This window comes from Promicromonospora sp. NPDC057138 (assembly GCF_042670845.1).
Lineage (GTDB): Bacteria > Actinomycetota > Actinomycetes > Actinomycetales > Cellulomonadaceae > Promicromonospora.
Genome location: NZ_JBHUUX010000028.1, coordinates 1 through 55433 on the forward strand (window position 1 = coordinate 1; position 55433 = coordinate 55433).

Annotated in this window: 58 protein-coding genes and 1 pseudogene (1 of these 59 running past the window's edge); 26 read left to right on the top strand and 33 right to left on the bottom strand. The window is 71.6% G+C overall.

The annotated features are described in order from the left end of the window. Positions 1–97: 97 nt before the first annotated feature. A complete protein-coding gene (locus tag ACFT2C_RS16065; RefSeq protein WP_377208065.1) occupies positions 98–2053 on the bottom strand; it encodes a DEAD/DEAH box helicase in 1956 nt (651 codons plus the stop codon). A 421-nt stretch (positions 2054–2474) separates the two neighbouring features. On the opposite strand from ACFT2C_RS16065, the gene ACFT2C_RS16070 reads away from it, so the two are divergent. The 9 genes from ACFT2C_RS16070 to ACFT2C_RS16110 all read left to right on the top strand — a co-directional run bounded on the left by ACFT2C_RS16070 (position 2475) and on the right by ACFT2C_RS16110 (position 8783). Next, positions 2475–3029, top strand: coding sequence for a CDP-alcohol phosphatidyltransferase family protein (locus tag ACFT2C_RS16070; RefSeq protein WP_377208136.1), 555 nt, complete (start codon positions 2475–2477; stop codon positions 3027–3029). Positions 3030–3061: 32 nt separating this feature from the next. Next, positions 3062–4033 carry a DUF881 domain-containing protein gene (locus ACFT2C_RS16075; protein WP_377208066.1) on the top strand — a complete coding sequence of 324 codons (972 nt, stop codon included), beginning with the start codon at positions 3062–3064 and terminating at the stop codon, positions 4031–4033. Then, positions 4030–4362, top strand: a complete 333-nt coding sequence (locus tag ACFT2C_RS16080) for a small basic family protein (protein ID WP_377208067.1) — start codon at positions 4030–4032, stop codon at positions 4360–4362. The genes ACFT2C_RS16075 and ACFT2C_RS16080 overlap by 4 nt, the downstream gene beginning before the upstream one ends. A gap of 2 nt (positions 4363–4364) precedes the next feature. Next, the gene (locus ACFT2C_RS16085) at positions 4365–5180 is read left to right on the top strand and encodes a DUF881 domain-containing protein (protein WP_377208068.1); all 816 of its coding nucleotides are present in this window, start codon (positions 4365–4367) and stop codon (positions 5178–5180) included. Between the two features lie 257 nt (positions 5181–5437). Then, a complete protein-coding gene (locus tag ACFT2C_RS16090) occupies positions 5438–5911 on the top strand; it encodes an FHA domain-containing protein (RefSeq protein WP_377208069.1) in 474 nt (157 codons plus the stop codon). Further along, the gene (locus ACFT2C_RS16095) at positions 5884–6639 is read left to right on the top strand and encodes a MerR family transcriptional regulator (RefSeq protein WP_377208070.1); all 756 of its coding nucleotides are present in this window, start codon (positions 5884–5886) and stop codon (positions 6637–6639) included. The genes ACFT2C_RS16090 and ACFT2C_RS16095 overlap by 28 nt, the downstream gene beginning before the upstream one ends. 166 nt (positions 6640–6805) lie before the next feature. After that, on the top strand, positions 6806–7312 hold the full coding sequence (locus tag ACFT2C_RS16100) for a bifunctional nuclease family protein (protein WP_377208137.1): 507 nt from the start codon (positions 6806–6808) through the stop codon (positions 7310–7312). Between the two features lie 100 nt (positions 7313–7412). Beyond that, on the top strand, positions 7413–8003 hold the full coding sequence (locus tag ACFT2C_RS16105) for a MerR family transcriptional regulator (protein WP_377208071.1): 591 nt from the start codon (positions 7413–7415) through the stop codon (positions 8001–8003). 102 nt (positions 8004–8105) lie between these two features. Then, positions 8106–8783 carry an MBL fold metallo-hydrolase gene (locus ACFT2C_RS16110; RefSeq protein WP_377208072.1) on the top strand — a complete coding sequence of 226 codons (678 nt, stop codon included), beginning with the start codon at positions 8106–8108 and terminating at the stop codon, positions 8781–8783. Between the two features lie 22 nt (positions 8784–8805). Here ACFT2C_RS16110 and ACFT2C_RS16115 read toward each other — a convergent pair whose 3' ends face one another. From ACFT2C_RS16115 to ACFT2C_RS16140, 6 genes are all read right to left on the bottom strand, one after another. Continuing rightward, entirely contained in the window at positions 8806–10035 is a 1230-nt protein-coding gene (locus tag ACFT2C_RS16115; protein ID WP_377208138.1) for a phosphatidylserine/phosphatidylglycerophosphate/cardiolipin synthase family protein, read from the bottom strand. Between the two features lie 139 nt (positions 10036–10174). Further along, on the bottom strand, positions 10175–10717 hold the full coding sequence (locus tag ACFT2C_RS16120) for a hypothetical protein (protein WP_377208073.1): 543 nt from the start codon (positions 10715–10717) through the stop codon (positions 10175–10177). After that, positions 10707–11213 carry a pyruvoyl-dependent arginine decarboxylase gene (locus ACFT2C_RS16125; protein WP_377208074.1) on the bottom strand — a complete coding sequence of 169 codons (507 nt, stop codon included), beginning with the start codon at positions 11211–11213 and terminating at the stop codon, positions 10707–10709. The genes ACFT2C_RS16120 and ACFT2C_RS16125 overlap by 11 nt, the downstream gene beginning before the upstream one ends. After that, positions 11213–14110 carry a response regulator gene (locus tag ACFT2C_RS16130; protein WP_377208075.1) on the bottom strand — a complete coding sequence of 966 codons (2898 nt, stop codon included), beginning with the start codon at positions 14108–14110 and terminating at the stop codon, positions 11213–11215. Before ACFT2C_RS16130 ends, ACFT2C_RS16125 begins: the two co-directional genes overlap by 1 nt. Positions 14111–14173: 63 nt before the next feature. Next, positions 14174–14551, bottom strand: a complete 378-nt coding sequence (locus tag ACFT2C_RS16135; RefSeq protein WP_377208076.1) for a response regulator — start codon at positions 14549–14551, stop codon at positions 14174–14176. Between the two features lie 191 nt (positions 14552–14742). After that, positions 14743–15774, bottom strand: a complete 1032-nt coding sequence (locus ACFT2C_RS16140; protein ID WP_377208077.1) for a tyrosine-type recombinase/integrase — start codon at positions 15772–15774, stop codon at positions 14743–14745. Between the two features lie 272 nt (positions 15775–16046). Here ACFT2C_RS16140 and ACFT2C_RS16145 point away from each other — a divergent pair, with 272 nt between their 5' ends. Both ACFT2C_RS16145 and ACFT2C_RS16150 read left to right on the top strand, forming a co-directional pair. Beyond that, complete coding sequence (locus ACFT2C_RS16145; protein WP_377208078.1) at positions 16047–16985, top strand: TIGR03621 family F420-dependent LLM class oxidoreductase; 939 nt, start codon at positions 16047–16049, stop codon at positions 16983–16985. A gap of 52 nt (positions 16986–17037) precedes the next feature. Then, on the top strand, positions 17038–18084 hold the full coding sequence (locus ACFT2C_RS16150) for an alcohol dehydrogenase catalytic domain-containing protein (protein WP_377208079.1): 1047 nt from the start codon (positions 17038–17040) through the stop codon (positions 18082–18084). Positions 18085–18154: 70 nt separating this feature from the next. Here ACFT2C_RS16150 and ACFT2C_RS16155 read toward each other — a convergent pair whose 3' ends face one another. Together ACFT2C_RS16155 and ACFT2C_RS16160 are read right to left on the bottom strand one after the other, a co-directional pair. Continuing rightward, positions 18155–18733 (bottom strand): TOPRIM nucleotidyl transferase/hydrolase domain-containing protein, encoded by a 579-nt coding sequence (locus tag ACFT2C_RS16155; RefSeq protein WP_377208080.1) that lies wholly within the window; start codon positions 18731–18733, stop codon positions 18155–18157. Positions 18734–19331: 598 nt separating this feature from the next. After that, positions 19332–20108 carry a phytanoyl-CoA dioxygenase family protein gene (locus ACFT2C_RS16160; RefSeq protein WP_377208081.1) on the bottom strand — a complete coding sequence of 259 codons (777 nt, stop codon included), beginning with the start codon at positions 20106–20108 and terminating at the stop codon, positions 19332–19334. Between the two features lie 73 nt (positions 20109–20181). Between ACFT2C_RS16160 and ACFT2C_RS16165 the strand changes: the two genes are divergently transcribed. Further along, positions 20182–21012, top strand: coding sequence for an AraC family transcriptional regulator (locus ACFT2C_RS16165; RefSeq protein ID WP_377208082.1), 831 nt, complete (start codon positions 20182–20184; stop codon positions 21010–21012). 95 nt (positions 21013–21107) lie between these two features. On the opposite strand, the gene ACFT2C_RS16170 is transcribed toward ACFT2C_RS16165, so the two are convergent. The 5 genes from ACFT2C_RS16170 to ACFT2C_RS16190 all read right to left on the bottom strand — a co-directional run bounded on the left by ACFT2C_RS16170 (position 21108) and on the right by ACFT2C_RS16190 (position 23642). Further along, the gene (locus ACFT2C_RS16170; protein ID WP_377208083.1) at positions 21108–21284 is read right to left on the bottom strand and encodes a hypothetical protein; all 177 of its coding nucleotides are present in this window, start codon (positions 21282–21284) and stop codon (positions 21108–21110) included. Positions 21285–21490: 206 nt separating this feature from the next. Continuing rightward, positions 21491–21898 carry a hypothetical protein gene (locus tag ACFT2C_RS16175; protein ID WP_377208084.1) on the bottom strand — a complete coding sequence of 136 codons (408 nt, stop codon included), beginning with the start codon at positions 21896–21898 and terminating at the stop codon, positions 21491–21493. 255 nt (positions 21899–22153) lie between these two features. Beyond that, positions 22154–22540 carry a nuclear transport factor 2 family protein gene (locus ACFT2C_RS16180; protein WP_377208085.1) on the bottom strand — a complete coding sequence of 129 codons (387 nt, stop codon included), beginning with the start codon at positions 22538–22540 and terminating at the stop codon, positions 22154–22156. Positions 22541–22553: 13 nt separating this feature from the next. Further along, positions 22554–22937 carry an MmcQ/YjbR family DNA-binding protein gene (locus ACFT2C_RS16185; RefSeq protein WP_377208086.1) on the bottom strand — a complete coding sequence of 128 codons (384 nt, stop codon included), beginning with the start codon at positions 22935–22937 and terminating at the stop codon, positions 22554–22556. 45 nt (positions 22938–22982) lie between these two features. Then, positions 22983–23642, bottom strand: a complete 660-nt coding sequence (locus ACFT2C_RS16190; RefSeq protein WP_377208087.1) for a DNA-binding response regulator — start codon at positions 23640–23642, stop codon at positions 22983–22985. 109 nt (positions 23643–23751) lie between these two features. Here ACFT2C_RS16190 and ACFT2C_RS16195 point away from each other — a divergent pair, with 109 nt between their 5' ends. Next, on the top strand, positions 23752–24708 hold the full coding sequence (locus tag ACFT2C_RS16195) for an oxidoreductase (protein ID WP_377208088.1): 957 nt from the start codon (positions 23752–23754) through the stop codon (positions 24706–24708). 77 nt (positions 24709–24785) lie between these two features. After that, entirely contained in the window at positions 24786–25733 is a 948-nt protein-coding gene (locus ACFT2C_RS16200; protein ID WP_377208089.1) for an NmrA family NAD(P)-binding protein, read from the top strand. Between the two features lie 49 nt (positions 25734–25782). On the opposite strand, the gene ACFT2C_RS16205 is transcribed toward ACFT2C_RS16200, so the two are convergent. Together ACFT2C_RS16205 and ACFT2C_RS16210 are read right to left on the bottom strand one after the other, a co-directional pair. Beyond that, entirely contained in the window at positions 25783–26874 is a 1092-nt protein-coding gene (locus ACFT2C_RS16205; protein ID WP_377208090.1) for an acyl-CoA desaturase, read from the bottom strand. Positions 26875–26936: 62 nt separating this feature from the next. Next, complete coding sequence (locus ACFT2C_RS16210) at positions 26937–28241, bottom strand: sensor histidine kinase (protein ID WP_377208091.1); 1305 nt, start codon at positions 28239–28241, stop codon at positions 26937–26939. Positions 28242–28332: 91 nt separating this feature from the next. On the opposite strand from ACFT2C_RS16210, the gene ACFT2C_RS16215 reads away from it, so the two are divergent. Further along, entirely contained in the window at positions 28333–29052 is a 720-nt protein-coding gene (locus ACFT2C_RS16215) for a response regulator (protein WP_377208092.1), read from the top strand. A 13-nt stretch (positions 29053–29065) separates the two neighbouring features. On the opposite strand, the gene ACFT2C_RS16220 is transcribed toward ACFT2C_RS16215, so the two are convergent. The 4 genes from ACFT2C_RS16220 to ACFT2C_RS16235 form a co-directional block, all read right to left on the bottom strand. Next, entirely contained in the window at positions 29066–31480 is a 2415-nt protein-coding gene (locus ACFT2C_RS16220) for an ATP-binding cassette domain-containing protein (protein ID WP_377208093.1), read from the bottom strand. 118 nt (positions 31481–31598) lie between these two features. After that, positions 31599–32030, bottom strand: a complete 432-nt coding sequence (locus ACFT2C_RS16225; RefSeq protein WP_377208094.1) for a VOC family protein — start codon at positions 32028–32030, stop codon at positions 31599–31601. Positions 32031–32040: 10 nt separating this feature from the next. Continuing rightward, positions 32041–32499, bottom strand: coding sequence for a helix-turn-helix transcriptional regulator (locus ACFT2C_RS16230; protein WP_377208095.1), 459 nt, complete (start codon positions 32497–32499; stop codon positions 32041–32043). 50 nt (positions 32500–32549) lie between these two features. Continuing rightward, entirely contained in the window at positions 32550–32915 is a 366-nt protein-coding gene (locus tag ACFT2C_RS16235) for a hypothetical protein (RefSeq protein WP_377208096.1), read from the bottom strand. Between the two features lie 285 nt (positions 32916–33200). Here ACFT2C_RS16235 and ACFT2C_RS16240 point away from each other — a divergent pair, with 285 nt between their 5' ends. Continuing rightward, positions 33201–33908 (top strand): AAA family ATPase, encoded by a 708-nt coding sequence (locus ACFT2C_RS16240; protein ID WP_377208097.1) that lies wholly within the window; start codon positions 33201–33203, stop codon positions 33906–33908. Positions 33909–33912: 4 nt separating this feature from the next. Here ACFT2C_RS16240 and ACFT2C_RS16245 read toward each other — a convergent pair whose 3' ends face one another. Together ACFT2C_RS16245 and ACFT2C_RS16250 are read right to left on the bottom strand one after the other, a co-directional pair. Further along, positions 33913–34482: a carboxymuconolactone decarboxylase family protein gene (locus ACFT2C_RS16245; protein WP_377208098.1), complete on the bottom strand. Its 570-nt coding sequence runs from the start codon at positions 34480–34482 to the stop codon at positions 33913–33915. A gap of 96 nt (positions 34483–34578) precedes the next feature. After that, positions 34579–35601 (bottom strand): LLM class flavin-dependent oxidoreductase, encoded by a 1023-nt coding sequence (locus ACFT2C_RS16250; protein ID WP_377208099.1) that lies wholly within the window; start codon positions 35599–35601, stop codon positions 34579–34581. Between the two features lie 112 nt (positions 35602–35713). Between ACFT2C_RS16250 and ACFT2C_RS16255 the strand changes: the two genes are divergently transcribed. Next, the gene (locus tag ACFT2C_RS16255; protein ID WP_377208100.1) at positions 35714–35884 is read left to right on the top strand and encodes a hypothetical protein; all 171 of its coding nucleotides are present in this window, start codon (positions 35714–35716) and stop codon (positions 35882–35884) included. Between the two features lie 54 nt (positions 35885–35938). Here ACFT2C_RS16255 and ACFT2C_RS16260 read toward each other — a convergent pair whose 3' ends face one another. Beyond that, the gene (locus tag ACFT2C_RS16260) at positions 35939–37315 is read right to left on the bottom strand and encodes an NAD-dependent malic enzyme (protein ID WP_377208101.1); all 1377 of its coding nucleotides are present in this window, start codon (positions 37313–37315) and stop codon (positions 35939–35941) included. Positions 37316–37445: 130 nt separating this feature from the next. On the opposite strand from ACFT2C_RS16260, the gene ACFT2C_RS16265 reads away from it, so the two are divergent. Beyond that, the gene (locus ACFT2C_RS16265) at positions 37446–38015 is read left to right on the top strand and encodes a GNAT family N-acetyltransferase (RefSeq protein WP_377208102.1); all 570 of its coding nucleotides are present in this window, start codon (positions 37446–37448) and stop codon (positions 38013–38015) included. Here the strand turns inward: ACFT2C_RS16265 and ACFT2C_RS16270 are convergent. From ACFT2C_RS16270 to ACFT2C_RS16280, 3 genes and pseudogenes are all read right to left on the bottom strand, one after another. Next, positions 37897–38736 (bottom strand): tyrosine-protein phosphatase, encoded by an 840-nt coding sequence (locus ACFT2C_RS16270; protein ID WP_377208103.1) that lies wholly within the window; start codon positions 38734–38736, stop codon positions 37897–37899. The genes ACFT2C_RS16265 and ACFT2C_RS16270 overlap by 119 nt on opposite strands. Before the next feature lie 104 nt (positions 38737–38840). Then, entirely contained in the window at positions 38841–39704 is an 864-nt protein-coding gene (locus ACFT2C_RS16275; protein ID WP_377208139.1) for a PP2C family protein-serine/threonine phosphatase, read from the bottom strand. Further along, positions 39684–40082 (bottom strand): annotated as a pseudogene (locus tag ACFT2C_RS16280) (helix-turn-helix domain-containing protein); the annotation flags it as partial. The gene ACFT2C_RS16275 and the pseudogene ACFT2C_RS16280, both read right to left, overlap by 21 nt. Between ACFT2C_RS16280 and ACFT2C_RS16285 the strand changes: the two are divergent. Further along, a complete protein-coding gene (locus ACFT2C_RS16285) occupies positions 40066–40824 on the top strand; it encodes a hypothetical protein (RefSeq protein ID WP_377208104.1) in 759 nt (252 codons plus the stop codon). The pseudogene ACFT2C_RS16280 and the gene ACFT2C_RS16285 overlap by 17 nt on opposite strands. A gap of 99 nt (positions 40825–40923) precedes the next feature. Here ACFT2C_RS16285 and ACFT2C_RS16290 read toward each other — a convergent pair whose 3' ends face one another. Next, positions 40924–41880: a ribonuclease Z gene (locus tag ACFT2C_RS16290; protein WP_377208105.1), complete on the bottom strand. Its 957-nt coding sequence runs from the start codon at positions 41878–41880 to the stop codon at positions 40924–40926. A 78-nt stretch (positions 41881–41958) separates the two neighbouring features. Next, the gene (locus tag ACFT2C_RS16295) at positions 41959–42294 is read right to left on the bottom strand and encodes a hypothetical protein (RefSeq protein ID WP_377208106.1); all 336 of its coding nucleotides are present in this window, start codon (positions 42292–42294) and stop codon (positions 41959–41961) included. 208 nt (positions 42295–42502) lie between these two features. On the opposite strand from ACFT2C_RS16295, the gene ACFT2C_RS16300 reads away from it, so the two are divergent. Then, the gene (locus tag ACFT2C_RS16300) at positions 42503–43888 is read left to right on the top strand and encodes a hypothetical protein (protein ID WP_377208107.1); all 1386 of its coding nucleotides are present in this window, start codon (positions 42503–42505) and stop codon (positions 43886–43888) included. A gap of 93 nt (positions 43889–43981) precedes the next feature. Here ACFT2C_RS16300 and galE read toward each other — a convergent pair whose 3' ends face one another. Continuing rightward, positions 43982–45004: a UDP-glucose 4-epimerase GalE gene (galE, locus tag ACFT2C_RS16305; protein ID WP_377208108.1), complete on the bottom strand. Its 1023-nt coding sequence runs from the start codon at positions 45002–45004 to the stop codon at positions 43982–43984. A gap of 54 nt (positions 45005–45058) precedes the next feature. Between galE and ACFT2C_RS16310 the strand changes: the two genes are divergently transcribed. The 4 genes from ACFT2C_RS16310 to ACFT2C_RS16325 all read left to right on the top strand — a co-directional run bounded on the left by ACFT2C_RS16310 (position 45059) and on the right by ACFT2C_RS16325 (position 49120). Continuing rightward, positions 45059–45757 carry a LysE family translocator gene (locus ACFT2C_RS16310; protein ID WP_377208109.1) on the top strand — a complete coding sequence of 233 codons (699 nt, stop codon included), beginning with the start codon at positions 45059–45061 and terminating at the stop codon, positions 45755–45757. 110 nt (positions 45758–45867) lie between these two features. Further along, a complete protein-coding gene (locus ACFT2C_RS16315; RefSeq protein WP_377208110.1) occupies positions 45868–47316 on the top strand; it encodes a tyrosine-type recombinase/integrase in 1449 nt (482 codons plus the stop codon). A gap of 108 nt (positions 47317–47424) precedes the next feature. Then, on the top strand, positions 47425–47841 hold the full coding sequence (locus ACFT2C_RS16320) for a YciI family protein (RefSeq protein WP_377208111.1): 417 nt from the start codon (positions 47425–47427) through the stop codon (positions 47839–47841). 43 nt (positions 47842–47884) lie between these two features. Next, entirely contained in the window at positions 47885–49120 is a 1236-nt protein-coding gene (locus ACFT2C_RS16325; RefSeq protein ID WP_377208112.1) for an RNA polymerase sigma factor, read from the top strand. On the opposite strand, the gene ACFT2C_RS16330 is transcribed toward ACFT2C_RS16325, so the two are convergent. Continuing rightward, positions 49077–50861 carry a glycosyltransferase family 61 protein gene (locus ACFT2C_RS16330; RefSeq protein WP_377208113.1) on the bottom strand — a complete coding sequence of 595 codons (1785 nt, stop codon included), beginning with the start codon at positions 50859–50861 and terminating at the stop codon, positions 49077–49079. The genes ACFT2C_RS16325 and ACFT2C_RS16330 overlap by 44 nt on opposite strands. 155 nt (positions 50862–51016) lie before the next feature. On the opposite strand from ACFT2C_RS16330, the gene ACFT2C_RS16335 reads away from it, so the two are divergent. Both ACFT2C_RS16335 and ACFT2C_RS16340 read left to right on the top strand, forming a co-directional pair. Further along, positions 51017–52084 (top strand): PIG-L family deacetylase, encoded by a 1068-nt coding sequence (locus tag ACFT2C_RS16335; RefSeq protein WP_377208114.1) that lies wholly within the window; start codon positions 51017–51019, stop codon positions 52082–52084. Next, the gene (locus ACFT2C_RS16340) at positions 52081–52626 is read left to right on the top strand and encodes a histidine kinase dimerization/phospho-acceptor domain-containing protein (RefSeq protein ID WP_377208115.1); all 546 of its coding nucleotides are present in this window, start codon (positions 52081–52083) and stop codon (positions 52624–52626) included. Before ACFT2C_RS16335 ends, ACFT2C_RS16340 begins: the two co-directional genes overlap by 4 nt. Before the next feature lie 24 nt (positions 52627–52650). On the opposite strand, the gene ACFT2C_RS16345 is transcribed toward ACFT2C_RS16340, so the two are convergent. The 3 genes in view from ACFT2C_RS16345 to ACFT2C_RS16355 are tightly spaced (at most 41 nt apart) and all read right to left on the bottom strand, a layout consistent with a single transcriptional unit that may run on beyond the window. Continuing rightward, on the bottom strand, positions 52651–53835 hold the full coding sequence (locus ACFT2C_RS16345) for a hypothetical protein (protein ID WP_377208116.1): 1185 nt from the start codon (positions 53833–53835) through the stop codon (positions 52651–52653). A gap of 41 nt (positions 53836–53876) precedes the next feature. After that, the gene (locus ACFT2C_RS16350) at positions 53877–55181 is read right to left on the bottom strand and encodes a glycosyltransferase (protein ID WP_377208117.1); all 1305 of its coding nucleotides are present in this window, start codon (positions 55179–55181) and stop codon (positions 53877–53879) included. Then, a protein-coding gene (locus ACFT2C_RS16355; protein WP_377208118.1) for an ATP-grasp domain-containing protein crosses the window boundary here: on the bottom strand, positions 55178–55433 show its 3' portion. 788 nt of this gene lie beyond the right edge of the window; 256 of the gene's 1044 nt are visible here — the last part of the coding sequence; its start codon lies off the right edge, out of view; its stop codon occupies positions 55178–55180. The genes ACFT2C_RS16350 and ACFT2C_RS16355 overlap by 4 nt, the downstream gene beginning before the upstream one ends.

The window sequence follows — 55433 nt, forward strand, 5'->3', positions numbered from 1 at the left end:
TTATATGAGACAGGACACACGCTCTACCTCGGCACCTCATTGATGCCGAGGTAGAGCGTGTGTCCGGGACAGGCGCTCTACTTCACGGTTCTGCGGGTCAGCGGGGGGTGCGGGAGTCCCAGTGGGCGCCGCGGGCGCGGGGGCCGCGCTCGCCGTCCGGACGGCGGTGGTCGCCGCCGCTGCGGGGAGCCCGGTCCCGGTCGCCGCCGGTGCGCGCCGGGCCGCGATCGAGCGTGATGCGCAGCGGCTTGCCGGCCACGCGGGCGCGGGCCAGGCGGTCGAGCGCCTCGTTGTCGAGCGGCGCGATGATGTCCACCAGCGAGAAGCTCCCGAAGATGTCGATCTTGCCGACGTCGGCGCCGGTGATGCCGCCCTCGCCGGTCAGCGCCCCGACGATCCCGCCCGGCTGCACGCCGTGCGTGTGCCCGACGGCGATGCGGTACCGCGTGCCCCGGGCCGGACGGCGGATGCCGCGCTCGCCCTCGGAACGGCCGCGCGGGGAACGGTCACCCGACCGGTCGTGGCGGTCGCCGTCGCGCGTGTTGCGGCGGGCCGCCGCGGACTTGGCCTCGGCCTGCTCCCGCTCGTACTCCTCCTGCTCGGCACGGGCCCGGGGACCGTCGTCGCCGACCGCGAGCGCCGCCATGGCGGCGGCGATCTCGATGGGGTCGACGCCGGTCTCCTCGGCGTAGGCGCGGATCATCTCGGTGTACATGTCGAGGCGGCCGGCCTCGCGGCGGGCCGCGACCTTGCCGAGGGTGCGCTTGACCTGGTGGGCGGAGACGTCCTTGGGGGAGGGGATGTCGACCTCTTCGAGCGAGGCGCGGATGGTGCGCTCGATGCTGCGGAGCTTGCCGCGCTCGTGGGGGGTGACGAACGTGAGGGCCTCGCCGGTGCGTCCGGCGCGGCCGGTGCGGCCGATGCGGTGGACGTAGGCCTCGGGCTCGCCGGGGACGTCGAAGTTGACGACCAGGCCGATGCGGTCGACGTCGAGGCCGCGGGCTGCGACGTCGGTGGCGACGAGGACGTCGAGGGCGCCGGAGCGGAGTCGCTCGACGATCTTCTCGCGTTCCTTCTGGGCGACGTCGCCGGAGATGGTGGCGGCGGAGATGCCCTTCTCGATGAGGGCGGAGCCCACGTCCTCGGCGGCGCCGCGGGTGCGGGTGAAGACGATCGCGGCGTCGGCGTCGGATGTCGACAGGACGCGCGCGAGCGAGCCGATCTTGTGGCGGAAGGGTACGACGGCGTAGGTCTGGCGGACCGAGGTGACGGTGGAGGCCTGCCGGGTGACGGCGATCTGCACGGGGTCGGTCATGTGGTGGTCGGCGACCTTGCGGATGGCCGGGGGCATGGTCGCGGAGAAGAGGGCGACCTGGCGCTTGGTGGGTGCCTGGCCGAAGATCTCCTCGACGTCCTCGGCGAAGCCCATGCGGAGCATCTCGTCGGCCTCGTCGAGGACGAGGAAGCGGATGTCGTCGAGCTTGAGGGCGCCGCGGTCGAGGTGGTCCTTGATGCGGCCGGGGGTGCCGACGACGACGTGGACGCCGTCGCGCAGGGCGCGCTGCTGGGGGATGTAGGGGGCGCCGCCGTAGACGGGCAGGACGCGGACGTCATCGAGCTTGGAGGCGAACGACTCGATGGCGTCGGCGACCTGCATGGCGAGCTCGCGGGTGGGTGCGAGGACGAGGGCCTGCACCTTGCGGAGCTTGGGGTCGACGGCGGCGAGCAGCGGGAGGCCGAACGCGGCGGTCTTGCCGGTCCCGGTCTGGGCGACGCCGGTGATGTCGCGGCCGGCGAGCAGCTCGGGGATGGCGCGGGCCTGGATGGCGGAGGGGGTGACGAAGCCGAGCTCGTCGACCGCTGCCATGAGGGGCGCGGGCAGGTTGAGGCTCGCGAAGGTCGGGCCGGTGGGCTCGGGGGCCGGCTCGGGGGTGACGTCAGGAGTAGCGTCGGGAGTGACGGCCTCGGGGGTCGTCTGGTCGCCGGTGTCGGCGATGGCCTGCTCGGTGTCCTGCTGGGCAGGCGCGATCAGGTCATGGGTGTCGATAGACATGCAGTGATGCACCGTTCGTCGTCGCGGGCGGAGTCAGGGCCGAGGTGAGGGCCCTCGCGTCGCTCGCTCCCGAAACACCTTCCCCGCAGCCGGGGCTGCGGGCCTGTCTCGCACGTTGTGTGCACACACGGGAAAACGACGAACTCCAAGGGGATGTGGCACCACCCTATCGGCTGCGGGGCCGTTCGGCACACAGCTGGGGAGCGTGACGTGCAGCACGCGGGTGATGTCTCGGGTGATGTCTCGGGTGGTGGGCGGGGCGATCGGGTGGGGTGATGGGGTGGGGCGATGTCGTCCGTGGTGAGGCGGGTGGTGGGGTCGGACGGCGTGCCAGTGCTTATACGCAACGGCTGCCCCGTAAGATGGCGGCCGAGACGAACCGGCGTGAGCAAGGGCGGTGTGCGTGTCCAACGGGGCGGAGATGAGCTCCCGGGTCCTGACCGTGCCCAACATGATCAGCCTGGTGCGGCTGGCGCTCGTGCCGGTCTTCGCCGTGCTGATCGTCGTGGGCGAGGACGGCTGGGCGCTGCTGGTGCTCGCGGTCTCGGGCGTGTCGGACTGGCTCGACGGTGTGCTGGCCCGTCGCCTGAACCAGGTCACCCGGCTGGGGCAGATGCTGGACCCGTTCGCCGACCGCCTGTTCATCTTCGTGACGCTGATCGGTCTGGCGTGGCGCGAGGTGGTGCCGCTGTGGCTGGTGGTGGCGATCGTGGCGCGTGACGTGCTGCTCGCGCTGACGGTGCCGGTGCTCGCCCGCCTCGGGTACGGGACGCTGAACGTGACGCTGGTCGGCAAGGTCGCCACGTTCGCCCTGCTGTACGCGTTCCCGTTGCTGCTGCTGGCGGAGGTGCCCGGCTGGGTCGGCGCCGGGGCCCACGTGGTGGGCTGGGCCTTCACCTGGTGGGGCGTCGGCCTGTACTGGCTGGCGGGGCTGCAGTACGTGGCGCAGGTGCGCCGGCTGGCGGCCGGGGCATGACGACACCAGGTCCGACAGCACCAGGTCCAGCGGTGCCGGGTTCGACGGCGCAGGACGCGACCGGGCACGCTCGGGGCCGCCGTCCGGACGAGTCGATGACCCTGCTGCGGGAGGTGACCGAGCGTCCCCTGGACCCCGGGTACGCGCAGATGGCGCAGCGTCGCGCCGAGGCGGGCCAGGCGGCGTCGAGGCGCGGCGTTCCGGGCGTGGTCATGCTGCTGCTGCTGGCGGTCCTGCTCGGGGTCGCGACGACGGTGGCCGTCCGTGACCTGCGAGCGCCGCAGCCGGTGGTGGCGAAAGGCCGTACGGTGCTGATGGAGCAGATCCAGGACCGTAGTGCGGAGGTGGAGGAGCTGTCGCGGCGTGCGGTGACGCTGGGCGCCGAGGTGGACGGGCTGCAGAGCGACGGGTTGCTGCCGTCGGCGTTGCTGGAGATCAACGAGGTGGACCGGTGGGTCAATGGTGCGGTGCCGGTGCGGGGTCCGGGCATGGTGGTCAAGCTGACCGATGGTGGGGGTGGCGGGCTGGTGGATCCGGGTGACGCGCCGGCGGAGTCGCGGGTGCGGGACGCGGATGTGCAGTTCGTCGTCAACGAGCTGTGGGCGGCGGGTGCGGAGGCGGTGGCGGTGAACGACGAGCGGCTGACGTCGTTGTCGGCTATCCGGAACGCGGGTGACGCGATCCTGGTGGACCTGCAGCCGTTGAACGGTCCCACGTACACGATCGAGGCCGTGGGGGACCCGGAGGACATGCAGGTGGAGTTCGCGCGGTCGGCGGGGCTGGGGTTCCTGCAGCTGCTGAGCGCGGAGTACGACATCAAGAACGAGGTGACGACGAGCGAGGGGATGTACCTGCCGGGTGCGAGGCCCTCGACGCTGCGGTACGCGCACCTCCCGGCGTCCGGGGACACGACGCAGGACAGCCCAGGGCCGGAAAGCCCAGGGCAAGACAGTTCCGAACAAGGCAGTTCCGAGCAGAACAGTCCCGAGGAGGACAACGGATGATCGCGGTCGTCGGGCTCGTGATCGGGGTGGTCGCCGGTCTGCTGTTGCAGCCGACCGTCCCGCTGATGCTGCAGCCGTATCTGCCGATCGCGGTGGTGGCGGCCCTGGATGCCCTGTTCGGGGGTCTGCGGGCGATGCTCGACGGGCTGTTCGACGACAAGGTGTTCCTCGTGTCGTTCCTGTCCAACGTGCTGGTGGCCGCGTTCATCGTGTTCCTGGGTGACCAGCTCGGTGTGGGCGGGCAGCTGTCGACGGCGGTGGTGGTGGTGCTCGGTATCCGGATCTTCTCCAACGCCGCCTCGATCCGACGGCACATCTTCAAGGCGTGAGCATGAGCGAGGACAAGCCTGACGAGCCCGCGACCCCGGAGCGAGCGACCCCCGAACCCGAGCCGACGTCGAAGCCGGAACCCGAACCTGAACCGGAGTCGGCGTCGGGCTGGAAGCGGGTGGCGCAGCTCCTGCGGCCGCACGGCACGCGGTCGGAGCTGCTGACCGGTCTGCTGTGCCTGGCGCTGGGCTTCGCCCTGGCGGTGCAGGTAGGGCAGTCGACGGGGGACCAGCTGTCCAGCCTCCGGCAGGACGAGCTGGTGCGGCTCCTGGACGAGGTGACGCAGCGCGCCGACCAGCTCGACGCCGAGGTCTCGGACCTGGAGGCGATCCGGGACGACCTGCAGTCGGAGGACGGGCGCGACCAGGCGGCGCGGGACCTGGCGCAGCAGCGTGCCGCGCAGGAGGGCATCCTGTCGGGCCGGCTGCCGGCCAACGGCCCGGGCGTGCAGATCCACGTGGCGGACGGCGAGAAGCCGCTGGAGGCGCAGGTGCTGTTCAACCTGCTGGAGGAGCTGCGCAACGCCGGCGCCGAGGCGATCCAGGTCAACGGGGTGCGGCTGGTCACGACGAGCTACTTCGTCGACTCGGGCGGCGGCATCGTGCTCGACGGCGCCGCGGTCGCCTCCCCGTACGAGTGGACCGCCATCGGCGACCCCGAGACGATCGAGCGCGCGCTGGAGATCCCCGGCGGTGCGCTGCCCCGGATCCGGGAGGAGGGCGGCGAGGCGACCACGACGGCGTCCGACCAGGTCAGCGTGGACGCAGTACGCATCCCGGGCGAACCGGAGCACGCCCAACCGGCCGACGGGGAGTGATGGTGGAGCGGCGGGGAAGTGACGCCTGCCACGTTCACCACCCGTTCGCGGGACCCGAAGGGCCGAGCTGTGGAATCTGGCATGCGGAACCGCCGCGAGGTGGGTAGTTTTATCCGGGTTGGTTCCCAACTTTGGTTCCCGCTTCCATCTCGATCGAGGTAGGTTGAGTGGAACCCGGACAAGGCCCCAGGCGTTGTCCCGGACAGAGCAGCACAGGCAGCAACCCGCCTTCATCACCACGCACCCGAGGAGACCTGATGACGGACCCCAGCGCCCATCCGGTCGGGCCCGATACCACGGCCAACCTGGGTCGCATCGCGTTCCCGACCTCTGACGAGCAGGCGCCCCGCACGGCGCTCAGCCCCGAGGAAGCGGCAGCTGTCGCCGCCCTCCCGCGTCACTCCGCGCTGCTCATCGTGCAGCGCGGCCCGGGCTTCGGCGCACGCTTCCTCCTGGACACCGGGCGCAGCGTCGCCGGCCGCAGCGAGCAGGCGGACATCTTCCTCGACGACGTCACGGTGTCCCGCAAGCACGCCGAGTTCGTGCGCGAGGGCGACTCGTTCGTCGTCCGCGACATCGGCTCCCTGAACGGCACCTACGTCAACCGCGGCCGTATCGACGCCGCGACGCTGGTCACCGGTGACGAGGTGCAGATCGGCAAGTTCCGCCTGACCTTCCACGCCAGCCCGCAGGCGCCGGCCCAGTGGGCCGCGGGGACGCCCGCCCCGTGACGGCCGGCGCCGCACGCGTCCATCGTGGGGAGGACGCCGACGCGCCCTGGCCCCGGGGCATCTCCCGCCAGGCCACGATGCGCATCAGCGACGTCCTGCGCGCCCTGGGCCAGGAGTTCCCCTCCGTCTCGCACTCCAAGCTCCGCTTCCTGGAGGAGCAGGGCCTGATCGAGCCGGTGCGCACGCCGTCGGGCTACCGCCAGTACAGCCAGGCCGACGTCGAACGCCTGCGTTTCGTCCTCACCGAGCAGCGCGACAGCTACATGCCGCTGAAGGTGATCAAGGAACGCCTCGCCGCGATGGACGCCGACCCCGACTCCGCCGAGCACCCCGCACCGCGCCTGGCCGGTGCCGGCGTGCCCGCGCGGCGCCGCTGGACCGCACAGTCCGTCGCGGAGGCCGCCGGCGTCACCGAGGAGTTCGTGCAGAGCCTGGCCCAGGCGGGCCTCCTGCCGTCGTCGGGCAGCGCGCTGGGTTCCGGCGCCGTCGAGGTCGCACGTATCGCGGGCGCGCTGGCCGAGTTCGGCATCGAGCCGCGGCACCTGCGCTCCTTCCGCACCGCCGCCGACCGGCAGGTCACGCTCGTGGACCAGGTGGTGGCGCCCCTGCGCAGCCAGCAGGCCAGCGCCGCCCGCGGCCGCGCCGCCAGCATGGCGAGCGACATGGGCGAGCTCTTCACCCGCCTGCACGCTGCCTGGATCCGCCAGGGCGTCGACGACCTCGGCTGAGCCCGCCACCTGCGTCCCGAGCCAGACCGCCCAGGTGGAACCCAACGTAAAATCACCCTGCCTTTGCCGGCTTCTGACCATTCCGTGACCAGAAATTTGATCCGAGCGCGCGACGAGTGACCGCTGGAAGCCGTACGGTGAAAGCGTGAGGCCGGACGACGTGCCGATGGTCCCCGTGGAGATCCTTGGCGTTCGACAGCAGCAACGCGATCAGGAGATCGTCGTGCTGCTGCTCGACAGTGCCGCTGACCTCGCCATCCCCATCGTCATCGGCGCCCGCGAGGCCAGCGCCATCGCCATGGCCCAGGCCGGGCTCGCCACACCGCGCCCTATGACCCACGACCTGCTGCGGGACGTGCTGGGCGCCGTCGGCGTCGCGCTCGAACGCGTGGAGATCGTCGCCCTGGAAGGCGGCATCTACTTCGCCGAGCTCGTCCTGAGCAACGGCGTCCACCTCGACTCGCGCGCCTCCGACGCGATAGCGCTCGCCGTGCGCACCGGCAGCCCCGTCCTGTGCTCGGCCGAGATCGTCGCCCTGGCCGGCGTCGAGATCGTCGACGTCGACCAGCAGGCTGAGGTCGAACGGTTTCGCGACTTCCTCGACCACGTCACCCCCGAGGACTTCCTCGGACCACCCGGCGGAGGGAGCCAGGGCGGCGGGCGAAGCGGCTGATAGCGGACCAACTCGCGACACGCCGGGGCGTTTCACGGCGCGCATCTTTGAAATCACCCCTGACGCGCCATAGCGTGGCCACGACACCCCAGGAGGCACAGTGAACACCAGCGGTGAGAGAGCGACCCGCGCTACGGTCCCGCACGGCGCGCAGGGTCTCCTCTTCGGTGAGGACCTGACGGAGCAGGACGCCACGACCGGCTATCGCGGCACCACGGCATGCCACATCGCCGGCATCACCTACCGTCAGCTCGACTACTGGGCGCGCACCGGCCTCGTCGAGCCCAGCATCAAGCCCGCCACCGGTTCCGGCACGCACCGGCTGTACAGCTTCCGGGACATCCTGGTGCTCAAGGTCGTCAAGCGCCTCCTCGACACCGGCGTCTCCCTGCAGCAGATCCGCACCGCCGTCACCGCCCTGCGCGAACGCGGCGTGGAGGACCTGGCGCAGATCACCCTCATGTCCGACGGCGCGAGCGTGTACGAGTGCACCTCACCCGACGAGGTGGTCGACCTGGTCGCCGGCGGCCAGGGCGTGTTCGGCATCGCCGTCGGGCGAGTGTGGCGCGAGATCGAAGGCAGACTTTCCCAGATGCCGACCGAGACCCTCGAGCAGGGCGAGCCGGGGGAGGTACCCACGGTCGAGGGCGACGAGCTCGCCCAACGCCGGGCCGCCAGGTCCGCCGTCTGACAACCCGCCACCACACCGTCTGACCCGGCCGTCTGGACCGGGGTGCCACGCACCCCGACCAGGCGGTCTGCTGTACCCGGGGAGCAGGCGTAACCTGCGAGGATGCAGCTCACGTTCCATGGTCACGCATGCGTCTCCCTCGCCCTGCCCGGCGGCGGCGGCACCCTCGTCATCGACCCCGGCACCTTCAGCGACACCGCCACCGCGCTCACGAGCGCCGCGGCAGTGCTGGTCACCCACGACCACTTCGACCACGTCGACGTCCCCGCGGTCGCCGAGCTCCTCACGTCACACCCGGACGTCCGGGTGTGGGCCAGCGGCCCCGCCGCGGCCGCCCTGCGCGAGGGTGGCGCGCAGTCGAACCAGGTGCAGGAGGTGGCGGCCGGCCAGGTGCTGGACATCGCCGGCGCCCGGGTCACGGTAGGGGGTGGCGACCACGCGCTGATCCACCCCGACGTCCCGCGCGCGGTGAACGTGACCTACCTGATCGAGGTCGACGGGCAGAGCCTCTACCACCCCGGCGACTCCTACGAGGCGCCCGCGCGGCTGCCCGAGGACGGCCTGGACGTGCTCCTGGTCCCGGTGTCGGGGCCGTGGATGAGACTGGCCGAGGCCATCGACTTCGCGCGCTCGGTACCGGCGGGCGCCGTCGTGCCGATCCACGACGCGCTGCTGTCCGAGATCGGGCACACGCTGACCGGCCGGTGGCTGGACACCGCACGGCTCGGCGGGGAGTACACGTACTCGCGGCTCACGGTGGGGGAGGCGCTGGCCGTCTGACCGGTCCGGCGCTCACAGTCCGTTACAGCAGCGGCCGCAGGGGGACCAGGAGGGCCTCGGCGATCTTGGCGAGTGCGCCGCGTTCCTCCCACTGCGCGAGCGTGAGCTCCTGCGCGTTGGACAGGTCCATGGTGAAGACGTCTTCCATGCGGCCGGCCAGGCCGGGGTCGACGATCTCGAGGTTGACCTCGTAGTTGCCGGTGAGGCTGAGGCGGTCGATGTTGGCGGTGCCGATGGTGGTCCAGCGGCGGTCGACGGTGGCGGTCTTGGCGTGCACCATCGCGCCCTGGTACAGGAAGATCCGTACTCCGCCGCGCAGCAGGGAGGCGTACTGGCCGCGGGCGAGCCAGTCGGCGACGACGTGGTTGGAGCGGTGCGGGACCAGGACGCGGACGTCGACGCCGCGTGCGGCCGCGGCGAGCAGCGCCGCGTGGATGTCGTGGTCCGGGATGAAGTACGCCTGGGTGATGTAGATGTGGCTGGTTGCCCGGTCGATGGCGTCGAGGTAGATGCCGCGGATGGGGAACACGAGCTCGGACGGTGCGTTGCGGGCGGCCTTGAGGTGGGGCAGCCAGGTGCCGGAGCCGACGTCGGGCAGGATCGGGTCGCGCGGCTTGCGGTGGCGGTTCCAGAAGTCGACGAACGCGTTGCGCAGCTCCCACACGGACGGCCCCTGGAGGCGGACGTGGGTGTCGCGCCACTGCGTGGCGTACAGGGAGCCGATGTTGTAGCCGCCGACGAAGCCGACCTCGTCGTCGACCACGAGGATCTTGCGGTGGTCGCGGCCGGAGGTGCGCACGTTGAGGTAGGCCATCCCGGGGCGCAGCACGGGGAAGCGCAGGACGTGCACGGCGGGCGGGAAGCGGAAGAACGAGTAGGGCACGACGAGGTTCGCGAAGCCGTCGACGATGACGTACACGTCGACGCCACGTGCTGCCGCGTCGATCAGCGCCTGCTTGAACTGCTGGCCGACCTGGTCGCCCTTCCAGATGTACGACTCGAGCATCACGGTCTTCCGTGCGCCCTGGATGGCGTCGAGCATCGCCTCGTACAGGTCCGCGCCGTAGGTGTAGACCGTGGTGGCGGTCTCGTCGATGTGCTCGGTCAGGGGCTTCTCGGTGGGGAACTTCGAGGTGAGCGGGTGCACGCGTCGCCGGATCTTGTCCGTCACCATGAGCGCGACGGCCGCCCCGACCGGTACGGCGGCCGCTACGACGGCGGCCCGGGTCGCGAACGTGCGGGCACGCTGCATGAAGTCGGACGGGATGTCGAGCGTGAGCTTGGGGAGGTTGCCGGGGACCTTGCGAGACGCCACGGACTCACGGTACCCGGTCTCACGTCGGGGCACCCGGAATAGCGGTGACGGCCGCCGGGGCACAGGCGGGCGCACGTCAGCGGAACGTGGTGGCGTAGTACGTCTGCTGGTCCACGGTCTCGACCGTGACGTCCTGGGTGCGTTCGAGGTGGCGGCGCAGGTTGTCGGCGAACCGCAGGGAGTCGTCGTTGAACCGGGAGACGTCGTAGGCGCACACGACGCGGTGCCGTGCGAGGTGGGCGACCAGGGCGTCGATCATGTCCATGAAGGTGCGCGTGGGGCGCCGGCCCGGGTGCGCGAGCGTGAACCCGATGTACCAGACCGCCCCGCGCGCTGCGTGCTCGGGATAGCGGGCGGCGTAGTACTCCGGGCTCACCCAGGGGACGGCGGCGAGGTCCGTCGCGAGCGTGGTCAGCCCGACCGCCTCGCCTTGCTCGTCACGGGCGAGGAGCTTCGTCACGCGAGGGTCGCCCATCTCGTCGTCGAACTCCTCGCGGTGCAGGACGTGCCGGGCCGCGGCGCGGGTGCGCAACGGCTCGAACGCCTCCAGGTACAGGTTCCAGAACCGCTCGGCGACGTGTCCGGTCACCGTCGCCTCGAACGTGATGTCAGCGCCCATGGCCGTGCTCCTCCCAGCCCACGCGCCGGTACGTCGCGACGACCACGGCGCACACGGGCTGCGTGACGCAGGTGATGCCGACGATCTGCCGGCCCTCCGGGTGGAAGCTGCCGCCGCGTGTGGCCGAGAGGTCGTCGAGGCTGTGCGTGAGGTCCGTGGCGACCTGCTCGCGCGAGGGGCCGTCGTGCTCGACGAACAGGCCCGCGCCGCTGCCGTCGTCGCGTCGCGACCAGGCGATCCCCGTCCAGGCCTCGTGGCCCGGGAGTGACACGTGCGCCCGCGCGTACACGCAGTACAGGAGGTCACCGTGGTCGCCCTGGAGCTGTTCCGGACCGTCCACCTCGAGGACCTGGCTGCCGGGAGGGATGATGGAGCTCAGCCGGACGAGGTTGTAGTCGTTCACGCCAGCGGCCGCGAGGGCGGCATCGAAAGCGGCGAGCGTGGTCCGCCCCGTGCCGGTGCCGCCACTCACACGAATCGTCAGGGGATCGGTCATCAGGTCCTCGGGGATGGGAGTTCTCCGGGTTCGTCGACGTCGCCGGTGTGACCGGACGCAGCGTCCAAGAGGTCGAGCACGGACTGCAGGACGATGTCCGGCGCTGCGCTGCCCTTGGTGAGGAACACGGTACGGCCAAGACGAAGGTCCTCGCGCTCGTCCGAAGCGACCTCCGCGCCTGAATAGACGACGAGGGGGACCCGCCGCAGGCGGCCGTCGCGGCGCAGGTCGGACACGAGCTCCTGCCCGCTGCCATCGGGGAGGATGAGGTCGAGGACTACCAGGTCGGGCTCGGCGCCGTGGGCGAGAGCGTCCCGCGCCTCGTCCACCGAGCGCGCCTGGGTGACGGCGAGCCCGCCGTTCTGCAGGACCGTCGCCACAACCATCCGCAGGTTGTCGTCGTCCTCGACCACCAGGACCCGGGTGTGGTGCGGCAGCCGGCGGATGACGTCCCGGACCGTCTCGACGAGGCGCGCGGGGTCCACGGGTTTGACGAGCCAGTCGTCGGCCAGCGCGGCGGACTCCAGCGCATCGGTCGAACGCGTCCCGGACACCACGACGACCGGAACCCCGGCGGTCGCGGCGGACTGCCGCAGCCGGCTCAGCACCTCCGCCCCGCTGGTGCCCGGCATCGCGAGGTCGAGCACGATCGCGGCGGGGTGGTCGTCCTCGATGACCTCGAGCGCCGTCCGTCCGTCCGTGACGCCGACGACGTCGTACCCTCGCTCAGCCAGCACTGTGCGAAGCACCTCGACGACGTACGGGTCGTCGTCCACGACGACCACCCGCGTCGCGACGGACGTGCCCCCCTGCGGCCGCTGTGGTGTGGTGGTCAGGCGTGGGGTGGCGCGGTGGAGGGTGAACCGGAAGCTCGATCCCCGGCCCTCACCCTCGCTGACCGCCCACAACCGCCCGCCGTGCAGCTCGACGATGCTTCGGGCGATGGTCAGCCCGAGCCCTGAGCCGCCTCGCTCGCGCGTGTCGGAGGCGTCGATCTGTTCGAACCGGCGGAAGATCGCCTCGAGCTTGTCCGGCGGGATGCCGCGGCCGTCGTCGTCGACGCGCAGCTCGACGAGGTCGCCAACAGGCGTGGCTGTCACGCGAACGGTGCCGCCGCGCGGCGAGAACCTCACGGCGTTGCCCAGCAGGTTGGTCAGTGTCTGCACTATGCGTTCGCCGTCGGCACGGACGACCTCCGCGGAGCCAGTGGTCCTCAGGACGATTCCGGCCCTGTCCGCCAGGACCGAGACCTGGTCCACCGCCACGGCAACGAGCGCATCGACCCGGTGCTCCTCCAGCTCGAGCCGTGTCGTGCCCGCGTTCAGGCGCTCGGTGTCGAGAATGTCGTTCACGAGACGGCCGAGCCGCTCAGCGCTCGTGAGTGCGATATGGAGCATGCGGGACGTCTGCTCGGGCGAGTTGTTGAGAGCATCGCTGTCGATGAGCCCGAGCGCGCCGCGGATCGACGTCAGCGGGGTCCGCAGCTCGTGGCTGACCACGGACACGAACTCGTCCTTGATCCGCTCCATCTCGCGCCGCTCCGTGACGTCGCGGAAGGCGACGACCGCACCGCGGATCCCCCCGTCGTCGCGCAGCGGGCTCGCCGTGACCTCGACGGGCACGTTCTTCCCGTCGAGGCGCACGTAGACGTCCTGTTCGGCCGTGACCGTGATCCCGTCGTGCAGGGCCTCAGCGATGTAGCAGTGCTCGGCCGGGAGCGGGGTGCCGTCCTCGGCCGGCGCGTGGAACGTGGCGTGCGCGTCGCGCCCCACGAGGTCTGCGGAGGATGCACCGAGCGTGTGCGCCGCAGCCGCGTTGACGAAGGTCACCCGCCCCTCGTGATCCACCCCGTAGATCCCGTCGGCCACGGACTCCAGCGTCCGCTCGCGTTCGCTCGCGAGCGAGCGCAGCTGCGTGGTGCGCTCCCGCACGCGCCGCTCGAGCCCGTGGCGCAGCGACTCGTTGTCCGCGACGACCAGGATCTGGCGGGCGACGACGGCGATGAGCACGGCGACCCACAGCGCGCTCGCCACCCAGGGGAGCCCCTGGCCCGTCTGCACGACGCGCACCAGCGCCGCCGCGAGGAACAGGGCGAACGTCACGACCGTGCCGAGCAACGGCGTCCCTTCCCCGGGCCGGCTGCCGTCCAGGCTGCCGGACGCCGCCGGGTGGCGCGCGGCGAGCGCGATGGCGAGGTAGCCGGCGGCCCAACCCGCGTCGACAGGGCTGCCGAACGTGAAGCCACCTCCCGCGGACAGCAGCGCGAAGGCCACGTCGGACACGGCGTACAGCACGAACCCGCCGCCCACGAGCACGAGCGGCACACGCTCGGCGGCGCTCGAGCGCGTCATGACGAGGACCGCGAGGGTGGCGAGCAGGGCGTCGACCACCGGCAGCGCGTAGGCCGTGAGCGCCGGCTGCGCCGCCAGGTCGGCCTGCAGGGCGACGGCGAAGAGCGCGATGTACAGGACAGAGCCGCCGACCACGACGCTGTCCAGCAGCATGCGCACCAGCTCCTGGCCGCGTGGGCGGACGGCCGGGAAGAGCGAGAGGCCGACCACGCCGAGCACGAGTGCGGCGATGTAGGCGGCGTCTCCGGTCTCCGCGTCGCCGACAAGCCCTGCGTAGACGTTGCCGGCCAGCCCGACTGCCCCGCCCAGAGAGAGGAATGCCCACGCCCGCCGGCGCCGACCCTTCGACTGCACCGCGCGCCACCCGCAGCTCGCCGCCGTGACGACACCCGCGAGGGCGATCGCCGAGATGGATATCTGTTCGCGCGTCGCCTGGTCGAAAGGGCTGGACAGCGCGAAGACGAGCAGAAGGACCGCGATGCCGGCAATCCAGCACCAACGCAGGAAACCAATCCGCGATCCCGCAGCAGCGCCCGGCGACCCCATAGGCCCGAGCGTAGGTCACCATCGCGGGCCCCGCAGTTTCAGCCGGTGTTTTTCAGCCGGTGTTCACCGGCGCCATCCGAGGAGGTCGGCGACCTGCTCAGGCAGACCGAGCGGGTCGAACGGCTTGGGAAGCACGCCGGCGACGGCGAGATCTTCATACCGGCGCCGCTCCGCCGGCTGCACCTTGGCGGTCAGGAGGATCACGGGGACGCTGCGCGTGCGCGGGTCCTCCTGGAGCCTCGCGAACGTGGTCGGCCCGTCCATCGTGGGCATCATGACGTCCAGCAGGACCGCGTCCGGTGGATCCGTGCTGCACATGATGACCGCCTGGGCTCCGTTGGAGGCGACCTGCACCTCCCAGCCGGCGATCACCTCCAGGCCGGTCCGAACGACGTCGCGGATCGCCTCGTCGTCGTCGACCACCAGTATCCGGCGGATCACAGGTCCTGCTCCGTCACTACCGTCTTGAGCTTCAGCATCTGCCGTTCGACCTCCACCGGTACGACCCACGGGACCCCCATGCCCCACCGAGCTCGGCGACACGGGCGCGGGAGCAGCTGGATATTCATCGTGCCCCCTCGACGGTAGGCGGCCCGCCGCGTTCGTGCATGCCGTCGTAGCGCGGGCCGGCCTCATTCGATCGCGGCCGCCAGCGGGTGGGAGCGGATGGCGGCCGCGAGCTCGCCCTCGATGCGGTCGAGGTAGACGCCGGTGGTGGCGATGGAGGCGTGCCCGAGGAGCTCGGCGACGACCTTGACGTCCCAGCCGTCGGCGACCAGCAGGGTCGCGGTGGTGTGCCGCAGCGCGTGCGGGGTGGCCTCGCGCTGGTAGGGCGCGGGCATGCGGGCGACGGCGCGGGCGAGCAGGGCTCGGATCGCCTGGGTGTCGATGCGGCGGCCGCGCCAGGACAGCAGGAGGGCACGCTGGGCGTCGTCGTCCTTGGGGCGTTTGGCGGCCAGGGCGGGGCGCAGGTGGGTGAGGTAGTCGTCCAGGGCGCGGGCCAGGGGCGGGGAGAGCGTCACGGTGCGGGTGTTGCCGCCCTTGCCGCGGATGCGCCAGGTGGCGCGTCCGGGTTCGCGGGCGACGTCGTCGACATCGGTCCGGGCGAGCTCCGAGACGCGCGGGCCCAGGACCAGCAGCAGCGCGACGACCAGCCGGTCGCGCAGGGCCAGCTCCTGATCAGGACGAGAGGGGTTCTCGGACCGCGGCGTCGTCAGCAGGCTGCGCGCCGCCCCGGCCGACAGGGCCGTGCGGGCGGTGCGGAGGGTGCCGCGCACCTTGGCAGGCGGGGCGGCCCACTGCATGGGGTCGGCCTGGACCCAGCACTCGCGGGCGGCGTAGGCGAAGAACCGGGTGACTGACTGCCGGAACCGGTTGACCGTTGCGGTGCTGCGCCCGGGGCCGGGCTTGCGTCCCGGGTCGGTGTACCGGGCGTCGGGCGCCGACTGGTAGCGCACCAGGACGGTGTCGACGTCCGCGCCGGTGACGTCGTCCAGGATCCGGTCGCGGCCCGTGAGCCGGCCGAACTCCGTGACGTCGCGCGTGTAGCTGCGTGCCGTGGCGGGTGACAGGACACCACGGATCGTCTCGACCTCGACCGCCGCGAGGTAACGGCGGGTGGCTTCGGCGACGGTGATGCGCTCGAGGCGCGGGGGAGCGACCATGACCGTCACCCTAGGCGGGACCACTGACACTCCCGATTTGCCGGAATAGGCCGTTGACCTGCGACGAGACACCGTCGTCGGGCTCGTTCACTCCTGTGTCGTCCATGCCCCCCACCGTCGCGCCCGACGGCGGGCAGCGATGTCCGTCCGGGAGCGACACCCGCCTACGCAGGTTTGCGTACACGCGGCTTCGCGCACCGACGAATGTGCTTGTCCCCGGAGCCGGCGCACAGTTGCCTGAGCCGAAGGACCACCGAGGACGGAGAGAACCCGTGACCACCACACCCGACACCGCAACCACCCCCGGCGCCAGGCCGTTCCGCTTCGGCGTCGTCGCCGCACAGGCACCCACCGGGACCGCCTGGCTCGACACGGCAGGCCGCCTCGAGAGCCTCGGCTACGACACCCTGGTCATGCCCGACAGCATCGCCCACGGCCTCGCCGTCGTCCCCATGCTCGCCGCAGCCGCCACCGCCACCAACCGCCTGCACCTCGGCACCTACGTCATGGCCAACGACTTCCGTCACCCCGTCCAGGTCGCCAAGGACGCACTCACCCTCGCCTACCTCTCCGACGGCCGCTTCGAGCTCGGCATCGGCGCCGGCCACCCCGGAACCGGACCCGACAACGCCATGCTCGGACACCCCTTCGACACCCCCGGCACCAGGGTGACCCGCCTCGCCGAGTCCCTCGACATCATCCGCCGCCTCCTGGACGGACAGACCGTCACCACCACAGGCCAGCACTACACCACCACCGACGCATCCATCACCCCCCACAGCATCGAAATACCCCACGTCCCGCTCCTGATCGGCGCCGGTGGCCCCCGCATGCTCACCCTCGCCGCACAGCACGCCGACACCGTCGCCCTCGGCATCCCGCTCGACGCCGACGCCACCGAGGCCGCCCGCCGCATCAACCAGCTGCGCCATGCTCTGCACAACGCACCAGAGCGCGACCACCGTCCACAGCCCGAGCTCAACATCAACCTCATGGCCATCGGCGACGCCGTACCCCGCTACCTCGCCGACAAGATCGACCCGACGGCGCTCGCGGCCGCAGGGGCGGTGTCCGTGGTCACGGGCTCGCCCCAGGAGATGGCGGACCAGCTGCGGGAGCGCCGCGAGCGCCTCGGGATCTCCTACGTGGTGGTCGGCGAGGAGCTGGTCGAGGCGTTCACGCCGGTGCTGCGGATCCTGTCGGGGGAGTGAGGGCGTCGGTGGCCGGGGTCGCATGGTTGAGTCGGCATGGTTGAATCCGCTCGTGCGCGCGATCGTCTTCGACCAGTTCCAGGGCCCCACCGACGTCCGTGAGGTGCCGGCCCCTGCGGCGCCCGACGGCGGAGTGGTCGTGCGGGTGCACGCCACCGGCCTGTGCCTGAGCGACTGGCACGCCTGGTCCGGGCACGACGCCGACATCACCACGCTGCCGCACGTCCCCGGTCACGAGCTCGCGGGCACCATCGACCAGGTCGGCGCCGGTGTGACGAAGTGGCGGGTGGGGGACCGGGTCACCGTGCCGTTCGTGAGCGGCTGCGGCACGTGCGAGTGGTGCCGCAGCGGCCAGGCGCAGGTCTGCCCGGACCAGACCCAGCCGGGCTTCACGCACTGGGGCTCCTATGCGGAGCTCGTTGTACTCCACGCGGCCGACGCCAACGTGGTGGCCATCCCCGACGGCGTCTCGTTCGAGACGGCGGCGAGCCTCGGCTGCCGGTTCGCGACCGCCTACCGGGCCGTGGCCGGGCGCGCGGGGGTCCGGGCAGGGGAGTGGGTGGCGGTGGTCGGCGCGGGCGGCGTCGGGCTCAGCGCCGTCATGATCGCCGTCGCGCGCGGGGCGCACGTCGTCGCGATCGACCGCTCGCCGACGGCGCTGGAGGCCGCCCGCCGCGCCGGCGCCGAGCGGACCGTGCTCGCCGACGGCCTCGACGTCCCCGCCGTCGTGCAGCAGATGACGGACGGCGGGGCGCACGTCGCGGTGGACGCCGTCGGCAGCGAGCAGACGTGCGCCGACGCGATCGGCAGCCTGCGCCGACGCGGGCGCCACGTGCAGGTCGGGCTCTTCGCTCCCGTCGACGGCGGCCCGCGCGTGCCCATGGGCCGGGTGATCGCGTGGGAGCTCGACGTGCTCGGCAGCCACGGCATGGCCGCCGCCGACTACCCCGAGATGCTCGAGCTGGTCGCCTCCGGGGCGCTGCGGCCCCAGGACCTGCTCGACCGGGTGGTCGGCATGGCCGAGGCCGCCGCGCTCGTGCCGACGATGGACTCGGCGCCGCGCGCCGGGATGGTGGTGCTCGACCCGCGGCTGGCCTGACCGCCGTCGGCCCGAATGCAAGGCCGAGCGCGGCCGTCGGGGATTCTGCGGGCAATGATGCGCGCGTGGCTCACGTGGCCCAGCGCAGGACGGCGTCGAGCGGGGCGGGCACCCTGTCCAGCGGCAGCACCTCGGCCAGGCGACGGCCGTAGCGCTCCTTGCGTCCGCCCTTGGAACCGATGAAGCGGTGCAGCTGCTGGGTGGTGGTGCGTTCGCGCTGGGCGGGTTGGCCCTGCAGCCGCGAGAAGCTGCGCAGCTCTCCCTCGGCGGCGATGAGGGCGAGGAATCCGTCGGTCCCGACCGCCCGGATCAGCTCGTCCTCCAGGTCCCGGTCGCAGCGGAAGAAGCCGAGGTCGGTCAGGGGAGTGGCCGCGGTGAACGGGCGCAGGCCTATCCGGTCGAGGCCCTTGACGACGAAGCGTTCCTCCGCGGCGTCGTACAGGCCGCCGACGCGGACGTCCTGGCCGCCCAGCGCGACGAGGTGGTGGCCGATGTTGGTGATCCCGCCCATCGCCACGACCTGCACGCCGAGGTCGGCGAGGGGGAGGCCCAGCCGGGCGGCGAGCGTCTCGACCGCCACCCGGTCGCTCTCGCCCTCCACGAGCACAGCGGTGCTCGTGGAGGCGGCGAGGACTCCGGCGAGATTCATGGTCTGAAGGATCGTATGCCTCGGTCGCGGGGAGAGCCTGCAGGATCTTTCGGGGTCTACCGTGTTGGTCTTTGTTGATGGTGGTAGACCGATGTGTTGCGCTATACACAATGCTTTAGGTATGTTGTCGCGCAGCTTGCGGGGCAGGGGCGGCCATTGCTCGGGTGAAGGGTGGCTCGGGTGGGCGCATGGATGCGTCGCTAGCTCGCGAGTTCGGTCCGATGCGTCGCGTGGCTCGTGACTTCGGTCCGATGCTCTGAGATCGGTCAATCAACCGACCGATCTCAGAGCATCGGACCGAAGTCGTGGAACGCGACCAGCAACCGACCGAAGTCAGGAACTTCCGCAGAGCGCCGCGCGTCACGGCGAAGGAGGACGCCGAGGCGCAATACGCGCAGCGGGCGCAACGCGTGCGACACGTTCACTGGGCGCGACGTTCACCGGGCACGGCGCGAACGGCGGGCGGGACGGGGGGTCAGGCCGTTCCCTCCGCCGTAATGACATAATGTGCATTATCGGTACGCGTCCCGTGCGTGATCTGGCACCTGCGCAGGATCGGCGAGGAAGCACATCGTGGTGCCCGTGGAGCCGTCCTGGCTCAGACGCGTTCCCCGTCCCGGAGGAACTCCTCGAAGCCCTCCCAGGCCTGGGTGCCGTCCTTGGTCCGAATCACCTCAGACGAGTACTGCGCCAGATACACGCGACGCAGATCCTGGGTCAGGTTGGGCCCGCTGCGATGGAAGACGACACTGGAGAAGCAGGCGATGCTCCCCGCCGGAACGACCACGGGCGTGCCCGGGTCATCCCCGAAGTAGCCGACCTTGTCATTGGTGGCCTCGTCGTGGAAGTGCTTGACGTACGACCGGACACCCGCCCGGGAGTACGGAAGCAGGTACACGCTGCCGTTCGCCTCTGTGACGTCGTCGAGCGCGATCCAGCAGGTGAGATACGGCTCGTGATCCTCGTGGACGAAGCCGCTGTCTTGGTGCCAGGAGAACGCGCTGTCCTTGTCGGCGGCCTTGATCACGAACTGCTCGACGAACTGGAACGCATCCGGCCCCAGCGTGGCCCGACAGATGTCGGCCATCAGGTCTCCGAAGAGGAACGAGCGCAACGACGGCTCCTGCTCGGCCATCCCGGAGACGAAGTAGCGACGTCCGCGATGGTTCAGCCCCAGCCTGTCGACGGCGGCGGTGTCCATCTCGGCGTCCGCGCGGTCCATGGCGCTCTGGGCAAGCCCGCGGAGCAGCTCGAGCTGGTCCGCGGGGAGCGCTCGCTCGAGGACGAACCAGCCCTCCTCCCGGTATTGCCGGGCGTGGGCCTCGGTGACGATCGATGATGCCTTGCCTGTCGCCTTGCCTGTGATGGTTTCCATGGACCTGACGCTAGGCCGCGCTCCGGCGCTGTGAGCAGGTCTGTGATGGGAGGCTCTTGTCTAAAATGGTCAGATGAGCAGCAGTGCGGTGCGGATCAGCTCGCAGGACGAGGTCGGGACGCGGCTCGGGCGGGTGCGGACGACAGGATTCGTCGAGAACGGTCCCGCATTCGTCCCTCGTCCGCGCCGGGTCCTCGAGAGCTACGCGCTCGTCCTCATCCATGCCGGTGCCGGCTCGTATGTCGACGACGAGATCGGTTCCCGCCCGATCGAGCCCGGTGACGTCATCACCGTGCCGCCCGGGCACCCGCACTGGTACGGTCCCCCGCCTGGCGGTACCTGGAGCGAGATCTTTCTCGTGTTCGACGGCCCCTTGTTCGATGCCCTTGCCGTCGAAGGCGTGCTCGATGTCCGCGACCCGATCCGTCGGGTCGCCCCGCTGAAGGCGTGGCGGGACCGGGTGGCCGAGCTCGCCGACCGCGTCCGACCCAGTGACACCACGGCACGTCGAAGGGAGCTCCTGGAGCTCGCCGCGCTCCTGGTCGACGTGCGAGGTGAGCGGCACGACGCGGAGCCGGTGACGCGTGGGATCCGACAAGCGCGCAATCGGCTGGCCGGCGATCTCCGGGCTGAGCTCGACCTCCGCGGTGTTGCTGCGTCCGCGGGCCTGCCGTACGAGACGTTCCGCAAGCAGTTCCGGGCGGCGGTCGGCACCTCGCCCGCCGCGTTCCGCCTCGACCGGCGCATCGAGGCGGCGGGGGCGCTGCTGCGCATGACCGACATGACCCACGCGGCGATCGCCGCCAGCCTGGGTTTCGCCGACGAGTACCACTTCGCCAAGCGGTTCCGGGAGCGCGCCGGTGTCTCTCCACGCGACTACCGGCGCGCCCGCTCGACGATCTGAGCGACCTGCCGCTCCCCCGTTCCCGCGCCGTTCTGCGCGACTGACTCTGCACGGTTGAGATTCAGCACGGTTGAGACTCTGCACGGTTGACGAGGTCAGTGACCGTCAGACTGCCCCGGCGCGAACGGCCACTCCTCGAACGCCGCGCAGCGTCCGTCCTCGTCGAACGTGAGGACCCACAGGCCGCGCCAGCGGCTGCCGGACCCGCCGTACTCGACGCTCACCCGCACGACCGCCGTCGGACCGTCCACGGCGACCACCTCCGCTGCCATAGCTGCGAGATTCGCTCACTTGGTGCGGAAGCGCGCGACCATGTCGAGTTCAGGGCGCCCGCCCCCGGGCTACGGACAGTTCACGCCAGCGGCGCATCGCCGCCCACGAAGACCTCGCTGGATGCCAGGCCAACTGTACGTAGCCAGGGGCCGACGTCATCACATGCCGCACTGCGCGCGCCCTGTCTTGACGTGTCGAGCGCCAGTTAGCCCATAAGTAGGCGAGCGAACCCGGCGTGCAGCTGGTGCACGCGAACCGAACCGCTGCCCAGCAGCTCGGCCTTTTGCCGCAGCCGGTCGACAAGCGCGTCGTCCGGATTGCCGTAGACGTCGATCGCCAGCATGTTGATGAACTCACCGATCGGCGGGAACTTGGGCCCGGCCACTTTCATGTGGAACTCGAGCGCTTCCGAGTCGGGATTGATGTGCAGGACGGTCATTCGGGCGCCGTCGTCGCTGAAGTACACGTTGTAGGCGAGCAGCCGTGGCTCGTTGGCTTCCACGAACTCCGCCAGGTCGTCCATCGCGGCCTTGAGCTCCTCCAACCGCCCAGTTCGAACCTCGGACGTGTCAACGTACACGATTGGCTGGGCAATGCCGACGAAGCTCTGCATCTGCTCATGATGCTGCCGGGCTTCAGGTTGCGGCAAGCGCTCTCATGCCGCAAGGCGCTTGCCTCCCCGCTACTCCCGTCCCTGCCAGTTGGGAGAAGAGGGCCCTAACAGCCAGCATGACGCCATTCGTCCCTTCCGTTCGTTGCTGTGCGCCGCTGAGGTCGTGCGCCGCGACCCGATCGTCATCCAGTCTCATGACCCCGCGCGGGATCGCGGCTACTGAGCGTTTCGAGACTGACCCAGCAGGATCGGGTGTCAGCCAGGCTCCTGCCCGTCGCGCTGGCTCGGCGCGAACGGCCATTCCTCGAAGGCCGTGCAGCGGCCGTCGTCGTCGAGCTCCAGGACCCACAGGTCGCGCCAGCGATCCCCCGACGCGTGGTACTCGACGCTCACGCGGACCACCGCCGTCGGACCGTCGACAGCGATCACCTCGGAGCCCATCGTGAACGACTCGTCCGGCCCGTCGCGCCCGGCATCCCAGAACTCCGCGAGCGCCGGGAGTCCCACGATGGGTGCGGCCCAGGGTGATGTCCGGTAGGTGGCGTCGGCGGTGAAGAGCTCGGCGAGGCCGTCTGTTCCGGGCGTGCGCCAGAGTCGTTCGTAGCCGCGGACCCAGGCCTCGGCCGTCGCACGTTGCGTCATGCCACGAGGCTACTCAGTCGGCGCCCGGGACGGCCGGCCGGCTGACCTGCTCCGCGAGTCGCTGCGGGGCCTGGATGCAGTACGAGTCGGTGAGCAGCTCGGTCAGCTCGTCCCAGTCGGTGCGTTCGTCCAGGACCATCCCGACGACATTGGTGCCCCAGCTCGCCTTGAAGTAGTGCGCGCCGAGGTGCTGGAACGCCTCGACCTCGTCGGGTTCGGCGCGGAAGGTGACCCGGATCAGGCCGTCCTCGCCGCCGAACACGTGCGCGACCGTTGCGTCGCGGGTCTTCCAGGCGACTCCTGTCCAGGCGTCGGTCTCGTTGCACTCCGGGAGGCGCTCGAAGATCGCGGCGAGGCGCAGTACGGTCTCGGTCGGGACGGTCGCACGTTCGGTCACGGCAGGAGTCTTGCACCAGCCACTGACACGGTGCCGGACGGGCGGTCAGACGAGTCCGAGCTCCCTGGCGCGCACGCCGGCCTGGAACCGTGACTCGGCGCCGAGGGCGTCCATCAGCTCGGCCACGCGGCGGCGGTAGGTGCGCACGCCGAGACGCAGCGTCCGGGCTGCGGCCTCGTCCTTGACTCCCTGGCTGAGCAGGTCGAGCACCTGGGGTGCGAGCTGGCGGATCTCGGCGATCTGGGTGTCGTAGACGTCGAGCTCGGTGGCTGGTCGCCAGGCGGCGTCGAACAGGGAGGTGACGCCCTGCACCGCTTCGCGCTGGGTGATGATGCTGTAGCTGCGGCGGCCGGCGCTGAGGTCTCCGGCGAGGATGACCAGGCGGCGGTCGAGGATGATCGTCTCGTTGATCTCGTCGGTGGTGATGCGGATGTGGGCGCCGTGCCGGTCGCGGTCTCGCGCCAGCTTCCGGGCGGCCACGGGGTCGAGCAGCAGGACGGACCGGTAGAGCTTGCGGAGCCGGACGTCGCCGGGGCGGCGTTCCCGGACCAGCTCGGCGAACTCGTCGGTCGACTGTGTGGTCGCCCAGGTGGCGAGGTCGTTGGCGGCGCAGGCGACGTCGGTGGCGGCCGTGAACAGGTGCATCGTCCTTTCGAGGAGCTCTTGTTCGCCGTGGACGATCGTGACGGCTTCGCCGGTCTGCATGGGACCGATACTGCCCGGCGCCGCTCCCCCGCGCCACCCCCCTGCGCCCGGGTCGGCAACAAGCTGCCATCGCCGCGGGACCGGGAGTGCAGCGCGTGATGCTGGTCGCATGACAGCTGACACGAACACGATGGGCACGAACACCGGCACCCCGGACGCGGCGGCAGCCGGTACCTGGCAGCTCGGTGACCTCACGATCAACCGCACAGGTTTCGGTGCGATGCGCCTCGTGGGCATGCCCTGGGAGAAGACACCGCGCAGCCGGGACGCGGCGATCGCCGTCCTGCGGCGGGCCGTCGAGCTCGGTGTGAACCACATCGACACCGCGGCGTTCTACTTCGCGCCGCGGCGCTCGGCCAACGAGCTGATCGGCACCGCGCTCCAGCCCTACCCGGACGACCTGGTGATCACGACGAAGGTCGGGCCGGCCCGTTCCCGGGACGGCGGCTTCGAGCCGATGGGCCGCCCCGGCGAGCTCCGCGGGCAGGTGGAGGAGAACATCCGCCAGCTCGGCCGGGACCACCTCGACGTCGTCAACCTGCGCTGGGGCACGAGCATGGCCGGCCAGGGGCGCGAGCCCGAGTCGGTGGCCGAGCACTTCGGGGCGCTCGCGGAGCTGCGCGAGGCCGGCCTGATCCGGCACCTCGGCATCTCCAACATCCTTCCGGAGCAGCTGACCGAGGCGATGGCGATCGCGCCGGTCGTGTGTGTGCAGAACCAGTACGGCCTGACCAGCCGGGAGGACGACGCCCTGGTCGACCTGTGCGGCGAGCTCGGCGTCGCGTTCGTGCCGTTCTTCGCCGTCGGTGCCGCGGTCCCGGGCGCCGCGCTGGCGGGCGGCCCGGACGAGACCGGGCAGGCGGAGGTAGCCGCTGTGGCGCAGGCCCACGGCGTCACCCCCGCGCAGGTCCGCCTGGCGTGGACCCTGCACCGGGGTCCGCACGTGCTGGCGATCCCGGGCACCGGCAGCGTGACGCACCTGGAGGAGAACATCGCCGCGGGTGCCCTGCGGCTGAGCGAGGACGAGCTCGCCCTGCTCGACGGCGTCGTCGCTACCACGAGCTGAGCCGGAGCTGCGGGCCCCGAACCCGCACCCGACCCCGACCTGGTCCCGAGCGCCCGCGCGCGGGTAGCCTGGCCGGCGTGAGAATCGCCGTCACGGGTGCGACCGGCACGCTCGGGAGCCAGGTCGTAGGGATGCTGGCCGATGCCGCGCCGCCTGGCCTGGCCGGGGGCGGCCGAGGGGGCGAACCGGCCGGCGACGGGGGTCCGCACGAGGTGCTGGCGCTCGCCCGCCGGCCTGCCATGGTGCCCGCCGCGGTGTCGGCTGCGATGCCGCCTGCGCCTGGCACCGGTGGGTCCGGCGCAGGCGTCGTCGTCCCGGTGTTCGCCGACTACGACGACGCCGCCTCCCTGCGGCTGGCGCTGCGCGGCGTCGACGTCCTGGTGTTCGTCTCCAGCGACGGTGAGGCGGCCCGGATGCTGGTGCACCACCGGAACGTGGTGGAGGCGGCCGCAGCGAGCGGGGTGGGGCACGTCGTGTACCTGAGCGGCGTGGACGCGGACCTGGCGTCGCCGTTCTGCTACGCCTTCACCAACGGGTACACCGAACAGCTGCTCGCGGGGAGCGGGTGCGGCTTCTCGTTCGCCCGCGCCTCGCTGTTCACGGAGTTCTTCGCGGCGTTCCTGCGGCCGGCGCTCGCGTCGGGCGAGCTGCGCGTGCCGGGCGGGGATGGCCGGGTCTCGCTCGTCTCACGGGCCGACGTCGGACGGTGCCTGGCCGCCCTTGCCCTGCTGCCGCCGTCCGGGCGCCATCATGACCTGACCGGATCGGCGGCGCTGACCCTCCGCGACATGGCGGGCGTGCTCAGCGAGCTGGCGGGGAGCCCGGTGAGGTATGCCGATGTGGCGCCGTCGGTCCTGGCCGAGGAGCTGGCCCGGTCCGGCGAGGACCCCTGGTGGACGTACGCCTACTCCAGCATGTTCGCGTCCGTGCGCGAGGGGCGCTGGGCCGCCGTCTCCGACGAGGTGCTCCGGCTCACCGGCCGGGCCCCGCTGCCCCTCGCGGACGTGGTCCGGCCGCGCGCCTGAGCAGCACTGCCCACGTGCCCGGCACCGCCCGGATGGCGGCACCGCCCGGCTATCGGTACTGCGCCGCGATCGGGCAGTCCATCGGGTCGGCGTAGCCGAGCCCGACGCGGTTGAGGTAGGCGGTGATGATCCCGTACGACTCGAAGAGCCCGGTCTCGGTGTACGGGATGTCGCGCTCGGCGCAGAACGCCTGCACGATCGGGCGGGCGTGCCGCAGGTTGACGCTCGCCATCCGCGGGAAGACGTGGTGCTCGATCTGGTAGTTCAGCCCGCCCATGGCGATGTCGACGAACCAGCCGCCGCGGATGTTGCGGGAGGTGAGCACCTGGCGGCGCAGGAAGTCGATCTTGAGGTCCTTGGGGAGCAGCGGCATGCCCTTGTGGTTCGGTGCGAAGGTCGCGCCCATGTACAGGCCGAACGTCGCGAGCTGCACCGCCATGAAGGCGGCGCCGAGGACGGGGCCGAGGGTGAGGAGGACGATGGTCGGGAACCCGACCAGGCGCAGGCCCAGGAGCCAGGCCTCCGCACCGCGGTGCTTGATGGCCGGCGTCGTGGCGAGGGTCCGGACGGCGTTGGCGTGCAGCACCGGGCCGAACAGCGTGAGAATCGGGAAGAACAGCCAGCCCTGGCGCCGGGTGACCCAGCGCATGAACCCCGTCCGCCCGACCTCCTCGCCCGGCACGAACACGATCACTTCGGTCTCGATGTCGCCGTCCTTGCCGATCACGTTCGGGTTCGCGTGGTGCTTGTTGTGCTTGCGGGCCCACCAGCCGGCGCTGAGCCCGACGACGAGGTTGGCGATGATCCGCGCCGCCCACTCGTTGCGGCGCCCGGAGCGGAAGATCTGCAGGTGCCCGGCGTCATGACCGAGGAAGGCGCCCTGGGTGAACACGACACCGAACAGGACGGCCACCGCGAGCTGCCACCACGTGTCGCCCAAGGTGAGCAGCAGCCAGAACGCGAGCGCCAGGCCGGCCGCGAGGGCGGCGGTGCGGGCGGCGTACCAGCCGACGCGACGTCCCATCAGGCCGGCGGCGGTGGCGCGTTCGGCCAGGTCGAAGTAGTCGTTGGTCTGTTTGTTGCGCGCCGGGTGCGGTCGGCGGGCCGTGGCCGTGCGGGGCGCTGCGTCGATCGTCGTCATGAGCGTCAACTTAGGAACAGGTTTGCCCTGTGCGCGTCCCCCGCGGGAGCCAACCTCACCCCCTACCTGGGTAGCGGGTCGTCGTCCTGGGCGACGGGGAGGGTGGCGGTGAGCTCGAAGCCGCCGTCGGGTGTGGGGCCGGCGGAGACGGTCCCGCCGAGGGCGTGGGCGCGTTCGCGGATGCCGGCCAGGCCGAGCCGGGCGCCGGGTGTGGGCTCGTCGCTGCGTTCGGGGGCGGTGTTGGTGACGTGGACCCGGAGGTCGTGTCCGTCGTTCGCGGCGGACACGACGACGGCGACGGCGGACCCCGGGGCGTGCCGCAGGGCGTTGCTCAGTGCCTCCTGGACGAGCCGGAATGCGGTGAGCCCGACGACGTCGGGTACGTCGGTGTCGGTGCCGGTGTAGCTGATCTCGGCGCCGGAGGCGCGGGTGGACTCGACGAGGTCGGCGACGTCGGGCAGGCCGGGCAGCGGTGCGGTGGGTGCGGTGTCGTGGCCGCGCAGGATGCCGAGCAGGCCGCGCATCTCCCCCAGCGCGCGGCGGGAGGAGGCGGCGATCTCCTCGAACTCCTGCTGGATCGCCTCGTCGAGCCCGGGCTGGCGGTAGCGCGCGGTCGAGGCCTGGACGGTGATGACCGACATGCTGTGCGCGACGACGTCGTGCAGCTCGCGGGCGATCCTGTTGCGTTCCTCGAGCTCGCGGCGGCGGGTCGTCTCGGCGGCGCTGAGCCGTTCGGCCTGCTCCATGCGGACGACGCTCAGGTTCCACAGCCGCACGAGGACCCCGACCAGGGCGATGCCGCCGCTCAGGGAGACCAGCACGACGCCGTTGGCGACGGCGGTCTCGCTCGCGGCGTGGGTGATGACCGCGGGGGCCAGGACCGTCAGCATCGCCCCTGCCGACCAGAGGGACGCCGCCCAGTACCAGGAGTGTCGCAGCGCGAGGACGAACACCGTGAGGCAGTGCGCGAGCAGGACGGTGACGGGCCACGGCCAGGGCCAGGCTGCCGCGGCGCCGGCGGTGACGATCATCAGGCCCAGGGCTCCGACTACGGATGCCCCGAGCCCCGCCCAGGGCCAGCGCACCGCCAGGATCGGGGCGGCGCAGTGCACCAGCGTGAGCGCCATGGCCGCCGCCGGGTGCGTGCCGTACACGGACGCGGTCACCGGCCACCCGATCGCGACGAGCGCGACGGAGATGATCGAGACCAGCGTCCACAGCCACACGACCTCGCGCCGGGCGATCGAGGCCGTGGTGACGTCCAACCGGGTCAGGGCGCGCAGCCCCGGGGACATGCGCCGCGGGCGCCGCGTGCCGGGTGCGGCCGCGGCGCGCTCTTCAGGGGCCGCATCAGGTGGGTGGTCCATTCCCCGCAGATTATGCCGTCGGGCGGGTGGGCCGCGTCACCCGGCAGAGGGAACCGCCGTCATACTTTCGGGGCTCGGTTACCTTGGTCCCATGCCGCCAGCTCCCGACGCCCCTGCGCACGACGTGCCCGGGCACGACGCCCCTGGACGCGCGATCCGCGTGCTGATCGTCGACGACCAGTCGATGATCCGCGCCGGGTTCGCCGCGCTCCTGAACGCCCACGAGGGGATCACGGTGGTCGGCACCACGGACGACGGCGTGGGGATCTCCGACGCGGTCCGCCGCATGCAGCCCGACGTCGTGCTGATGGACATCCGCATGCCGAAGGTCAACGGGCTGGACGCGACCCGCACGATCATGGGAATGCCCGGCACCCCGCCGAAGGTGATCATGCTGACCACGTTCGACGCCGACGAGTACGTCTTCTCGGCGCTGCGCGCGGGCGCGAGCGGGTTCCTGCTGAAGGACTCGCCCCCCGAGGAGCTGACCCAGGCCGTCCGCGTGGTGGCCGCCGGCGAGGCGCTGCTGTCGCCGAAGATCACCCGCGCGCTCATCGCCGACTACGCGGCGCGCCCGACGCTGCCCGTCTCGCCGTCCGCCACGCTGTCCGCGCTGACCGACCGCGAGCTCGACGTCATGAAGCTCGTCGCCGCCGGGCGGTCCAACGCCGAGATCGCCACCGAGCTGCACCTCGCCGAGCAGACGGTCAAGACGCACGTCTCGCGCATCCTGAACAAGCTCGACCTGCGCGACCGGACCCAGATGGTGGTCTGCGCCTACGAGTCGGGCCTGGTGCGCGCCGGCCGCTGACACGTCAAGGGTCCTAGGCGCTGACGTACCGCGCCAGGTGCTCGCCCGTCAGCGTCGGGCGCCCCGCCCGGGCCTGGGCCACCAGCTCGGCCGGCGTGCCCTCGAAGACGACCCGGCCGCCGTCGCGCCCCGCGCCGGGACCGAGGTCGACTATCCAGTCCGCGTGCGCCATGACCGCCTGGTGGTGCTCGATGACGATCACCGACTTGCCCGACTCGACGAGCCGGTCGAGCAGGGCGAGCAGGTTCTCGACGTCCGCCAGGTGCAGGCCGGTCGTGGGCTCGTCGAGGACGTAGATCCCGCCGTCCTGCGCCATCTCGACGGCGAGCTTGAGGCGCTGCCGCTCGCCCCCGGACAGCGTCGTCAGCGGCTGGCCGATGCCGAGGTAGCCGAGCCCGACGTCCGACAGCCGCTGCAGGATCTTGTGCGCCGCCGGGACCGGTGCCGGCCCGTCCTTGGCGAAGAACGCCGCCGCCTCGGTGACCGGCATCGCGAGCACCTCGCTGATGTCCTTGCCGCGCTTCTCACCGTCGCCGCTCGCACCGTCCCCGCCCGCCGAGTCCCCGCCCAGCGTGTACACCAGCGCCGAGGCGTCGAACCGCTTGCCGCCGCAGTCCTCGCACGTGGTGGAGACGGTGTCCATGAACCCGAGCTCGGTGTAGATCACGCCGGCGCCCTTGCAGGTGGGGCACGCGCCCTCGGAGTTGGCGCTGAACAGCGCCGGCTTGACGCCGTTGGCCTTCGCGAACGCCTTGCGGATCGGGTCGAGCAGGCCCGTGTACGTGGCCGGGTTGGACCGGCGCGAGCCCTTGATGGCGCCCTGGTCGACGGCGACCACGCCCGCCTCGGCCGGGATCGACCCGTGGATCAGCGAGCTCTTGCCCGAGCCCGCCACACCGGTGACGACGGTCAGCACGCCGAGGGGCACGTCGACGTCGACGTCCTGCAGGTTGTGCGTGCTCGCCCCGCGGATCTGCAGCGTGGCCGACGCCGCCCGCACCGTCTCCTTGAGCTTCGCGCGGTACCCGAGGTGCCGGCCCGTGAGGGTGCCGCTGGACCGCAGGCCCTCGACGGTGCCCTCGAACTGCACGGTGCCGCCCGCCGACCCGGCCCCGGGACCGAGGTCGACCACGTGGTCCGCGATGACGATGGCCTCCGGCTTGTGCTCGACGACGAGCACCGTGTTGCCCTTGTCCCGCAGCTCGACCAGCAGCCTGTTCATGCGCTGGATGTCGTGGGGGTGCAGGCCGATCGTCGGCTCGTCGAACACGTAGGTGACGTCCGTGAGCGCGGAGCCCAGGTGCCGGATCAGCTTGGTGCGCTGCGCCTCTCCCCCGGACAGCGTGCCCGACGACCGGTCCAGCGACAGGTAGCCCAGCCCGATCTCCACGAACTTGTCGAGCTGGTGGCCCAGGTTCGCCAGCAGCGGCCCGGCGCCCGGCGCGTCCAGGCCGCGGACCCAGGCCGCCAGGTCGCTGATCTGCATGGCGCACGCGTCAGCGATGCTGATGCCGTCGATCTTGGACGACCTCGCGGCAGCGGCCAGCCGGGTCCCGTCGCACTCGGGGCAGGTCACGAACGTGACCGCCTGCTCCACCCACGCCCGGATGTGGGGCTGGAGCGCCTCGACGTCCTTGCTCAGCATCGACTTACGGATCTTGGGGACCAGGCCCTCATAGGTGATGTTGATGCCCTTGGCCTTGATCTTGGTGGGCTCCTTGTACAGGAAGTCGTGCCGCTCGGTCTCCGTGTACTCGCCCACGGGCTTGTCCGGGTCCAGGAACCCCGACTCGCTGTAGGTGGCCACCATCCACCCGTCGGCGGTGTAGCCCGGGATCTTGATGGCGCCGTCGTTGAGGGACAACGAGTCGTCGAAGAACTTCGTCAGGTCGAGGTCGGACACCTGGCCGCGCCCCTCGCACCGCGGGCACATGCCGCCGTGGTAGACGGCGTTGCGCACCACCTGCTTCTCGCCCGTGACCGACGTCATCACCCCGCTCGCCTTGCGCGCCGGGACGTTGAACGAGAACGCGATCGCCGGCCCCACCTGCGGCTGCCCGAGGCGGCTGAACAGGATGCGCAGCAGCGCGTTGGTGTCGGTGACGGTGCCCAGCGTGGAACGCGGGTTGGCACCGAGGCGCTCCTGGTCGACGACGATCGCCGTCGTCAGCCCGTCGAGCTGGTCCACCTCCGGGCGGTCCAGCGACGGCATGAAGCCCTGCACGAACGCGCTGTACGTCTCGTTGATCATCCGCTGCGACTCCGCGGCGATCGTCGCGAACACCAGCGAGCTCTTCCCCGAGCCGGACACGCCGGTGAACACGGTCAGCCGGCGCTTCGGGATCTCGAGGCTGATGTCCTTGAGGTTGTTCACCCGGGCGCCCTGCACGCGGATCAGGTCGTGGGTGTCGGCGGGGTGGGTGTCCATGACGGCAACGGTAGGCCCGGATCCGGGTTCCATCTTCTGCTCCTCGTTCGCATCGGCGGCAGCCGCGTACACACGCGCCGTCAACCCTGGGATACACATGGCGGGGTGGTCGTGCGGTTCAGAGCTGCTTGATGCGGACCGTGTTGCCCGCGGGGTCGCGGAACGCGCAGTCGCGGAAGCCGTAGGGCTGGTCGACCGGTTCCTGCATGACCTCGGCGCCGCTGGCCTGCACCCGCTCGAACGCCGCGTCCAGGTCCTTGGTCCCCAGGATGACGGCGGCGTAGGTGCCCTTCGCCATCATCTCGGCGACCATCTTGCGCTCCTCGTCGGTGACGCCGGGGTCGACGGCGGCCGGCGTCAGGACGATGGAGGTGTCGGGCTGCCCGGCCGGGCCGACGGTGATCCAGCGCATGGTGCCCTGGCCCACGTCGAGCTGGACCTCGAAGCCGAGCGCGTCGCGGTAGAACGCGAGGGACGCCTCCGGGTCGGTGTGCGGGAGGAAGGTCTGGTGGATGGTGAGGTCGGTCGGTGTGCTCGTGTCTGTGCTCATGGCTGCCACGCTAGGTCCCGGCCCGCAGCGGCGCTTCTCGATTCCTGACCGGTCTGGTGACCTGCTTGGCGATGCACGCAGGGAGCCCCGCGGTGTCGATCGCGTCCGCGGCCGCGAGCGGGTCGTTCCGGTACACGCTGGGCGGCACACCCACCAGCTCGGTGAACCGGGTGCTGAACGTACCCAGCGACGAGCAGCCGACGGCGAAGCACACCTCGGTCACGCTCAGGTCGCCGCGGCGCAGCAGCATCATGGCGCGCTCGATGCGCCGCGTCATCAGGTAGCTGTACGGCGACTCACCGTAGGCGGCCTTGAACTGACGCGACAGGTGCCCGGCCGACATGTGCACCCCGGCGGCGAGCGCCGCGACGTCGAGCGGCTGGGTGTAGTCGCGGTCCATGCGGTCGCGGACGCGGCGGAGCAGGGCGAGGTCGCGCAGGTGGTCGGGATCGGCGGCGTTGCTGGTCACGTGGACGATCGTGCCACGTTGGTGATGGGGCTGTCTTCGTGGTGGGCCCTTCAGTCCTCCTGGTAGAAGTCCTCGGTGAGGATCAGCTCGGAGCCGTCGTACCCGTGCACCACGAGGTGGTCGGTCTCGAAGGTCACGTCGATCTCCTCGGCGGTGTCGTGCTCGAGGTCGGTGAAGGGGCTGGCGACGTAGCTGATCCGTGGGCCGAGGTCCGGGTCCTTGCGGGCGACCCACAGGACCCCGCCCGGCGTCCCGTCGTCGCGCAGCTGGACGCACAGCGGCGCCGAGTCGGCGCCCGGGTCGCACACCTCCTGGACGAGGCGTGGCCGCAGGTGGTCGGCGACGACGGACCAGATGCCGGCGCCGGCCAGGGCGAGCACCGCACCGGTCAGGGCACCCACGAGGAAGCGTTTCACGCGCCAGACCCTAGCGGGATCACGCGATCGGCGATATGTGCCCCCACCAGCCAGGATCCATGACCAGAACCGGGAACAAACCGGACCGATTCGTCCGTTCTACCGGGTGGAATGAGTATCTGACCGACGTCTTGAGCCGTAGGGCCCCACCTGGCGCCCTGTGCCCGACGTCGTGGTTCGCTCCGGTCCGTGATCCCGGTCCAGCGCCCTTTCAGGGCGTTCCCGGCGATCCTGGATCGGCTCGCGCGATGCTGCTCACCCGGCCCCCTACGAATGGAGGACCACGTGACGACAACAGCTCCCCTGCCCTGGCTGCGCCAGGTTCCCGGCTTCTCCGGCGACTCCGCCCGCCGCACTCGTGACCGTGCGCCCGGCCCGTTGCTGATCGTCGTGGGCGGTGTCCCCGGCGCAGGCAAGAGCACCTTGCTGGCCCGGGTCGCCGACGACGTCCCCGGCGCCGTCGTGCTCGACCCCGACCGCTACCGGCGCGGCATCGCCAGGCGGCTGCCGTCCTGGGCGCCGTACGCCACGTACCGCTGGGCGGTGCACACGCTGCACGCCGTCGCCACCCTGGTGAGCCTGCTGCGGGGGCCGCGCTCGGACGCCCCGCTCCTGGTGCACGACACCGCGACCCGCGAGCGCCGGCGGGAGGCCCTGGGCCTGCTGGCTCGGCTGCGGGGCTGGGACCCGGTGCTGGTCGCGGTCGACGTGTCGCTGGCCGAGGCGCTGGACGGGCAGCTCGACCGTGGTCGCGTCGTGCGGCCGGAGGGGTTCGTGCGGCACTGGGAGCGGTGGACGGCGCAGCGCTCGGCGCTCGCGGTGGTGGACGGCGGGCCGCGTGGCCCGTGGTCGGGTGTCTACCTGATGGCGCGGTGTGACGCGTTCCGGCAGGTGCGTGAGCTGGCCAGGCGCCGGGCGGTCGTGCTCGCGAAGGGCAGGCTCGAGACGGCGCGCGAGCAGGCCCGTGCCGCCGAGCGGCCGTACGCGGCCTGAACGCTCAGAGGCCCTCGACCAGCGCGTCCCGCAGCGGCTCGGGCAGGTCCGGCGGGACGTCCGGGACGACGGCGAGGGCGTGCAGGGCGCGGCTGTAGTAGTTGCGCGCGGCGGCCGCGAGCACGACGTCGACGATCTGCCGGTCGGTGAGCCCGAGCTCGCGCAGCCGCAGGCTGTCCGCCTCGGTCATCGCCGACGAGTCGCCGCTGAGCCGCTCGGCGACCTCCATCGCCGCCACCTCCAGCTCCGTGAGGCCGGCGGTGCGGAAGTCCCGGGCGATCCGCTCGAGCTGCGCGTCGTCGAACAGGGCACGGGACTTGCGCCCGTGCGCGAGCCGGCAGGCCCGCGACCCGATGGCGCCGGCGGCGGCGAGGGTCACCAGCTCGTACAGCCGTAGGCCCAGGCTCGGCACGACGGCACGCACCAGCGACTCGAACGCGTGCTGCGCCTCGGGGTTGGTGGCCATTGCGCGGGTGTGGCTGGGCACGTACCCGAGCGACTCCTGGTCGCCCGCGTACAGCTCGGCCCAGGCTCCCGTCGCCTCGGCCGGCTCCGGCGTCCTGATGATCGTCATGTTCGCAGCGTCCCACCGCCGTCGTCGGCCGGACAGGAGAGCAGCGGGTGACATCCCGGGCCGTGCCCGGGATGTCCCGGGACGGACCTGGGTTGCCTAGCGCCAGCCGAGTGCGGGCGCGACGTGCCCCAGGATGTTCTCGATGACGTGCGCGTTGTAGTCGACGCCGAGCTGGTTGGGCACTGTCAGCAGCAGGGTGTCGGCGGCCTGGACCGCTTCGTCCTCGCGCAGGTCCTCGGCGAGCTGGTCGGGTTCGCCCGCATAGGTCTTGCCGAAGCGGGCGGGCCCGGTGTCGAGGTGGCCGACCTGGTCCTCGCTGTAGACCTCCATGCCGAAGTACTGGCGGTCGCGCTGGTCGGTGATGGGGAAGATGCTGCGGCTGACGGACACGCGTGGTTCGAACTCGTGCCCGGCTTCGGCCCAGGCGTCGCGGAACCGCTGGATCTGCTCGGCCTGCAGCCGGTGGAACGGCACCCCGGTGTCCTCGGTGAGCAGCGTGGACGACATGAGGTTCATGCCCTGCGCCGCCGTCCACTCGGCGGTGGCGCGGGAGCCGGCGCCCCACCAGATGCGGCGGCGCAGCCCGTCGGAGTGCGGCTCGATCCGCAGCAGTCCCGGCGGGTTGGGGAACATGGGGCGCGGGCTCGGCTCGGCGAACCCCTCGCCGTCGAGCAGCTGCAGGAAGCGGGCGGTGTGCTCGCGGGCCAGGTCGGCGGCGCCGGCGTCCTTCGGTGCGGGCTCGTAGCCGAAGTGCCGGTAGCCCTCGATGACCTGCTCGGGTGACCCGCGGCTGATGCCGAGCTGTAGCCGTCCGCCGGAGATGAGGTCGGCCGCACCGGCGTCCTCCGCCATGTACAGCGGGTTCTCGTAACGCATGTCGATGACGCCGGTGCCGATCTCGATGCGGCTGGTGCGCGCCCCGATCGCCGCGAGCAGCGGGAACGGCGAGGCGAGCTGGCGCGCGAAGTGGTGCACGCGGAAGTAGGCGCCGTCGGCCCCCAGCTCCTCGGCGGCCACGGCGAGGTCGATCGACTGCAGCAGCGCGTCCGACGCCGAGCGGGTGCCCGACTGCGGATGCGGCGTCCAGTGACCGAAGGACAGGAACCCGATCTTCTTCACGCTGACCTCAACTCTCCGGGGGCGGGTGCCCCGTCCCGGTACCGCAGGACCGTTCCCGAACCGTTATCGGCGGGCGGGCATCGTTTTGCGGTTCCCGTGCGTCTCTACCAGTGTGAACAACAACTTCCCCGACCGCACGAACATCAACGACCGTACCCAGCCGGAGCCCGTCCGCTGGTGGATCCCTCTCGTCGCCTCCACCGGCGCGCTCCTCGTCCTCGTGCTCGGCACCGCGGCGGTGGTCAGCAACATCGTGAACGCCGCCATCGGCAGCATGGGCTGACCCGGCCGGGCGCCTCGATCACGGCCCGGGCGGACACGTCGCCGAAGCAGGCTCTCACGCCTGCTTGCGCACCGCGTCCGCCACGGCCTCGGCGACCCGGTGGTCGAACACGCCGGGGATGATGTAGGCGCTGTTCAGCTCGTCCGGGCCGACGACCTCCGCGATCGCCACGGCGGCCACCCGCAGCAGCTCCGTGGTGATGTCCGTGGCGCCCGTGTCCAGCAGGCCCCGGAACAGGCCCGGGAACGCCAGCACGTTGTTGATCTGGTTCGGGTAGTCGCTGCGGCCCGTGGCCACCACGGCCGCGGTCTCGGCGGCCTCGAGCGGGTCCACCTCCGGCGTCGGGTTGGCCAGGGCGAACACCACCGCGCCGTCGGCCATCTGCGCCACGTCCGCGCCCGACAGGATGCCGCCCGCCGAGACCCCGACGAACACGTCGGCGCCCTTCAGGCCCTCCTGGAGCGTGCCGGAGAACCCGTCCACGTTCGTGTTGTCCACGATCCAGCGCCGGTGCGGGTCCTCGGTCACCACCCCGGGGTGCAGGGCGCCGTCGCGCCCGAACGCCACGATGTGCCGCGCCCCCTGCGCCTTGAGCAGCCGGATGATCGCGTTGCCCGCCGCGCCGACGCCGGACACGACGATCCGCACGTCCTCGAGCTTCTTGTCGACCACCTTGAGCGCGTTGACCAGCGCCGCCAGCACCACGATCGCCGTGCCGTGCTGGTCGTCGTGGAACACGGGGATGTCCAGCTCCTCACGCAGCCGCGCCTCGATCTCGAAGCAGCGCGGCGCCGCGATGTCCTCCAGGTTCACGCCCCCGTACACGGGCGCGAGCGCCTTGACGATCCGCACGATCTCGTCGGTGTCGGTCGTGTCCAGGCACACCGGCCAGGCGTCCACCCCGCCGAACTCCTTGAACAGCGCCGCCTTGCCCTCCATGACCGGCAGCGCCGCGGCCGGGCCGATGTCGCCCAGGCCGAGCACCGCGGTGCCGTCGGTGACCACGGCCACCGTGTTCCGCTTGATCGTCAGCCGGCGCGCGTCGGCCGGGTTGTCCGCGATGGCCAGGCAGACCCGGGCCACCCCCGGCGTGTACGCGCGCGAGAGGTCACGGCGTGTCTTGAGCGGCACCTTGTTCGTGACCTCGATCTTGCCGCCCAGGTGCATCAGGAACGTCGAGTCGCTCGACTTGAGCACCTCCGCGCCCTCGATCGCGTTCACCGCCGCCACGACGCGCTCGCCGTGCTCCGCGTCGATCGTGTCGCACGTGACGTCCACGACCAGGCCGTGCGACGTCGAGTGCGCGATGTCGACGCCCATGACCGCCGCCCCGGCGTCGGCTACCGCGGCTACCACCGTGCTCGTGGCGCGCTGCGAGGCGGCCACCTCCACGCGCAGGGTGATGGTGTAGCTCGGGCTGGGCAGCGACATCGCGGTTCTCCTTGGTTGCGCGCGCGGGAGTCCGCGCACGAAGAGATATTCCTACCCGTGCGACGTGACGTGCGCCACACGAGCCCGCGATGCGGACGAGACCACCGTCCCGGCCACGGAAGATGGTGCCGTGAACATCGCCCCCGACTCCCCTGCTCGCGACGACGTCCGCCGGCTGCTGGACGAGCACCTCGCCGACATGTTCGCCACCTCTCCGGCCGAGAGCGTGCACGCACTGGACCACTCGGCGCTGCTCGCGCCGTCGGTCACCTTCTGGACCGCGCGGGACGACGACGGCACGCTGCTCGGCTGCGGCGCGCTGAGCGAGCTCGAACCCGGTGCTGAGACGCGCGAGGGCGAGATCAAGTCCATGCGCACTGCCGGCCAGGCCCGCGGCCGGGGCGTGGCCTCGGAGCTGCTGATGGTGGTCCTGACCGAGGCGAAGCGACGCGAGTACGCGCGAGTGAGCCTGGAGACCGGGTCACAGGACTTCTTCGCGCCAGCCCGCCGCCTGTACGCCCGGCACGGGTTCGCCGAGTGCGGGCCGTTCGGGAGCTACACCCCGGACCCGAACAGCGTGTTCATGACCCTGGACCTGACGGCACACCAGCCTGTCGCGCCGTCGACTCCCCACCCGGCCCAGCACCCGGCCCGGCTTCCGGCGGATCAGGCCGCCGCAGGCGGCCCCGCAGACTCCTGATCCGCCCCTCGTCCAGCCCCGCGTACCGCAGGTAGGCGGCCGCATCCAGGTCGGCGAGCCACCCCAGGAGCGCCGCGCGGCGCTCGCGGACGCGCTCGTCCATCTGCGATGCGGTCCACGTCTCGCCGGGGTGCTGCACCCAGGCCCGCTGCTCGACGTCGTAGGCGATGCCGCCGCGGTGGGTGGTGCCGCGGAACGCCTGCTCGTAGTCGTCGGCGATCGCCCGGTGCTCCACGCCGGTCAGCGCAAGCAGGATCGCCGTGATCATCCCCGTGCGGTCGCGGCCGGCCGAGCAGTGCACCAGCACCGCGCCCGGGGCGTCCGCGAGCGCCCGGAAGGCGGCGCCGAACAGGTGCGGGTACATGGCGGTGTTGGGTGCGTAGGAGCGAGGGTGGTCCAGCCAGGGTCCGCAGGTCTCCAGGAAGTGGGGGTCGCCGGGGTCCTCGGTGGGGGTGTAGCGGGTGACGATCTCGCCGGGGCGGACGGCGTCGGGCAGGTGGTCGTGGGCCTGGGCGATCTCGGCGGCGTTGCGCAGGTCGACGACGGTGGTGAGCCCCGCCTCGAGCGCTTCGGCCCACCCGGTGGGGGTGATCGGCTCGGGGGCGCCGGAGCGCCAGATCTGGCCGGGCGCGGTGGTGCCGCCGTCGTCGAGCGGGAGGCCGCCGAGGTCGCGGAGGTTGACGGCGCCGTCCCAGGTCTGGGGGTGCACTGGGTTGCTCATGCTCGGCATCGTGGTTCGGGTCCAGGGGCAGGTCAACGGGGAGAACTGCCCCTGGACGCCGCAGCCGGCACGAGCGGGGAGCGGTCGCGCCGGACCCGGCCCGGTCAGGCCGCCTGCGCGGCCTCGGTGAGGTCCGCGACCACCACGAGGTAGTTGTCGGGCGCCCCGGCCGCCTCGACGGCCTCCGCCACCCGCTGCGTGACGTCGTCCGGCTCACCCGGCCCGGTCAGCAGCCGCACCAGCTGGCCGGGCTCGAGGACCGCGTGGACACCGTCGGCAGTCAGGACGAGCCGGTCCCCCGGCCGCAGCTCGACCGCGAACACGTCCGGCTCGGCCCACTCAGGATCGCCGCCGAACGCCCGGTTCAGCAGGGCACGATCGGGGTGCGACCGGGCCTCCTCCTGCGTGAGCCGACCCTCCTCGACCAGCGCCGCGGCCACCGTGTGGTCCCGGGTGAGCGGCTCGGCCTCGCCGTCCCGCACGAGCCACGCACGCGTGTCACCGATGTGCACAACCCGCCCCTGGTCGCCGTCGAGCAGGACCGCCGTCAGCGTCGTGCCGGCGTGCTCAGCGGTCTCGGCCCTGGTCCGGGCAGCCTCGGCGGCGCGCTGCACCGCATTCGGCAGCCCGACGTCGGACACACCCTGGGCGAACGTGTGGAGCGCGACCGACGCGACCTGGTCGTCCCCGAAACCGTCAGCGACGGCGATCAGCCCCGGCCGGACGAGGCAGGCGTCGTTCATCGTGTCCCGGCTGCCGATGCCTTTGCGCGCTGCGGCGCTCGCGGTCAGTGTCGTTCTGGTGCGTGACATGGTGCTCTCCCTCGTACGGAGCTGGACGAGGAGCTCGGACACGATCGCGCGGCGTGAGGCCGTGTCGGCCTCGACCTGCCGCCAGTACGCCTGAACGGCGTCAGCCGCGCTGCCCGACGGCGCCGAAGCGACCTCGCGGATCCGCGCGAGCGGCATCCCGATCAGGCGCAGCCTCGCGACCAGGCGGGCACGGTCGAGCTGCTCGGGCGTGTACCAGCGATACCCGTTGAACGGGTCCACACGGCTGGGCGCGAGCAGGCCGAGCTCGTCGTACAGGCGCAACGCCTTCGGCGTCAGACCGGACATGCGGGCGAACTCGCCGATGCTCAGCTGCTCCACGGGACCATCCTCGTCCCCGGCGACGGTCGCCGGTGCAAGGAGGCTGACGCTTCCCCCAGGGGCAAGGTCAAGCAGCGGAGACGCCGTTGCGTATAAGCAACAACATCCCGCAACACATGCCAAACATGAACAACCCTGCGAGCCCTGGGAGGCTCTTTTCCCGCCCCGAGGAGTCTCCATGACCGTCACGACCATGACCGCCGCACACCACCAGGTGATTGCAACCCTGCTCAGCTCTCCACGGCTCGCCCCGTACCTGCGGGCTTCTGAGGGGAACCTGCGAGCAGCATTGAGGCTGTATCAGTGGAACGTTGAGATGTCTTCCGCGGTCTACAAGATGCTCCACCTGCTGGAGGTCTTCATCCGCAACGCCATGGATGCCGAGCTACGAGTCTGGAACTCGACACAGATCAACCCGAGCACCGGACACCCGCACGCACCGGACTGGCTCCTCGACCCTTCACACCTGGTCGAGCGCATCGTGCGTCGCGACGAGATTGCCAAGGCCACCCGCCGCGCAAAGCTCGCCGCGAAGGACTCCGGTACCGGACCACGCCCTGTCACTCACGACGACATCCTGGCGCAGATGATGTTCGGCACGTGGAGGTTCCTCCTACCGAGCAAGGACCCCGGTCGACAGTTTCTCTGGCGTGAGGCGATCTCGCTCGCGTTCCCTCACCTGAAGCGGCCGGTCTCGGACCTGGTACGTGACCTCGACGGCCTCTACCGGCTTCGGAACCGAATCGCGCACCTCGAGCCGCTGCTGCCGGGCGGTGCCGTCGTCAAGGGGCATCTGAAGGCCGCACGTCGAGTCCTCGAAGCCGTTGAGCCCACCGCGGAACAATGGCTGGTGTCCCACCAGGCCCTGTCGACAGTTATCGCCGAGATGCCTGGACAAGCCCCAGAAATGCCTGAGGGCCCCCTCAGTGAAAACTGATAGGGCCCCGGCCGAACTATAACCGGGAGACCTGCCCCGGCTTTCGTGTGCCAGCCTAGACCACTCGCACGAGCAGTGCCACCGCACGAGCCACGCGTCCTACCTCCGTCGCGGTACCGGCACCCGGTCCAGGTCGGACGCCACGGTGAGCTCGCCGTCGAACACCGTGCGTGCCTCCTTCTCGAACTCCGTCGGGTCGGTGTACCGCTGCGAGAAGTGGGTCAGCACGAGGCTGCGCACCCCGCACCGCGCGGCCACGGTCGCGGCCTGCAGAGCGGTCAGGTGCCCGTGGTCGCGGGCCAGGTCCCGGTCGCGGTCCAGGTACGTCGACTCGATGACGAGCAGGTCGACGCCGTCCGCCAGGCGCTCCACCGCGGCGCACATCCGGGTGTCCATGACGAACGCGAACGACTGCCCCGGGCGGGGGTCGCTGACGTCCTCGACCCGGACCGTGCCGTGCGGGGTGCTCAGCGTTCCCTCCTGAGCCAGCCGTCCGACGTCGGGCCCGGCGATGCCGGCGGCCGCCAGCCGGTCGGGGTCCATCCGCCGGCCGTCGGGCTCGTCGAGCCGGTACCCGTACGCCTCCAGGGAGTGGTCCAGCCGGGCCGCGCTCAAGGTCGCCGGGCCGTGCAGCTCGCCCGGCACGCGCGGCACGACGCCGTCCCTGGTCAGGCCCTGCAGCGCGAGGCGCTCCTGGTGGTAGTACGAGGTGGAGTCGCACAGCGCCTCGACCCAGCGCCGGCCGGACGCCGGGAACGTCACCGGCACCGTGTGCGGCACGGCGTCCAGGCTGATGCGCTGCACGACGCCGGCCAGGCCGAGGCTGTGGTCGCCGTGCAGGTGCGTGATCGCGATCCGCGTCAGGGCCGTCGCGGAGATCCCGGCGTACAGCATCTGGCGCTGGGTGCCCTCGCCGGGGTCGAACAGGATGACCTCGTCGTCCCAGAACAGGGCGTAGCCGTTGTGGTTGCGTGTCCGCGTGGGAACCTGGCTGGCGGTACCGAGGGCAACGAGCTCGCGGCTCGCGACGCGGTGGTGGGCAGGGCGCTGGAACACGCTCGCATTGTGTCCCGAAGGCGCCGGAACCGACACGCGAAATCCGCCGTGCGCCGGCGGTACAAATTTTCCGAGAGATCACCCGCAGCCGGGCAACATGTTCAGCGGGTCGCAGCCGTACTTCGCCTGCGCCAGCACCAGCGCCGCCCAGGCGAAGCCGAGCACCATGGCCGCGCCCACGAGAATATTGAGCACCGGAAAGGTGCCGTCCTGCAGGACGGGCGCGAGCGCCAGAGCCGCTCCGGCAAGCAGGCAGCCCAGTGTCACAATGGTGATCGGGCTGGTCAGAGAGCCCGAGGCGGACGGCTCGGGCCACCCGAACCGATCCCCCAGGACGACCAGTGCGATGTACGGAAGTGCGAATCCCAGCGCCGCGATCGCGCGCCAGTCCATGACCGAGAGCTTCGACAGCACTGTGACCTCCCCTTTTGACCCACCCCAGACGGTGGCCAAACACCCACTGCAAGTGTTAGTAATCAGGGGGCGGTCCGCTATCTTTGGTAGTGATTTTCACAGAATCCGACATATTCGTACTATCTCCACTTTCAAGACTCTCGCACTGATGGCACCCTGTGGCGCGTCGTAGCGCTACCGGCGGCACGGCTGTCGAGAAAGGACGCGCATGGCGAGGGATGAACGCGTGGGCAAGCCCGCGTACGCAGCGGTGTCGACCCGGATCACCGGTGTCAAGGTGGAGAGCGCGCGCCTGCGAGAGATTGCTGTTGTGCGCCTCGACGAGCGCGGCGCCGTCGTCGACGAGTGGTCGGCGGTGCTGCACCCCGACGGCGCGTGGATCGCGCTCGCCGACGTCGCCTCCACTCTTCGCGAGCGCCTGTCGCAGATGGCGATAGTGACGCACAACGGCCGGCTCGGCATCGAGGTGCTGCGTGCGGAGCTGGCCCACCTGGGGTGGCAGCTGCCCGCGTTCGCCCAGACGACGACCATCGACGCGAGCTACCACTACCTGCCGGGGCTGGCGCACCGGCGCCTGTCGGACTGCTGCACCGCCGCAGGGGTCCCGTTCGAGGGCGGCGGCATCCCGCCGCACACCAGCCCGGTGAACGAGGCGCGCGCCACCGCCGGCCTGCTGTCCCGGTTCCTGCAGAGCGTGGGCGGGGTGCCGGACCTGCCCGAGCTGTTGCAGGTCACCCTGCGCGCCTGGGTCTACCCCTGGCCCGCGGGGCCCAGCCGGGTGGCCGAGGCTCCGCGCCCCTGGCCGGGCCGCCGCGGTCCGGGCATCCTGACGATGCTCGCCGGGCAGCCGCTCGCCGACGCGATATCCGCCGTCGCGGACGTCCACACCCACGGCTACCTGGCGCTCATCGCCGAGACGCTCCACGACGGGCGGCTCACACCCGAGACGGCCGGGGGGCTGGCCGACGCCGAGCCGCTCTACCGGCTCACGCGCCAGGCCGCGGCCGGCATCCGCAGGAAGTTCTTCGACGCGCTCGTGCGCCAGGCGATCGAGGCCGACCGCTACCACCTGGAGGCCCGGCAGGAGCTGTGGCGCGTCGCGGACACGCTCGGCTGCCCGCGGGACGCCGTGATCGAGCCGATCGTCGAGGCGACGCCGGTGGAGTTCCCCAAGCTGGTCGACGAGTCCGGCGCGAAGAAGCCCACGGACGGCCGCAGCGTGGCCACCCCCGCGCAGATGCGCGCCTGGGCCATCGCCAACGGGTTCGACGTCGAGGGCTACATCCGGCTGCCGTGGTCGATCGTGCGGGCCTTCGAGGAGGCGCACGCCGAACCGGTGGACCGGACGGCGCGCCCGGCCGCGCAGGACCTGTCGGTGCCCGACCAGGCCGTGCGCGACGAGCCGCTGCACGACCCCTCGGTGCGCAACCCGCCCGCACGGGACGCCCGGCACGCGGCTGCCGAGCTGCGGCCCATCCTGCGGCCGACTCGGTCGGACCGGCGCCACGGCGGCGAGCCCGACCCGGACGAGGGCGTACCGCAGCTCGAGTTCGACCGCCTGGAGACCCCGCCGATCGGCAACCCAGTGGTCTGACTCGCGTTCAGCACAGCACCTTCTGCCAGATGCGTCATCGGTCTGGCAGAAAGCGCTGTGCTGAACGCCGGTCAGCGCGGACAACGTCCCAGGTCAGGCGTCAGGGAAGCCCTGCGGGTTCTTGGACTGCCAGCGCCAGGTGTCGGCGCACATGTCGTCGATGGTCTTGGTCGCGCGCCAGCCCAGCTCGGTGTTCGCGCGCGTCGGGTCGGCCCAGAACGCGGGCAGGTCGCCGGCCCGGCGCGGGCCGATCTCGTACGGCAGCTCACGACCGACCGCCCGCTCGAAGGCCTTCAGCAGCTCCAGCACCGACGTCCCCGTACCCGTCCCCAGGTTGAACGCGCGCGCCGGCTCGGCCATGTCGTCCAGGTGCTCGAGGGCCGCGACGTGCCCCGCCGCGAGGTCGGTGACGTGCAGGTAGTCACGCTCGGCCGTGCCGTCCGCCGTCGGGTAGTCGTTCCCGAACACCGTGAGCTTGTCGCGCCGCCCCACCGCGACCTGCGCGATGAACGGCATCAGGTTGTTCGGGATGCCCTGCGGGTCCTCGCCGATGTCGCCGCTCTCGTGCGCGCCCACCGGGTTGAAGTACCGCAGCAGCGCCACCTTCCAGCCCTCGGAGATCTGCGCGATGTCCGTCAGCACGCGCTCGATCATCACCTTGGTCTGCCCGTACGGCGACGACGAGGACAGGTGCTCGTAGTCCTCCCGGTACGGCACCGGCGCCTTCTCCCCGTACACCGTGGCCGACGACGAGAACACCAGCTTCGTCACGCCGTACTTCGTCATCGACGAGGCCAGGGCGAACGTCGAGTCGAGGTTGTTGCGGTAGTACTCCAGCGGCTTGGTCACCGACTCCCCCACCGCCTTGAACCCCGCGAAGTGGATGACGGCGTCGATCCGCTCGTGCGCGAACAGCGCCTCGGTCTTGTCGGCGTCGGTCAGGTCGAACCCGTGGAACGGGATCTCGCGACCAGCGAGCGCCTCCAGGCGGCCCTTCACCGAAGGCTTCGAGTTGGAGAAGTCGTCGACCACGATGACGTCGTGACCGGCGGCTACCAGGGCAAGGACAGTGTGCGAGCCGATATAGCCGGCCCCACCGGAGACGAGAACGCGCATAACCCCAAACTACCCGCTGGTCCGCCTCCGGCCGGCACCGGTACCGTCACGCCCATGACCGTGCCCGAGGCGATGTTCCTGTTCGCGCTCGTCGCGATCCCACTGACGATCATGCCCGGCCTGGACAGCGCGCTCGTGCTGCGCACCGCCGTCGTCAGCGGTCGCAAGCACGCCTATGCCACCGCCCTCGGCATCAACGCGGGCGTCCTGGCCTGGGGCGTCGCTGCCGCCGTCGGCGCGACCGCCGTGCTCGCCGCCTCCGAGGCTGCCTACCGCGCCCTGACCCTGGCCGGCGCCGCCTACCTCCTGTGGCTCGGCGGCCAGATGCTGTGGTCCAGCTTCCGCCCCGGCCGCTACGACGCGCTGCCCGACGCCGTCCTGCCCCACGACAACGGATCGACGTCGGCCGACGGCACCGCCACGGCACCCCGCTCGGCCTGGCGCTCGTTCGCGCTCGGCGCCACCACGAACCTCCTGAACCCGAAGGTCGGCGTCTTCTACCTCGCCACCATCCCCCAGTTCCTGCCCGACGACGTACCGCACCTGCTCATGGGCCTCCTGCTGGCCGTCGAGCACGACGTCCTCGGGTTCGCCTGGCTGGCCCTTCTGATCAACGCCGCCGACCTCGCCCAGCGCTGGCTGTCGGGGCGCGCCATCGCCCGCGTCACCGACCGGGTCACCGGTGCCGTGCTGCTCGCCTTCGGTGGGCGCATCGGATGGAACGCCCTGACCGGCCAGGCCCGCCCGATCTGAACCTGGCCGCGCACCCGACTCCCACGGCCGGACCTCCGCGGCATGGCTCACCGAGGCCCCGCCCCGCGTCGCTCCCTGACCTGCGCCGGCACGCCCGATAACCTCGCCACGTGGCGTACACCGAGCAGCGCACCGACTCCGACGGACGCACCGGCTACATCGGCCGGTTCCGGGTCGACGGGCGCCTGCGCAGCACCCGCCGCTTCACGTCTCGGCGCGAGGCGCTCGCGGAGGCCCGCCGCCAGGAGGAGGCCGGCAAGCACGCCGAGTGGGTCGACCCCGCCTCCAGCCGGGTCACCGTCGCCGAGTGGTTCGCCGTCTGGCAGGAGTCCCGCGTCGACCGTGCGCCGCGCACCATCGAGGCCGAGCACGAGCGCTTCCGCTCCCTGGTCGCGCCCGCCTTCGGCGACCGGCCGCTGCGGCAGGTCACGCACGAGGACGTCGCCCGCTGGGCTGCCACCATGGCCTCCCCCACCACCGGCGAGACCGCCTCGCCGGCGAGGCGCCGCGACGCCGCACGCCTGCTGGTCGCGCTGCTCGACGCCGCCGTCGACGCCCGCCGCCTGCGCAGCAACCCGGCGCGGACGCCGTCGGGCAAGGTGCCCGCCCTGCCGCGGGCGCCGAAGACCAAGCCGCACCGGTACCTCTCCCACGAGCAGCTGCGCCGGGTCGCGGACGCGACCACGTCCCCGCAGACGCGCACGCTCGTGCTGCTCACCGCCCTGACCGGCCTGCGCTGGGGCGAGGTCAGCGCCCTCACGGTGGCCGACGTCGACCCGCTGCGCCGCCGCGTGCGTGTCACCAAGGCCTACACGCGGCTCGACGACGGCACCCTCCTGCTCGGCGACACCAAGACCCATGCGCGCCGGGAGGTGCCCCTGCCGGCGACCCTCGTCGAGGCGGTGGCGGCGCAGGCCGGCGGCCGGGCGCCCGCCGACCTGCTGTTCACCGGGACGCGCGGTGGCCCGCTGCGTCGCGAGAGCTTCGACCGGTCGGCGTTCCGGCCCGCCGTCGGTGCGGCCGGCCGCGCCGTCCGCACCCTGCGCGAGGCCGTGGGCCTGCCCGGCTCCGGCCTGTACGACGACGGCGTGGTCGCCGCGGTCCGCCGTCTGCAGTCCGACGGCGGGGTCGAGCCCTCGGGCGTCTGCGACCCGGCGACCTGGGCCCTGGTCGCCGACGCCGACCGGGCGCGCCGGGACGAGCTGACCCGCGGCGAGAAGGTGAGCCGCACCCGCCTGCTGACCGCCCTGTCGCGGACCACGCTCGGGCCGGGCGCCGAGGACTTCGACACGCTCACCCTGCACGACCTGCGCCACACCGCGGCGTCGCTCGCGATCTCCGGCGGGGCGACGGTCAAGGCGGTGCAGCGCATGCTCGGGCACGAGTCGCCGGTGCTCACGCTGTCCACCTACGCGGGCCTGTTCGAGGACGACCTCGACACGCTGGGCGACACGTTGAGCGCGGCGTTCCAGGCGACCGCCGTCGTGCCGGAAGGTGCGGCGGGCGGCCCGGCGAGCGTGACCCCGATCGGTGCCGCGCGGGCCTGGGCCGCGGGCTGATCGAGATCCTGATGTCGAGAACATCGGAGCAGTTCCGTCCTAGGGTCGAGGGCGTGAACAGCGCCCATGACGCAGGGCCGGCGACGGCCCTCGACCAAGGAGAGACTCATGGCGAAGTACCTGCTGCTCAAGCACTACCGGCACAACGGCCCGAAGCCCGTGCCCGGCACCGAGACGCCGATGGACGGGTGGACGCCCGAGGAGATCACGGCGCACATCGACTACATGCGCCGGTTCGCCGAGAAGCTGATCCAGAGCGGTGAGTTCGTCAGCGAGGGCGCGCTCTCGCCGGAGGGCACGTTCGTGCGGTACGACGGCGAGGGCCGGCCACCGGTGACGGACGGGCCGTTCGCGGAGACCAAGGACCTCATCGCGGGCTGGATGATCATCGACGTCGAGTCCCAGGAGCGGGCCTACGAGGCCGCCGCCGAGCTCTCCGCGGCACCCGGCCAGGGTGGGCGCCCCATCTACGAGTGGCTCGAGGTGCGGCCGTTCCTGACCGAGGTGCTGGCCACGGCCGAGTGACCCACAGCCCGTGACCCACCGCCCAGCAGATCGGGACACCACCATGCACGAGGACCAGGTGAACGACCTGATGCGGACGCTGGCGCCGCAGGTCCTGGGCGTCCTCGTCCGTCGCGGAGCAGACTTCGCAACGGCCGAGGACGCCGTGCAGGAGGCCCTCATCGAGGCGGTGCGCCACTGGCCGGACGGGCACCCCGACGACCCGAAGGCGTGGCTCCTGCGGGTCGCGGGCCGCAAGCTCATCGACGCACAGCGCTCCGAGGCTGCCCGACGGCGGCGGGAGGAACGCGTCCACGACGAGCCCGCGCCCGGCCCCACCGAGCAGTCGGACGACACGCTGCTCCTGCTGAGCCGCTGCTGCCACCCGGCGCTGAGCCCGGCGTCGGCGGTCGCGCTGACGCTGCGCGCCGTCGGCGGGCTGACGACGGCGCAGATCGCGCGCGCCTTCCTCGTCCCGGAGGCGACGATGGCCCAGCGCATCTCCCGCGCCAAGCGCACCATCAGCGGCGGGCGGTTCGACACGCCGGGCGACGTCCGCGCGGTGCTGCACGTGCTGTACCTGATCTTCAACGAGGGGTTCACCGGCGAGATCTCGCTGGCCGCCGAGGCGATCCGGCTGACCCGCCAGCTGCTCGCCGCCGAGGAAGCGCGCGCCGGGCGACCGGAAACCGCGCGTCCGAGCGGCCGCCCCGATCCAGGACGCCCCGATCCAGGACGCGCAGATCCGGAGATCGCCGGGCTGCTCGCCCTGATGCTGCTGCACCACGCGCGCCGCGAGGCCCGGGTCGCCGCCTCGGGCGAGCTGGTGCCGCTCGATCAGCAGGACCGTTCCCGGTGGGACACGGTGATGATCGCCGAGGGGGTCGCCGTCCTGCAGCACGCCCTCGCTCGCGACCAGCTCGGGCCGTACCAGGCGCAGGCCGCCATCGCAGCCCTGCACGACGATGCCCCCATCGCCGCCGAGACCGACTGGCCGCAGATCCTTCAGTGGTACGACGAGCTCGCCAGGCTCGGGCCGAGTCCCGTCGTCGCCCTCAACCGGGCCGTCGCGGTCGGCCAGGTCGACGGCCCGCTGGCCGGGCTGGCGGCGCTGGGCGACGTGGACCCGGAGCTGCCGCGCTGGGACGCCGTGGCTGCCCACCTGTACGAACGGGCCGACGATCCCGACCGCGCGATCCAGCACTACACGAAGGCCGCGGACCGGGCCACCGGCACGGCAGAGCGGACCCATCTCATCAAGCAGGCCGCGCGCCTGCGGTCCCGGACGTCCCCGAGCTGAGCCCCCGGGTGGCCCGAGCTCCAGCCACGGCCCTCCTGCTACCGAGAATCTCGTCGAGAGCCGGACCGTCACGCTCGAGGTCCACGGCAAAGCTCGAGTGGAACGCCTGCTTCGTCATTCCCGACTCGGGGACGGGGACGTCAGGGTCGCACCACAGGTAGTGCAGCTCCGACCCGAAGTGCCGCGCGAGGTGGTACTCGTTGATAGCCGGGTACGAGCGCGACGAGATCACGATCCGGGTGGCCGGCCGCTGAGACCAGACCGCGTTGATCATCCCGGACCCCGCGTAGCCCGCCACCACCTGCGCCCGTGCGAACGTCTTCGCCTGCACCGCGAGCGGCAACAGCTCGGGACGGACGGTCTCGTACCCCGCGTCCGCGAACCGCCCCTCGACCTCCGCACTGTTCCGGCAGGCACGTCGTCCCTGGCCCGACCGTGCCACGAACACGTGGGTGGGGACGACGACGTCGGCCGCCGACCGCACCAGCACGTCCCGGATGCGCGACCACACGGACGTCGCGGCGTCGGGCGCGAGGAAGAGCGGCTGCTGAAACGCCTGGGTCGCGGTCACCAGCCTCTCGACGCGCGCAGGCCCCGTGAGGACCGTGACCCTGTCCGCTCCGATCCCGAATGCCGCCAGCAGCTCGAGGACGAAGCTCGGCACCGCGTGCCGGTCACCGGTGCCGCCCAGCAGGATCCGCAGGTCGGGAAAGCGGCTCAGGGCCTCGTCCCATGCCCACAGCCTGGTCAGGTCGTGCGTCAGGAAGTGGCCGTAGTGGCCCGGCACCTCGTTGTCCAGATGGAAGTACGTCCCCGAGAGCTCGACCGGCGTGCCGTCCGTGCCCGGTGCTGTGCCGTACTCGCTCGCCGCGACGTTCCCGGTCAGCTGTCCGAGCGGGCGGCGCCAAGGCTGGACGTACGACTCGGGCAGCAGCAGCCCTGCGGCCGACACGACCTGTCGCGGCGCGCACACGACGTCCTCGTAGGCCCGGCAGACCAGGTCCGGGACGAGCTCCACCGCGGGGAAGCGCGCCGCCGAGAACTCCGGCGCGTTGGAGTGCAGCATGACCGGTGTGCTGACGGTCCGAGCCGGACGCCGTGCGATCTCCTCGGGTCGCCTGCTCCGCCGGCCCATCGCGGACAGCGTGGCCTCGGGATCGAGCTTGAGCAGGTGCTCGCCGACCTTCTCGACGATCCGGAGCTCGGCGCTCCGCACGATCTCACCCACGGCTGCCGTCATCTGCCGTTCGAGATGGGTGAGCTCCCGACGGCGTCGTGCGATGCTCCAGCGCCGGGCGCTCTGCAGCCTGTCCAGCCACTCGTCGAGTCCCGCGGCCGGCGGTGTCGCCTCGATCGGCCGGCGATAGGGGTCGAACGCGGCAGGCGCAGGTGTCGGATCGGACGCAGGATCCTCGCCGCGTGGGACGAAGAGCACCACGTAGTGCCCGCCGTCCCGCAGACCGAGGAAGAGGCGCCGGAACGCCCAGTACTTCTGAGCAGCGGGGTCGGTCCGGGCATCGATCACCAGGTCGGCCTGGGTTTGCTCGGCGGCAGCACGGAACATCTCGTCGTGGTTGCCGGTGAGCACGGCCACCTCCGCACCAGGGAACTGGCGCTCGACGTCGCCGCGACCGCCCTCGGACGCCGGGTCGGCGATCAGCAGCACGGAGCGAGGCGCGACCCCGCCCATCGTCCGCGACGACTCCCGCAGCAGCCGGCGCACCTTGCCGTCGGTCCTCACGATGTCTCAGCTCCCCCACTCGTATGCCCACTCGTACGGCGTCGTCCCAGGCTCGGCCCGTGCCGGACAACAGGCGGTCGGCCTCGTTCATGCATACCGTCCAAGTAGGGCAGGGACAACAGGGGCGGCCTGGCCCACCGAACGAAGGAGAGTCGATGACGGACGACGCAGCCACCGCTCCATCCGACGTCTGGTCCGCGCTGGTGGTCGAGGACGACCCGGACTCAGGGGCGTTCACCTGCACCGTCCTCGAGAAGCGCGCCGGGATGCGAGCCGTCGTGGCACAGGACGCGGACGCCGCGCTGGCCGCCCTGGGGGCCGAGAGCTTCGACCTCGTGGTGATCGACGTCGAGCTGCCCGGACGCTCCGGCCTGCAGATCCTGCCGGAGGTGCACCGGCTGGCCGCGGGGGTCCCCGTCATCATCCTGACCGCGCACAACCGCGTCGACTATGCCGTGGGCGCCCTGCGCGGTGACGTGGACGACTTCCTGGTCAAGCCCGTCGACGTCGAGCTGCTCGCCTCGCGGGCGACCACGCTCGCACGCCGGGGCCGGGAGCGGCGAGAGGCAAACCGCACGAAGACGGTGCTGGCGGTGGGTGCTCACCCTGACGATGTCGAGCTCGGCGTGGGCGGCGCCCTCGCCGCTCACGCGGGCGCCGGGGACCAGCTGGTGATCGTGACGTTGTCGAACGGCTCAATGGGCGGGGACGCGGAGGTGCGGCACAAGGAGGCACGAGCCGCCGCGGAGATCGTGGGCGCGAAGCTCATCCACCTGGGCTTCGAGGACACGCACCTGGATCCGGCGTCGGGTCCGATCACAGCGTTGGAGGACGTGGTCCGGGACGTGCGCCCCGACCAGGTCTACACGCACAGCAACCACGACTGGCACCAGGACCATCGAGCGGTGCACCAGACCGTACAGGTCGCGACCCGCGACGTGCGAGACCTGGCGTGCTTCCAGAGTCCTTCGTCGACCGTCGACTACCGGCCCAACCGGTTCGTGGACATCGCCGAGCACCTGGAGACCAAGCTGCTGATGCTGCGGGCGTTCGAGTCGCAGGCTCACCGGGCGTACCTGGCGGAGGACGTCGTGCGAGCCACCGCCCGCTACTGGTCACGGTTCTCGGTGGGTCGGTACGCGGAGCCGCTGGAGACCATGCGCACCACGCTGCGGCTGCCGCCTTCCGCGGGCGGCCTGCCCGGGAATCTGGGGCACGGGTGAGCACGAACAGGGACGTCGCGGAAGGGCTGATCGACGCGGCGACGGGTCATGCGATCGTCGCGACCGATGACGACGGCGTGGTGGTCGTCTTCAGCCGCGGCGCCGAGCTGCTGCTGGGCTACCCGCGTGACGAGGTGCTGGGCAGCAAGGTCGACCGCATCTTCGACGGGGACGTGCCCACAGCCGACCTGGACACGGACGCCCCGGCACCTCGCGAGCGGACGCTACGCGGCCGCGACGGCGTGCCCGTCCCGGCCCAGGTCGTGGTGACCCGCACCCCGGGCGTCGAGGGTGGCCCGCCGGGACACCTGTTCGTTGCCACCGACATGATCGAGCGACGAAGGGCCGAACAGCTCCAGGACGAGCTCATCGGTCAGCTCGGCCACGATCTGCGCTCGCCGCTGACCTCGGTGCTCGGGTATGCCCAGCTCCTGGGCGCCGAGCCCCTGACCGAGGAGCAGCACCGGTACGTGAACGCCATCGAACGCAACGGGCGGCGCCTGCTGCACCTGATCAACGAGCTGCAGGCCGGGAACCAGTGATCTCCCTCGGCGAGGCAACCAGGGTCACGGTTCCACGGCCGGCGCTGACCCCGACGGCTCGCTCGTCGCCAGGCTCGTGGCCGGACGCCGGGTCCATACCTCGCTGAGCGCGCTCCAGTGCTCCGCGGTCATCAGGGTGTACGGCGTGACGTTGACCGACTTGATCCCGTGCGCGCGAGCGGCGCGGGCCGCGGCAGCCATCTCCTGCGGCGAGATCCTGCCGGTCGGCCCCGCGCGGTGGTCCCAGAGCCCCACCGACATGGTGAGCCTGCCGGTCGGGATGCCGGAGCGGGCGAGCGCCGCGGTCATCGGTTCGATCTCCTCGGGCCTGCGCTGGTCGCTCGCGAGGTAGAGCCAGAGCACCAGCCGGTCGGCGTGCCGGGCAAGCTGGTCGTAGCTGAGCCCGGCGGCGGGTAGTCCGGCTCCTGGGTCGTCCCAGTTGATCACGGCGTCCATCGCGAGATCGGGTCGCTTGCCCGTCTCGGCGCCGACGTCGTCCAGGACCGCGGACGCCCGGTCCAGGAAGTCGGCGAGCACCCGTGACCGCCAGGCGCCGATCGAGGGGGCGTCTTCGTCGATGCTCCCGTCAGGCTGCCGGGGCCAGTCGTCCTCGCCCATCATCTCCCGGTACAGGGCGGCGTCGTCCTCGCCGAAGGTCTCGTCGTCGAACTTGAGCTCCGTGAACGTGATCTGGTCGGGCTCGTAGCGGCGGGCGAGCTCCTCCATGTAGGCGAGGTACCGCTTGCCTACGGGACCGTCGTGCACCGCGCTGGCCGACGGCGAGAACCGCGAGAAGGAGCCGTCCGTATCGACGCCTGCCACCGTCTTGTCCTTCAGGATCCAGTTCGGGATCAGCGTGTCGATCACGAGGTCGACGAGTCGTGGCTCGTCGCCGGGCCCCTGCGCCGTCCCGGCGATCGCGTGGGCGAGGCCGTCCCGGCCGGGCTCTGCCGCGACGTCGAGGTGGTCGGACCAGTCGAACGCCGTGAACTCGACCCGGCCGGCCGCGAGGGTCACCGCGTTGACGTGCGCCTCGTCGAGCCGCTCCTGGACGGCGTCCCAGTCCTGCTCCGGGTCCACGACGTCCTCGATGCCGAGGCTGACCGACTGCACGTCGTCCACCTGGACCAGCGGCCGGTCCACCGACGGTGGGGTGGGGTCCGAGGAGCAGGCGGCGTGGGTCGTGGCGAGCACGGCGGCGAGGGCCATGGCGGCGACCGTAGTCATCGGGCGCGGTGCGCGGCGATCGGTCATGGTCCGTGCCCCGTGTCGATGGATACCGTCCCGCTTCGGTCCGTCTTGTACCAGCGGCTCTCGGCGCCGCTCAGCTCCAGCCAGATCGCGCGAAGCATGACCAGGCTCAGCACCGTCGAGAAGAACGGCCACAGCGGCAGGGTCCAGGCGTGCCGCAGGTCGGCGGCCGCGCGGTCCAGGAGGACGGCGAGGACGAGCAGGACGACCGTGAGCGGCAGGCTGAGGAACAGGAGCACCTGCCAGAACGTGACGGGTACGACGCTCGGGTCGCCGGGGTCGCCCGCGTCGCCCAGGAGCGCCAGCGCCACGAACACCACGAGCGCGGCGACCTGGATCACGGGCCCCAGCACCTGAGCGAAGGCGTTGAACGCCAGGTAGGGGCCGAACGGCCCGTAGCTCGGGTTGCCGGTCATGTCGTAGTGCAGACGTATGGTCTGCAGCAGGCCGCGAGCCCAGCGCACCCGCTGCCTGAAGAGCTCAGGCAGGGTGGACGGTGACTCCGTGTACACCAGCGCGCGTGGCGCGAAGGTGGCGCGGTATCCGGCGCGGTAGACCCGCCAGGTCAGCTCGAGGTCCTCGCCCACGGTGTCCTCGCGCAGCGGGCCGGTGCGTTCCAGCACGTCGCGCCGGAACGCGCCGGTGTTGCCGGAGACGATCGGCAGGCAGTGCAGCATGCTCAGTGCGCGGCGCATCAGCCCGGTGCCGACGTGGTTGATCAGGGCGAAGAACCGGGTCTGCACGCGGTCGAGGTTCATGGTGCGGTCGTCGCCGCAGACGGCGCCGATGCTCTCGTCGGTAAAGCCACGGACCATCTCGGTGAGGGTGTCCGGCCCGAACACACCGTCGGCGTCGACCAGCACGAGGATATCGCCCAAGGCGTAGTCGATGCCGTGGTTCAGCGCGGCACCCTTGCCCCGGTTGCGCTGCGTGCGGGCAATCACCCCGGGCAGCTCGGCGGCCAGCGCCTGGAGCTTGGCGTAGGTGTCGTCGGAGGAGCCGTCGTCGACGCACACCACCTCGAAGTCGGGGTAGCGGCTGCGCACGATGGAACGCACGCAGTTCTCCACCACGACGCCCTCGTTGTAGGCCGGCACGATGACGGAGACCGAGGGCGGGTAGGCGCGGTCCGGGTTGTCCGGGCGGTCGAAGATCGTCCCGGCGTGCGGTGCGGCGCCCGAGGGCAGACGCCGGTCGCGTGCCTCGAACACGAGGGCGAACGGGACGATGATCAGGCGCATGATCCCGACGACGAGCATCGTCACGCCGAACACGACGGCGACCGCGGTGAGCACCTGCGTCATGTGGAAGGCCGTCCCTCAGGCTGGGTCGTTCGCTCGCGCCGCCGTTCGGTCCGCCGCAGCGCCACAGGCTCCGATGTCGCCCATCGGGCGAGCACCGCGTCCAGCAGCTCGGGGGCATGCGCGCAGTTGGCGCCGAACCGGCCGTTGACCTCCAGCACGACGGGCTTGCCGGTGCCGTCGCGGCGAACGTCCAGGTCGACCGGCCCGACCAGCTCCAGGGCGTCGACAGCGCGGCGGGCAGTCTCCTCGACG

Coding starts and splice junctions, on each gene's coding strand:
- ACFT2C_RS16110 (WP_377208072.1), top strand. CDS start 8,106: ATGCAGCTCACGTTCCATGGTCACGCATGCGTCTCCCTCGCCCTGCCC.
- ACFT2C_RS16070 (WP_377208136.1), top strand. CDS start 2,475: ATGAGCTCCCGGGTCCTGACCGTGCCCAACATGATCAGCCTGGTGCGG.
- ACFT2C_RS16130 (WP_377208075.1), bottom strand. CDS start 14,110: ATGGGGTCGCCGGGCGCTGCTGCGGGATCGCGGATTGGTTTCCTGCGT.
- ACFT2C_RS16160 (WP_377208081.1), bottom strand. CDS start 20,108: ATGGAAACCATCACAGGCAAGGCGACAGGCAAGGCATCATCGATCGTC.
- ACFT2C_RS16100 (WP_377208137.1), top strand. CDS start 6,806: ATGGTCCCCGTGGAGATCCTTGGCGTTCGACAGCAGCAACGCGATCAG.
- ACFT2C_RS16155 (WP_377208080.1), bottom strand. CDS start 18,733: ATGAATCTCGCCGGAGTCCTCGCCGCCTCCACGAGCACCGCTGTGCTC.
- ACFT2C_RS16180 (WP_377208085.1), bottom strand. CDS start 22,540: ATGACGCAACGTGCGACGGCCGAGGCCTGGGTCCGCGGCTACGAACGA.
- ACFT2C_RS16270 (WP_377208103.1), bottom strand. CDS start 38,736: ATGAGCAACCCAGTGCACCCCCAGACCTGGGACGGCGCCGTCAACCTC.
- ACFT2C_RS16260 (WP_377208101.1), bottom strand. CDS start 37,315: ATGTCGCTGCCCAGCCCGAGCTACACCATCACCCTGCGCGTGGAGGTG.
- ACFT2C_RS16170 (WP_377208083.1), bottom strand. CDS start 21,284: ATGGCAGCGGAGGTGGTCGCCGTGGACGGTCCGACGGCGGTCGTGCGG.
- ACFT2C_RS16345 (WP_377208116.1), bottom strand. CDS start 53,835: ATGGCCCTCGCCGCCGTGCTCGCCACGACCCACGCCGCCTGCTCCTCG.
- ACFT2C_RS16245 (WP_377208098.1), bottom strand. CDS start 34,482: ATGACGATCATCAGGACGCCGGAGCCGGCCGAGGCGACGGGAGCCTGG.
- ACFT2C_RS16195 (WP_377208088.1), top strand. CDS start 23,752: ATGACAGCTGACACGAACACGATGGGCACGAACACCGGCACCCCGGAC.
- ACFT2C_RS16115 (WP_377208138.1), bottom strand. CDS start 10,035: ATGCAGCGTGCCCGCACGTTCGCGACCCGGGCCGCCGTCGTAGCGGCC.
- ACFT2C_RS16125 (WP_377208074.1), bottom strand. CDS start 11,213: ATGACCGATCCCCTGACGATTCGTGTGAGTGGCGGCACCGGCACGGGG.
- ACFT2C_RS16190 (WP_377208087.1), bottom strand. CDS start 23,642: ATGCAGACCGGCGAAGCCGTCACGATCGTCCACGGCGAACAAGAGCTC.
- ACFT2C_RS16225 (WP_377208094.1), bottom strand. CDS start 32,030: ATGAGCACAGACACGAGCACACCGACCGACCTCACCATCCACCAGACC.
- ACFT2C_RS16065 (WP_377208065.1), bottom strand. CDS start 2,053: ATGTCTATCGACACCCATGACCTGATCGCGCCTGCCCAGCAGGACACC.
- ACFT2C_RS16220 (WP_377208093.1), bottom strand. CDS start 31,480: ATGGACACCCACCCCGCCGACACCCACGACCTGATCCGCGTGCAGGGC.
- ACFT2C_RS16275 (WP_377208139.1), bottom strand. CDS start 39,704: ATGCCGCTCGCGCGGATCCGCGAGGTCGCTTCGGCGCCGTCGGGCAGC.
- ACFT2C_RS16300 (WP_377208107.1), top strand. CDS start 42,503: ATGGCGAGGGATGAACGCGTGGGCAAGCCCGCGTACGCAGCGGTGTCG.
- ACFT2C_RS16175 (WP_377208084.1), bottom strand. CDS start 21,898: ATGCAGAGCTTCGTCGGCATTGCCCAGCCAATCGTGTACGTTGACACG.
- ACFT2C_RS16140 (WP_377208077.1), bottom strand. CDS start 15,774: ATGGTCGCTCCCCCGCGCCTCGAGCGCATCACCGTCGCCGAAGCCACC.
- ACFT2C_RS16210 (WP_377208091.1), bottom strand. CDS start 28,241: ATGGACCACCCACCTGATGCGGCCCCTGAAGAGCGCGCCGCGGCCGCA.
- ACFT2C_RS16090 (WP_377208069.1), top strand. CDS start 5,438: ATGACGGACCCCAGCGCCCATCCGGTCGGGCCCGATACCACGGCCAAC.
- ACFT2C_RS16285 (WP_377208104.1), top strand. CDS start 40,066: ATGACCGTCACGACCATGACCGCCGCACACCACCAGGTGATTGCAACC.
- ACFT2C_RS16120 (WP_377208073.1), bottom strand. CDS start 10,717: ATGGGCGCTGACATCACGTTCGAGGCGACGGTGACCGGACACGTCGCC.
- ACFT2C_RS16350 (WP_377208117.1), bottom strand. CDS start 55,181: ATGACGCAGGTGCTCACCGCGGTCGCCGTCGTGTTCGGCGTGACGATG.
- ACFT2C_RS16080 (WP_377208067.1), top strand. CDS start 4,030: ATGATCGCGGTCGTCGGGCTCGTGATCGGGGTGGTCGCCGGTCTGCTG.
- ACFT2C_RS16320 (WP_377208111.1), top strand. CDS start 47,425: ATGGCGAAGTACCTGCTGCTCAAGCACTACCGGCACAACGGCCCGAAG.
- galE (WP_377208108.1), bottom strand. CDS start 45,004: ATGCGCGTTCTCGTCTCCGGTGGGGCCGGCTATATCGGCTCGCACACT.
- ACFT2C_RS16335 (WP_377208114.1), top strand. CDS start 51,017: ATGACGGACGACGCAGCCACCGCTCCATCCGACGTCTGGTCCGCGCTG.
- ACFT2C_RS16085 (WP_377208068.1), top strand. CDS start 4,365: ATGAGCGAGGACAAGCCTGACGAGCCCGCGACCCCGGAGCGAGCGACC.
- ACFT2C_RS16325 (WP_377208112.1), top strand. CDS start 47,885: ATGCACGAGGACCAGGTGAACGACCTGATGCGGACGCTGGCGCCGCAG.
- ACFT2C_RS16165 (WP_377208082.1), top strand. CDS start 20,182: ATGAGCAGCAGTGCGGTGCGGATCAGCTCGCAGGACGAGGTCGGGACG.
- ACFT2C_RS16310 (WP_377208109.1), top strand. CDS start 45,059: ATGACCGTGCCCGAGGCGATGTTCCTGTTCGCGCTCGTCGCGATCCCA.
- ACFT2C_RS16205 (WP_377208090.1), bottom strand. CDS start 26,874: ATGACGACGATCGACGCAGCGCCCCGCACGGCCACGGCCCGCCGACCG.
- ACFT2C_RS16215 (WP_377208092.1), top strand. CDS start 28,333: ATGCCGCCAGCTCCCGACGCCCCTGCGCACGACGTGCCCGGGCACGAC.